Raw genomic sequence first — 57,671 nt, 5'->3', positions numbered from 1 at the left:
AACAGTAAATATCGCCATAGTGAATAAAAAAGTACTTAAATACTTTTTGATAATGTAACGATCGATTAACGACAGCATTTTTTTAACTTGCGCTATTTAGTTCTACAAACGTTGATCCAATATTTTCACCATTTTGTTTTTCCAATCGTAGAAAGTTCCATCAATGATTCGCTCCCTAGCCTGATTAACCAACCAAAGGTAAAAATGTAAATTATGTAAAGAAGCAATTTGTGCTCCAAGAATTTCTTGTGATTTAATCAAATGCCTTAGATAGGCTTTCGAATAAAATTGATCAGCATGCAGATCACTCTCCGCTTCTATTGGTGAAAAATCATCTTTCCACTTTTCATTTTTGATATTGATAATACCATTTTGTGTGAAAAGCATACCATTTCTAGCATTACGGGTTGGCATAACGCAATCGAACATATCCACCCCTAAGGCAATATTTTCAAGAATATTTACCGGTGTTCCTACGCCCATAAGATAACGTGGTTTGTCATGCGGTAAGATATCACAGACAACTTCGGTCATAGCATACATTTCTTCCGCAGGTTCGCCAACCGATAATCCACCGATCGCATTTCCTTCACGGTTAAACGAAGCAATAGTCTCTGCGGATTTAATTCTTAAATCTTTGTAAACAGATCCTTGAACAATTGGAAACAAAGTCTGATCATACCCATAAAGCGGATCAGTGCTATCAAAACGATCCACACAGCGTTTCAGCCAACGATGGGTCATATCCAAAGAACGACGTGCATACCCATAATCACATGGATAAGGCGTACACTCATCAAATGCCATAATGATGTCTGCACCGATAATACGCTGCGTATCCATTACATTTTCTGGTGTAAATAGATGTTTTGATCCATCGATATGGGAACGAAAGGTAACCCCTTCTTCTTTGATCTTACGTACTTCGGTCAACGAATACACTTGATAACCACCAGAATCTGTTAAAATAGGTCGATCCCAACCATTGAATTTATGCAATCCGCCGGCTTTATTCAACACATTCAGCCCCGGACGTAAATAGAGGTGGTACGTATTACCCAGAATAATCTGCGCTTCAATATCGTTCTTCAATTCATGTTGATGAATTGCTTTCACTGTACCTGCCGTACCAACAGGCATAAAAATAGGCGTTTGAATGGGACCGTGTGCAGTTTCGACAACACCTGCACGTGCTTTTGACAACTTATCTTGTGCTTGTAGCGTAAATTTCATTAATATTTTTCCTCTGAGACTATTTCTATTTTAAAGAATGATTTGCCATGGAAATGGCGATATCGGCATTTGGAGTAAAAAATTAAAAACTCATTTTCAACTAGTTGCAACTTAAAAAGTCATTATAGCTTTCCTAATTTCCACCCAAGCTCGGATTCATCCCTAGAATACGTTGCAAAAATACTATAAAAAGATTTGCAAACAGGATGTTTCAAAAATAAATTATCATTTTTCCCCTATAAAAAAGTTGCGGAAAGCACTTATCTTTGTGAGCTATGCTTGACCTTCACGTATTTTTGGCCAATCTTCCATATATTGCTTTTGGAGTATTGGGTCTTTTCTTATTGATACAATTGTACTACATCTTATTTGTATATAGCAAATTGAGTCGTTATCAAATTGAACCTGTACAAGAAGGAACCGAATTCCCACCGCTATCCGTTATTATTTGTGCACACAATGAACAGGATAATATTCCTGAATTCCTTCCGAGTATACTGAATCAAGACTATCCCAATTTTGAAGTAATTGTTGTCAATGATTTCTCAACAGACAATACGCCTTGGATATTGCATGATTTCGAAGCAAAATATCCCAATTTAAAGATTGTGGATATCAAAGAGCATATTCGCTTGAAACATGGTAAAAAGTTTGCCGTCAGTATGGGTATCAAAGCATCAAAGCACCAGACACTGGTGTTTACCGATGCGGATTGTGCGCCACAATCCGATCAATGGCTCAAAGAAATTGCCGCAGCTTTCAGACCGGAAACAGAAATTGTACTAGGCTATTCTCCTTATTTTAAGAAAAAAAGCTTGCTAAATCTATTGATTCGATTTGAAACTAGCCATACTGCCATGAGTTATTTCTCCTATGCACTAAAGGGTGATGCCTATATGGGAGTAGGGCGTAACATGGCTTACAAAAAAGACCTTTTCTTTCGTAACAAAGGATTTGCAGCACATATGCATATTAAATCCGGCGATGATGATCTTTTTGTTAACCAAAATGCAAATCCGACCAATGTTAACATTGCACTGGCAGCCGAATCCATTGTCTATTCGGAACCCAAAGCGACTTGGAGGAGCTATTACAAGCAAAAAGCAAGACACTCAGGCGCCTCTACCATTTACAAAAAGCGACATCAGCGCATGCTGGGCACTCAGCTGGTATCGGCAGTCTTTTTTTACGTAGCACTTATCGCAACAGCGATTGCCTTTCCAATGTACTGGTATGTTCCCGTTACAGCCTACCTTCTAAGGCTGATTGCCCAATGGATAATATTTGCCAACATCTATAAAAAACTAGAAGTAAAGGAACTGATTTGGTGGCTGCCTTTGGTAGACTTCATCTACTATTTCTATATTTGCATCAATGGCATCTTCAGCAGAAAAAAGAAAAAAATAAGCTGGAAATAATTCACTTTTAAAATACGAAGCTTTGAATCCAACAGTTGATATCATCTATAACTATTTTCCAAAATTAACGGATATTCAAAAAGAACAGTTTGCAAAACTTGCCGACCTCTATACATTTTGGAATAGCCAAATCAATGTTATTTCACGTAAAGACATTGATAGCCTCTACCTGCACCATGTATTACATTCGCTAGGTATCGCTAAATTTGTCCAAGAGCTCACGCCAGGAACACAAATTTTGGATGTGGGAACCGGAGGAGGCTTTCCAGGTATCCCAATGGCCATTATGTTTCCTGAAGTCAAATTCCATTTGGTCGATTCTATCGGCAAAAAAATTAAGGTCGTACGTGAAGTTGCAGCTGGACTCGGTCTCCAGAATGTTGAAGCAGATCATATCCGCGCAGAACAACTCGACGACAAATATGATTTTGTCATATCACGTGCGGTGACAAGACTTGGAGAATTTACGCCTTGGATACAGAATAAATTCGCAAGAAAAGATAAAAACGGGATCCCTAATGGAATTCTTTACTTAAAAGGCGGAGATCTCACCGAAGAGATCAAAGAATCTAAGCTCAAAGCAGAATTACACCCACTTTCAGATTACTTTAAAGAAGATTTCTTTGATACAAAATATCTGGTATACGTACCTATGTAATTAAAGTTTGGCATTACCCATAGGAAACTGAAGTCGCCTATGGATAATGTCTACAGAATCGAGGTAGTTCGTTAAACACTTATGGATATAAGCGATCTTCTCATAGCGATCATTCTCACGAAGCCATTTTAAGGAAGGCTCATAGTATATCCTAAATTTGCGCAACGAATCTCCCGACAACTTGCTGTATTCCTGTGTCAGCGGATACCATTCCTCGCGAATCAGATCCTGTTGGTATTCTTTTTCAAACTGACGTTGAAGTTTTCTCGAATTTCGTCCCTTTCGACTGAATTTATTGTAAAGCTTGTTCAGATTGACAGCAATTCCGCCCTGATGAGGCAAGGTCACCATATTTTTCGTATCACCCCAGAAAAAGATCGACTTATACTCCTCCTTTTTTTCTTCCCATTTATCCCCCGCTGATTTGCGTTTGATCGAAACAGTATCCAAACGTAACGTATCTTTTGGACTTCCTTTTTTCCCAATGGTATCCAGAAGATGAGGTCTCCCGGAATAGGCAAAAACTCCCTGCCGATAAAACGAAAAGTAGACACAGAAAAACAATAAAGATAGAAATCCGATACGTACCATATTTATAATTGATAAACCAAAATAACCAACTATAAATAAAATTAAAAAGTATTTAACTATCTTTAACTTAAGAGACTAAAGACCCAATTCTTTTTTAATTTCTAAGCCAATTAGATTGATTTCTTCATCCATACCGAACATAGGAAGCTCCGTTTCTGGATTAAGTTTCAACCAGTTTGTATCATTGTCTTTAATAATCTTTACGTATTCCACACCATCCTTAAAAATAACATACGTATCTTCTTCCTCAGGGAAAACAGAATAAACTATATCCCCCAATTCGATATCAAAAGGTTCTTTCATTTCCATAGTTAAAATATCATTAATCGCTCAAAGTTACCAATTCCTCTTCTTTCTTTCCAAAATTGACCAATATTTCATCCCACTCGATCTCAAATAAGCTCAGGAAAATTGCATTCATTCTAGAGCAATCCGCAAATTTTCCAGCAGGCACGTGATCTCCTCCGATTAAGAACTTCGTCATTCTACTAAAAATACAACAAGCCTGAGCAATTCTAACAAAAAGTACAACAGCTCGTTATATTTTTCATATATTTAGATAAACCCAATTATGAAATTAATTTATCCCATAGCTTTGACGAAAATCAAGGGGATTGGCCCTAGAACAGCGCGTCACATCATTGACCAAGGTCACGATTTAGCGGACATATTTGCATACTCAAAAAAAGATTTGATGCAAATTCTTGGGATACGTGAGTCAATCGCCGAAGCAATATACAATAAAAGCTATATGCCCGCCTGTGAAAAAGAACTCGCTTTTATCGAAAAACATCAGATACAAGCGTTATGGCTGGAAGACCAAAATTACCCCGATAGGCTACGACAATGTGAAGACGCTCCGCTTGTTGTCTATTATAAAGGGAACCAACCACTCAACAGTGCAAAAGTTATTAGTATCGTCGGCACTAGACATGCGACCTATTATGGCCAGAAAATATGCGAAGATTTGCTAGAAGCCATGAATTGTACCAAAGACACCTTAATCGTTAGTGGTCTTGCTTATGGTATTGACGCATTAGCACATCGCAACGCACTAAAAAATAATATTCCAACCGTTGCTGTATTAGGGCATGGTCTCGATCGAATTTACCCCGCATCCCATCGCGAACTTGCCACAAAAATGCTAGACCAAGGCGGTTTATTGACAGAATTTACATCCAACACATTACCTGAGCGCAGTAATTTTCCTATGCGCAATCGCATCATAGCCGGTATGGCAGATGTCACCATTGTCGTAGAAGCTGCAATTAAAGGAGGCGCATTGATTACTGCCGAAATTGCCAACAGCTACAACCGCGATGTATGCGCCTTTCCAGGAGCCGTTTATGAAAAAAGCTCTGAAGGCACCAACTACCTCATCAAAACCAACCGTGCTCATATGATTAGAGGACTTCAGGATCTCGAATATCTCATGAATTGGGAAGTCAGCATAAAAGCTGTTGACCAGCAGCTTAGCCTTCCTTTGACACTGACAAAAGACCAACAACTCCTTTTTACACTCATTCAGCAAAAAGGACAATTAGAGATAGACCAGATGATTGACCTCACAAAATGGCCACAAAGTAAATTGGCCTTAATCCTATTGGAACTTGAAATGCAGTCACTCATTCACGCCTTACCCGGAAAACGGTATAAAACTGCCGGACACACGGAAATTCAAAAAAATTAGCTCATTTCCTATCATGCAGCAGTACTAAAATGCCGCTTGGATCGCAATAAAAATTCAGAATCATACTCAACAAAAAATCAAGAATTAATGAACGAAAACAATACAAAAAGTATTTGGAAAGTCATCGGAGCTTCCTCCATGGGAACACTTATCGAATGGTATGACTTTTTCATTTTTGGCAGCCTATCCATTGTAATTTCCACCAAATTCTTTCCGGCAGAAAATCCAACAGCGGCTTTTCTTTCAACCCTAGCCACATTTGCCGCAGGTTTTGTTGTCCGACCATTTGGCGCCCTATTTTTTGGCCGACTAGGCGATATTATCGGTCGAAAATATACGTTTATGGTTACTTTAATGCTCATGGGTGGAGCAACATTTCTCATAGGTTGTATCCCCAGCTATGAGAGTATTGGGTTTTGGGCACCGCTGCTGGTGTTGATCCTTCGTCTCTTGCAAGGTCTTGCTCTAGGAGGAGAATATGGAGGTGCAGCAACTTACGTCGCCGAACATGCCCCATTGGGCCAGCGGGGTTATTGGACATCATGGATACAAACAACAGCTACCTTTGGCCTTTTCATATCACTCGTTGTCATCCTCCTGACCAAAGGCTTTCTCAGCGAATCACAATTTGATTCTTGGGGATGGCGGGTTCCTTTCCTCCTATCTTTAGTCATGGTATATGTTTCCTATCTTATTCGTAAGAAGATGAAGGAATCACCCGAATTTAGCAAGGCCAAAGCGGAAGGAAAAACAAGTACAAATCCGCTAAAAGAAAGCTTTGGCAACCGATACAACCTCAAATTTGTACTGCTCGCACTTTTTGGTGCAGCCATGGGACAGGGCGTTGTTTGGTACACGGGACAGTTTTACTCGATGAGTTTCATGAAAACGGTCATGCACCTTCAATCTGACCAGGCCGATACAATCCTCGGCATCGCACTACTGTTGGGAACTCCATTTTTTGTCGTATTTGGGTGGCTTAGTGACAAAATTGGACGAAAATGGATCATGCTCGGTGGGATGTTACTTGCCGTATTGACTTACCGCCCGATTTACGAATCCATGTACCAACTTTCTAATGCAGAACAGAAAGTCAAGGTGAACGAAACAACGGAGGTCCCCCTTGGACCGCAATCAACAGAAGTCATTTCGATCATCAAGACTCAATATGAGGACCAGACCGAAGTTACTAGAGCCAGCATGATACATCAGTCAGGAAAACTCAAAGGACAGCCAATGACCAAAACCACAGTCCATCTTGCAGGCAAGAACTATATGCTGCTCGTCCTGCTGATCTTTATACAAGTGATTTATATTACAATGGTGTACGGGCCCATCGCGGCATTTCTTGTTGAACTATTCCCTGTAAAGATCCGGTACACATCCATGTCCTTACCCTATCATGTTGGAAATGGAATATTCGGCGGCCTCCTTCCTGCGGTATCGACATACTTAACAACAAATGCTGAAGCATCCAATACCCCGCAATTCTATCTTGCAGGTTTGTGGTACCCTATTATCATTGCCATTGTATGTTTTATCATTGGTAGTATTTATATCAACAACAAATCAACTCCCGCAACACATGAATAATCTCAAAAAATTCCTCGGCATACTTTGGATCGTTTTAGCATTGTTTACCGCTTATTTCTCCATTTTTGAACTGGCCCTGCCAAAGATTTCAACGGGACATCAGGAAGATCTCGTTTTCGGAATCATTATCCTGTGCATCTTAACTCCCATAATCTCCATTGGACTCGGCATATTTGGCTATTATTCCCTATTGGGCGAATACAATCAAGAAAAAATGTAGTCCAAAAAATGAGATCGACTTTGAATAAGGGAAATTAGACTATATAAGCCTATTCAAAGTCGATCTCATATACGCCAGATTATACTACTTCCGACGTTTCCAAAAGAACAATTACAGCCAGTGGACTTCGCCAAGCACTTATTTTACGCCATTGTTAGCGGATTTACACAGATACCAGCTATTTTCCACCATAAAATAAAGCTAAGAGCAGCTACTAAATACAATTTATTGCAATGATAATCAGCAGCATAAGATAAAATAGCATTTTTTCTTTCCTAAAACTGTTTTTTTTTCTACTTTTGTGGCGGGTAAGTCTTCTACGACCAGCTCCCATTGACTCCCCCAGGTTGGGAACAAAGCAAGGGTATTTGGTTGAGCGGTGCGATAGGAGTAGCTTACCCTTTTTTTATGCCCATTTTTTTTGACTAATCCTCCGGTCCAAAATTCAATTCTAACCTAATAATCAGCTAAATACCTTATATATCCCAATTGTTACCCGCATTTCCCCTATTTATAGAAGCCCTGTTACACAAGGAGTTTTAATCGCTTGGCATGTACATTCAACACAATTATAATTGTATATAAAAGCAAATTTATATAAGTTTGTAATCGAATAAGAACTATCGTATGAGTTGGTTTAAAAGAGAAAAAGCTGGTATTAGCACAGCTACCGCTAATAAAAAAGAAGCACCTGATGGTATGTGGAACAAATGTCCCACATGTAAAAAACCATTGTTGCATCTTGAACAAGTAGAAAACGACTATGTTTGTCAATATTGTGGGCACCACTTAAGAATTGGCTCCAAAGAATATTTTTCAATTTTATTTGACAATAACGAATTTACAGAACTATTTCCTAATCTAAATTCTGGTGATCCATTAGAATTTTTCGATTCAAAGCCATACCCTGAACGTTTAAAGGAAAGTCAAGCCAAAACAGGCCTGAAAGATGCTTTACGTTCTGGCCATGGAAAAATGAATGGTCAAGACATCGTTATTGCTTGTATGGACTTTAGTTTCATCGGCGGATCAATGGGATCTGTCGTTGGTGAAAAAATCGCGCGTTCGATAGATTACTGTATTGAGCATAAAATTCCATTTATGCTAATCTCCAAATCAGGAGGTGCACGTATGATGGAAGCCGCATTTTCATTGATGCAAATGGCTAAAACTTCGGCTAAATTAGCGTTATTGGCAAAGGCAGGACTTCCTTACGTTTGTTTATTGACTGACCCTACGACAGGAGGAGTTACAGCATCTTACGCGATGTTAGGTGATGTAAATATCGCAGAACCGGGAGCATTAATCGGATTTGCAGGACCACGTGTCATTAAAGAAACAATCAAAAAGGATCTTCCAAAAGGATTCCAGACTTCAGAATTTGTTCTTGAGCATGGATTTTTGGATTTCATTGTCGACCGTAGACAGTTAAAAAACAAAGTAGCTACTTATCTTAAATTAGTGGGATAATCATCCTCAAAATAAAAAAGAAAGCGGTGCCAAGAATATTCTTGGCACCGCTTTCTTTTTTGAAAGTGTCTATTTTATCGGCTAGAAAGCATCTTCAATTCAGCTCATAATTGTTGTGCCTATGACCTTATGAGGCTTTTATGGCAGGGTTGAATAGGCCATCTTTTTAAAGATATCGCCAAAAAGCCCATATTTTTCTTTTGGACAAATAATCTGTTTCGCCCTCCCTGTCATACGCTTCCCGCTCAAAAGAAATACGCCGGTAGGCTTTATCAAAATCTCTAAATTGAATAAAATGAACGACAAATTCTATGAGATACCATACATAGAAAAAGAGAATACCTAATTCAAGCGCCTGTCGCAAATGTATACGCTCATGACGAATCAAGTCGTCCTGCTGTTTAAAAAAGGTATTTTTCAGAAAGATAAAAGGATAAATAGTAATTGCATTGGCTTTTCCAAAAGAGAAGAAATTCGTCCAAAATTTGCTAACTATAATCATATATGATGTTTAGACCGTTTTCAAACTAGTCAAACTTAGAAAAATTTCCCTTTATACACAATTATTATTGGCTTCTCATGAATTGTACGATATCCCTCTCGGTCAGTCCCTAATCAGATAAGAGATCGCAAAAATTTCTTTTTGAATTGGAATTTTTATTAAGTTTGCTATAGATTAATCGTGAAGATATGCCGTACAAAGAGCGTGAAATAAATAAATTGTATTATACAATGGGAGAAGTTACAGAAATGTTTGATGTAAATGCGTCCCAAATACGTTTTTATGAGCGTGAATTTGACATTCTACAACCTAAGAAAAATAAAAAAGGCAATCGCTTATTTACGCAAGAAGATATTGCCAATTTAAAGATCATCTTCAATTTGGTTAAAGATAAAGGTTATACCCTACAGGGTGCACGTGATTACCTGCGTGACAACAAATCTGAGGCAAAAGAAAATCAACGTGTTGTAGATTCATTGGAGCGCTTGAAGAACTTTCTTCTTGAAGTTCGTGATTCACTATAGTACCTGAGAAACGTCTTTTAAAACTCCCGCAATAGGAAACTTTCCATCGTTTTCACCAACTTCTTCCCGTCTATCCGAGAGGGAAATTCTTTCGATTTATAGAAGAAATAAGATAACGAGCTGACACATTTTACAGCTGAAAATCATATATTTATTTTACATCAGTAATAGTGTTATTTTATAATATATAGCCATGAAAATTGTGCTAAAAAGAATATATGATGCAGCTTCCCCTAGTGATGGGTATCGTGTACTCATCGATAGACTTTGGCCTCGCGGAATAACAAAGGAAAAGGCTCATTTGTCTGAATGGAATAAGAATCTTGCCCCTTCAAAAGAACTTCGGATCTGGTATCACCACAATCCAGCTTTGTGGGATGACTTCTCGGAAAAATATCGAACAGAACTAAAGCATAACAACTATTGCAAGGAATTTCTTGACCACAACAAGCAACAAGAAATCATTACGTTATTATATGCCGCCCATGACACCTTGCATACCCACGCCCTGATCTTACAGACCTATTTACAGGACCTTTATCAACAATATATCAGCAACAACAGATAATAGTACAACGACCATGCAGACAGCATCTATTTTTCAAAACGTCACATTTCAGGACAAAAAACCCAAAATGGACCTCCTGCTAGAAACAAATGGCAGCAAAGAATATCGCTTGGCTTTTGCAGAAGGGCAATATCTAAAGGAGCATACAACAGCTGCATCAATTATTGTGGAAATTGTCGAAGGCAATATTGATTTTGGCGTTAACGGAAGCAAAATCAGTCTAACGAAAGGCATGTTAGTGACATTAGAGCCGAATGTACCGCACGATCTCTTTGCCATTACCCAAAGTATCGTCCGGCTGTCTATTCATAAAAAAGACTAAAGAAGAATCTAGGTGACTTAACGGTCTTTGAGTTCAATAACCTCCAGGTTCTCAATTTTATCTTTATTGATCTCAAACCGCATTAATGTCCTTACTTTGTGCCAGCCCTGCTTACCTGCCGCCCCAGGGTTAAGATGGAGACAATGGATCTTGGGGTCGAAGATAACCTTTAAGATATGTGAATGTCCAGTAATAAATAATTTAGGTGGATTTTTCATCAATTCCCCTTTTATGCGTGCAGCATATTTCCCCGGATAACCACCAATATGTGTCATAAATACGTCCACTTCCTCACACCTAAACCTCAAATCTTCTGGAAATTGTAAACGAATTTCCTGACCATCAATGTTTCCGTATACTCCGCGCAGTGGCTTAAAAGCGGCTAACCGATCCGCAACATCAGGATCACCAAAATCGCCCACATGCCATATCTCGTCGCAGGCTGCAAAATGAGTAAATACAGCTTCATCTAAAAAAGAATGTGTATCCGAGAGTAATCCGATCTTTGTCATCACTTAAAAAGCTAAAAAATAAGGTGCCAAGGCATTTCGATAAGCTTCTGAATAAATACCCTTGGCGGCATAAATAACAAACGTACGTTGAGCGAGCAGTTCGACGCGTAAGCGTTCAAATGTAACGATTTTCCGAATGGCCGATTCCCCTTCAAAGGAGCTTATTTGTACTTCACTGGAACAGTATAATCCCCTTTCCGCCGAAATTTTAGTCAACGTTTCCGCTAATGCCGTTGGAACGATCAACACTAATTTTCCCCGATCCGATAAACGTAAAGCGGCGAAATCCAGCAGTTCAGCAAAAAAATCCAGATCGGTATGTCGCGCCAGCTTCTTGCGTTCATCCGGGTTATGTAAGGAATCTGTATAAAAGGGTGGATTTGATACGATCAGATCGTAATGCCCTTGTACATCCATTTGTTGAAAGGAGGAAGCATGCAGCACTAAACGTTCCTGGAAAATGGAATTACGGAAGTTTCTGTCAGCCATCGCAGCAGCCAAAGGGTCAATTTCGACAGCCTCTACCCTACTGTCTACGAGCCGTTGAGCCAACATCAATGCAATGACTCCCGTACCTGTACCTACGTCCAGTATCCGGTCCACAGGTTCTACTTCCAGCAAGGAAGCCAGCAGTACACCATCTGTGTTAATTTTCATTGCACAGTCAGACTGATCAACCTCAAACTGTTTAAACCGAAATATCGACGCCATACATCAAAGATAAAACTTTTAGAACCTTTGGTACAAACAAACCAGTGTATCCTGCAATTTATTTGCTAATTTAGTCAGCAACAAATCTATATAAGCCATGAATATCCGTCAGCTTGCTTTTATGATATTGATCATCATCGGTGTGCTTCCTACAAAACTATTGCATGCACAAGAGAATTGTGACCGGCATACAACTGAAATACTTCCCTTATTGACAAAAACATTGAACAACAATGACTTTGACAAAATTGATCCTTTACTCAATAGTATACAAGCTAGCTGTGGTACCAACGAGTTTGTACAGCGTTTACGTATTCTTATATACATCATTGAAAAAAAGAATACCACAACAGAGATCAAAAATTATATAGACAATCAATTCGATAAAAATTTTCTACAAAGACTGGATGCGGCAGACCAGGACGATTTTACAACACAATACGAACAGCATAAGGAAAAATACAATTTCGTGCCATTAAGACATCCCCTGGAGGGCATGATAAAAGTAAGAGCCAAAGCCCTGCTTGCTTCCGATAGTTATACGTTAACCGATCAGGAAAAAACTATTTTAGAGCTTTTTTCAGATACTGAAGTTGCCAATGCCGTACAAGACCAACAAGCTAACGAACAAGATAATCAACAGCGGTTTCCAGTCCCCAAAGTGTACAGAGATAGACAGAAAGCCAAACTGGGCTATGTTCCTTCAATCGGCGTAGTCACCCCACTTGGCGGAGCCAACAAAATTTTCGGAACCAACATAAACTTTGGATTTATGCTGATGAGCTCGCTGGAAAGAAAATTTATTTTCGAAGGTGGCTTCAAGGTGCGCATCAACTCAAACGACCGCAATATTGATTACAATTACGAGGGCTCCAATGTTTCGGTCAATTCTTCAGCGACCGCATTTATGGGCGGTGCTGTAGGTTACAAAGTTTTTGACAACGACAAATTTATACTGATTCCAAAAGGTATCCTTGGCATAGATATTACAGATACCGGCATCACAGAAAGTGCTTATTCCTCCGGTTATTATGATCCGGATGGTTATTATTATGATGGCGGATACACCGATCGTATGGTAACCATCAATAATGTGCACTTAGGACTTGGTCTCGCATCCCTATTTCGCATGAAAAACCAAAAGTACATTGGTTTCGAACTCGGCTATCATTACACGCCTTATGATGCAAGCAGCAAGGTATTGATCCCGATACAGGCAAATTATGGAAGCTTGGAGCTATTCTTCAGGTTTTAGGCAAATAGCCCTCAAAAACCTGATGACTTCGCAGACACCAACAGCAATGAAAGCGAGCTGAAGGTTCTTTCTGGCCAATAAGACCAGACACTTTCAGAAAAAAATACGCCAGATGATGTCTATCTTAAAAAACATCATCTGGCGTATATAAATCGAAAAAAATTCCGCTTGAGATCAATTTCCCAAGCCAAAAGGAAGATTTAATTCTTTAAAAGGCGTTGTATCTCATCCAATTTCATTAATGCTTCAACCGGAGTAAGCGAATTAACATCCAGATTATTCAGCATATCCCTGATCTTATTCAAGACAGGATCATCAATAGAAAACATCTGCAATTGGTAGGCCTGTTTCTGGATTTTGCGCATGCTATCTTTAATCTGCTCACCACCTGTGCGCTCCTGCTCCAGCCTTTTCAAAATTTGATTGGCCCGACTAAGCAACTTTTGCGGCATTCCAGCGAGCTTTGCCACATGGATTCCGAAACTATGCTCTGAGCCTCCTGGAACAAGTTTACGCAAGAAAATAACTTTGTTATTAACCTCCTTCACCGTTACATTATAGTTTTTTATACGATCCAGCGAAGTAGTCAGCTCGTTTAATTCATGGTAATGCGTGGCAAACAAGGTTTTGGCCTTAGCAGCAGGATGATTATGTAAAAACTCGGCAATAGCCCAGGCAATAGAAATACCGTCATAAGTACTTGTACCACGACCGATTTCATCCAAAAGAATAAGACTGCGGTCCGATAGATTATTCATGATGCTCGCAGTTTCATTCATCTCCACCATAAACGTAGATTCACCCGAAGAAAGATTGTCCGAAGCACCTACACGGGTGAAAATTTTGTCAACCAGGCCAATCTTAGCCTCTTTTGCTGGCACAAAACAACCAATTTGCGCCATTAACACGATCAATCCAGTCTGACGGAGCAATGCAGATTTACCCGCCATGTTAGGGCCCGTAATAATAATAATCTGCTGTGTTTTCGGATCTAAAAAAGTATCATTGGTAATATAATCCTCACCTATCGGCAGGTTTCTTTCAATGACAGGGTGTCTTCCACCTTTAATATCCAAAATCTTGCTCTCGCTGACTTCGGGTTTTACATAATAGTTTTTCTCCGCTACAACAGCAAAGTTAAGCAGTACATCCAACTTGGCTATGAGCTGGGCGTTGAGTTGAATAGGTTTGATGTATTCAGCAATGGCAACCAATAGCTCAGCATATAATCTATTCTCAAGCGCTTGTATCTTCTCCTCAGCACCGAGAATCTGTTCTTCATATTCTTTAAGTTCCTCCGTAATGTAACGTTCAGCATTCACCAGTGTCTGTTTACGGATCCACGTCGTCGGAACCTTATCTTTGTGCGTATTTGTGACCTCCAGATAATAACCGAAAACATTATTGAACGCTATTTTTAAAGAAGGAATCCCTGTGAGTTCCGCTTCCCTTTTTTGGATCTCAAGCAGATAATCCTTGCCACCAAAAGCGATCTTGCGCAATCGATCCAATTCAGGGTCCACCCCTTCCGCGATTACACTCCCCTTATTGATTGCGGCAGGAGGCTCCGCCTGAACCTGTTGCTCGATTTTTTCACGTATAACAGCACAAGCATCTAACTGATCTGAGATTGTCCGAAGAGCATCAGCATCTTTACGATCCGTAAGTTCCTTCAATTTCTCAATAGCATATAATGCGCGCTTCAATTGCACAATTTCCCGCGGATTCGCTTTTTGCAGTCCGATCTTGGAAATTAAACGTTCCAGATCTCCCACCTGCTTGATCTGACCAATCAGCTCATCCCGCAAATCACGGTTAGTGAAAAAGAAATCGACCACATTCAATCGCTCCTGAATACTCTTTTTGTCTTTGAGCGGCATCACGATCCAGCGCTTGAGCAGACGCGCTCCCATTGGACTGGATGTATGATCCAATACATCGGATAGCGTTACCGCATTTTCATTCAACGATCCGATTAATTCCAAATTGCGAATCGTAAAACGATCCAGCCACATAAAACGGTCCTCTTCAATACGGGAAAGCGTAGAAATGTGTTGCAGATTACGATGCTCGGTTTCATTGAGGTAATGCAATGCTACACCAGCAGCAACAACTCCTGCAGTCATGCGGTCCACACCAAATCCTTTCATCGAGGAGACTTCAAAATGCTTCAATAGCGTTTCAGTGGCATAATCACCCGTATAAGGCCACTCGTCAAGAAAATAGGTGTAATATTGTGATCCAAACTGCTCTGTAAACTCCTTGCTCTGTTTTTTTGAAAGAATAATTTCTCTCGGTTTAAAACCTTGAAGCAATTTATCTATATAGGCCACACTACCTTGAGCAACCAGAAATTCACCTGTTGAAATATCTAAGAAAGAAATACCGATCCGCTCCTTTTCGATAAAAATTGATGCTAAATAATTATTCGATTTCTGTTGAACAATATTGTCACTGTAGGAGACTCCAGGTGTCACTAGCTCGGTCACACCGCGCTTAACAATTGTTTTTGTCGTCTTCGGATCCTCCAGCTGATCACAGATCGCCACCCGTTGGCCAGCACGCACCAGTTTCGGAAGATAGGTTTCCAATGAATGATGGGGAAAACCAGCCAATGCAGTTTCCGATTCCGAGCCATTGCCACGCTTTGTCAAAACGATGCCCAAAATCTGGGCAGCTTTGATCGCATCCTCACCAAATGTCTCGTAAAAATCGCCAACACGGAACAACAACAACGCTCCAGGATACTTAATCTTGATCGCATTGTACTGTTGCATCAATGGGGTCACTTTCTTTTCTTTTGCCAACTTTTAAAATCAATTTTTATGAAGCGTAAAAATAGGATAATATCGTCGCTTTGGCAAACGATACACTCAACTTCTCGACAAAATCATTTCCATTAAACAAGAATATAAGCTAAGTTTGTATCCGAAAAAAATTAGTCATGGCCATCAAAAGATCTGGTAAACAAAATACGTCCAGCAAACAACAAAATACCTTCAAAAAAAAATCCTTCAACCCATTGAAGTCCATAAAATCTCCTATCCTGCGCATTGTGACACGGGTAGTACTCTATTTTATTGGCATTTCACTCTTTTGGGTCATTAGCCTGCGGTTTATTAATCCTCCCATCACTTGGTTGATGATTCAACGTGGGTTTGAGCTAAAAGAACAGGGCAAGGGATTTAAACTGGAAAAAAACTGGCTGGATTACGATGAACTTTCGGACAACCTAAAGTTAGCGGCCATTGCCGGAGAAGACGCTCACTTTATGACACACTGGGGATTCGACATGCAAGGAATTCAGAATGCCATTAAAAAAAATGCACAGGGAAAGAAATTACGCGGCGGAAGTACAATCAGTCAGCAGGTAGCCAAAAATGTCTTTTTATGGCCAGGGCGCTCCTGGTTAAGAAAAGGCTTCGAGACCTACTTTACCATTCTTATCGAAACATTCTGGAGCAAGAAACGCATCCTCGAAGTTTATCTTAATGTGATTGAAATGGGACAGGGAGTTTATGGTGCGGATGCGGCAGCTTCGTATTACTTTAGCAAAACAGGCAGCAATCTTTCCAAAAAACAAGCCGCATTGATTATAGCCATATTGCCAAACCCAAGAGAATGGGATGCGCGTAACCCTTCTGCTTATGTCAATAGACGTGCAAATGCGATAGCAAAATATATGCATCATTATACTATTCCTGAATAAGCGAAACCATCGCTATTCGGCGGATCGATCAGAAGAGAAGCAATACAGATCTATAGATCAAAAAGAAAGGCCATATGTAACTATGGCCTTTCTTATATAAAATGGTTTTACAACCTATCTAAAAAGTCGTTTATGCCAGCTTTGATGGAAGGGTATTACCCAAGCGTCTTCCATTTGATGCTCATGGGTAATGGTATTATCAAATACTAAGGTATTATCGTTGATGGTACCGTCTGCCAATAACTTCTCAAATCCGTCACGGTTAACCACGCCTATTCCCTGATCCCCTTTATATGCAAATTGCATGCGATCAAATAGTTGAATACCATACTTCGATTCAACTCCTTTTAAAAACCGAACCGAACTATCAATAGAACAACCTGATGCAGCCGCTACTTCCTCGTCCACCTTAAGGATGATAAAAAGATTATCCCGCAATTCTGCGGAAGCAGAAAGTGGTTTCCCATGCACTTTCCATTGTTCAGCAAAAGCTTCCAGGTCAGTAACAATCTCCTGTCCCTCTGTCGCCGTTAACAGGCGATCGGCCTGATAAATCCAGATACGCTTCATATGCAATGATTTTTTTACAGATCCATTTAGCCGATATGAATTGGCTGATTAATCCTATACTGTTTACACTCCCGGACACATGAAATAACTGTTCCATTATATCCGTTTCTATTTCAATTTTAAACCAGATTAAACAACTCGAATCCGGCGTGCCATTGTATTTCATCACAATACCTTGACCCTCAACTCTTACCACTAACCAATATAATACGGAGAGATCATTAAGTAAACGATCACGCCGGTAACAGCTACATAAAGCCACATGGGATAAGTAATACGGGCAAGCTTTTTATGACGCTCATAAGAACCCGATATGCCTCTAACAAATGTAAAGAGTACAAAAGGGATGATGATAATGGAAAGCAAGATATGCGTGATCAGGATAAAGAAATAGATCGGTCTCAAAATTCCCTCGCCACCATATTTTGTTTCGATTGAAGTCATGTGATAAGCGACATACATCGCTAGAAAAGCTAAGGAACAAGCAATACACCATTTGATCAAACGCTCGTGTAAAGCCTTATTACCCTTTTTTATCGCAGCCACAGCCCAAAATAGTAATACAGCCGTAATCCCATTGATAGCCGCGTAGATAGGAGGCAAAAATGTTAGCGGTTTTACATCATAACCCAGCTTTTGTAAATTCACCGTAAAAAGGATAGCAACCACTATCGGTATCACAATCGATAGCAACCAAATCCATTTACTATACTTTTTTTCCTTGTTAAGACTCTCTTCCATGATATAATTACCTCTTTTGTTCTATTGTAGCTGGATGGTTTCGGACTTCCTCGACCAATAATAATTTGATTTCATCCTCAAGGCGGTCAACATCCGTTTTGACATTAATGTCATAAATACCTCTTATCCGTCCTTTTGTATCAAGTAAAAGATAATTAGACCCAATAATAAATGGTTTGCTGCCCTCCTTATTGACAAGTGCATCCTGCAATAAACTTTCCTGGGCAAATTTAAAGATATCAACAGAAGGATCTGTCACAAAAAACCAAGATTTGGTCCAAGGTTTGTAAACTTTTGCGTATTTGGCTAACACTTCTGGTGTATCGTATGCCGTATCAACCGTAATTGAATACAAGCGGACCTTCTTATTCTGAATAAATCGATTAGCGATTTGATCCAAACGCTTAATCATCGTCCGCGATAATGAAGCATCTCTAGAGTACATCAGATGGACGACAGAAAGTGTTGTATCATTATCCAATAGATGCACTTTCTTGCCATCGAAATTCACAAAATCAACCGGGGGTACAGTATGATAGATAGTATCGGGAATATCACGTCCCCATTTACGATGGGTAGTTCCCGGAACCACTTTCTTTCCAAAAATTGGCAAAGAGGCGTAGCTATTAGAACCGCTTTTATTTAGTACAAAATATAAAAATCCTGGCAATAAAAGAATTACTGCCAGGATCAATATAGTTTTAATACCTTTCTTTTGTCCAGTATTATTATCCATTCACTTTATCTATTTATTTGGAAACAATTGATGTTCTTGAAAAGCAGATGCTAAATACCCTCCTTCAACAAGCATCAAAACAATAAAATAAATAATAAAAATAAACACAATTGCAACGGTAACAATGAAACTCGACTTCTCGAATTTCAAGTGCATAAAGAATGCAACGATATAATAAGCTTTAACTAAAGTAAGCACGATATAAATAGTATTTACTAACGCACCTTTAGCTAAAATTTGCCAATGGTGCACGAAGCCCAATGCAATTAAAAACTCTAGACAAGTAAGGGCTAAAAGTACACCAAATACTCTCCAGATGGCCTTCTTATCCATCCCACCTTCGTGAGCGTGCTCGCCATGAGCGATATTATCTTGATATTGTGACATAGCTATCTAAATTTATTATTTCGGAATTAGATTAAGTAGAAGAACGTAAATACGAATACCCACACTAAATCCACAAAGTGCCAATATAAACCTACTTTCTCGATCATAAGATAAGAACCACGGTTTTCGAATGTATTATTTAATGTCATACATAGAATGATGATATTCAAAATAATACCCACAGTAACGTGGAAACCGTGAAAACCAGTAATTGTAAAGAACAAGTTAGCAAATTGCAAGGCCGAAGTGTAAGAAATGTCATGTGTGAAATATGGCATTAATGCTGTTTTGATGGCATCACCTTCCAAACCTGTTGCTGGATTTTTACCAAACCAGAAACCCATGTGGTGTAAGTGAGTCCACTCGATAGCCTGACAACCTACGAAACAGATACCTCCCAAAATAGTCCAAAGCATCCATTTAACAACTTCATTCTTTTGGTTACGGTGACCAGCTTCCACGGCCAAAACCATAGTTACAGATGACATAATCAAAATAAAGGTCATTAAACCGACAAATACCAACGGTTGACCATGTTCTGCAATTCCTGGGATAGATTGGAAGATCTTATCAGGATCAGGCCATGTTGGATGAGAAAAGCGTTGTGCGCCGTAATAAACCAAAAATGCAGAAAATGTGAAGGCATCCCCTACCAAGAAAAACCACATCATGATTTTTCCATACTCTAAGTTCCAAGGTGATTTCCCACCATTCCATGGACCAGTTTTTACCTTATCCAATTGCGATACTGTTGTACTCATTGTTTACTATTATTGATTCAAAAGTAAGAAAACATATATATAAATCCATAAAAGATCGAGAAAATGCCAAAAAATACTGGCAAGATCCATGCGGAAAAGATTGCCGTCTTTAGGAAGTTTGTTAATTCCTATAATCGCGCCAATCAAAACGATCAACCCCGCAATAATATGCGCCAAGTGCATCCAGATAAAAACGTAAATAAAAGATTGCGATGCATTGTTATTCACAAAATAAACACCCCTATCGATCAATACATTCCAAGCATGAACTTGCAAGGCAAAAAATACAACTCCCAAAATAAAAGTTGCTATCAAAAACAACCGCTGTTTGGAAGACTCGCCATTTTTAGCCGCTTTATGTGCTAAAAACATCGTTAGACTACTAACCACAATCACCAAGGTACTATATAAAAGTGCATTTGGCAATAGGGTCTTAATCCCTTTGTCCACGCCGCTCGCTGTATATACAATGAAACCACTGGATAACGCCGCAAACATCATGAACATACCCAACATACCCAACCATAGGTTGAACTTTTGGGCTTTTCTCTGTACTAACTTCTCGTCAGTTTGTGCTTGTATATCTAACATTATTTCAACGGAATAAAGTTAAGCAATAATACGAGTTGTGTCACAGGTAAATAAATAAATGAGGTAAACATCACTTTCTTCGCTGAAGGAATATCACAATTCTTAAACAGCAAATAACCGTAATAACCAAACATTATTCCACCGACCACGGATACAATCGTAAACCAAATTCCACCAAAGCCAAAATGATAAGGTATAAAACCTGCAGGTATCATAAACAAACCTGAAATGAATACCATAAACGCAGATATCTTATCACGTTTTGTCGTCGGCAATAAGCGAAAGCCCGCTAATTTATAGTCATCATCCACAACCCAGGCAATTGCCCAGAAATGCGGAAACTGCCATAAAAACTGAATAGCAAACAACACAAAGGGAATAATAATAATTGCCGCTTCGTTATGTCCACTATAGTAGGCTAAATCGTCTTGCGAAAAGGCTGCATAATATCCAATTAATGGCGGAAATGCACCCGGAAACGCGCCGACAAACACTGCTATTGGTGATTTTCTTTTTAATGGTGTATAGATAAAGGCGTAAAGAAGGATACAGAAAACCGACAGCAGACCAGCGACAAAATTTAAACGAACAAGCACCAAGGTTCCTAAGATGCCCATAAAGACACTCAATACCAAAGCCTGTCCTGTTGTCATGCGGCCTGATGGCAACGGTCTGTCCTCCGTACGTTTCATCAGTTTATCCAAATCCTTTTCAATGATCTCATTAAAACCGTTGGCAGAACCTGTCACCAGAAAACCACCTATAGTCAACAATAACCAATTGAACCAGAATATATCACCCTGTTGTTTTGATCCTATCAGAAAAGCAATTGACGCGGAAAATACGACCGTCAATGTAAGTCTCAACTTAACAAGCTTTTTGAAATCTGAAATAAATTCTTTCATAACTAAAAGAGACCTCCTACTATCAGTGTAATTAAACACGTACTTTTAAACATAAACATCCCGAATTCCAAGATTAGTGCCTTTGCTTGTTTAACAATAACAACAGGTAGAACTGTGCCCCAAATAAGAGCGTAGCTACCACCAAATGCGTTGTCTGTGCAAATGCAGGTATTGCAAATCGAGCTAAGATAATTCCTGATAGCATTTGGATACCCACTAGAATCAATGCGATTAAAGCAAATTTATATTGCTTAGAACCCGTATTAAAACTCGTGCGGACCAAAAAGAATAATACAATAACTAAAATCAAAGAACAATATGCCAACCAGCGATGTAACTCAAACTGTTGGCCAATAGTTGTTATAAAATCAGTCCGGGCTATCGTTGAACCGGTTAATAAATCAACCTCCTCTCGAACTCCCGTTCCGACAATTACCTGTGTTAGCATCAATAAAATTGAAGCAATAGCAAGCCCTTTTAATATACCCAAAGAACGATTGACCAGTAAGGTCTTGTTTCGCAAAGTAACTGCTTTGAAATATGTATAAATACTAATACAAACAATTACAATGGCTAAGAGCATATGTACCGTAATAATCCAGGGCATCAGATTTGTCGATACAACGATCGATCCCAGCCAAGCCTGAAGTACGACAACAAAAAGATTAATCACTGACCAAACAACGATCGAGCTTTTTGATTTTAAATAGGTGAAAGAATAAATAGCTGTAAATAACAAACAGAATCCGGAAACAACGCCTACCAACCGATTGATATATTCCGTCCAAGTTTTCGCAACATTAAACTCTTCATGCTGCAAAATACTCTTATCGGTACGGAGCTTGTAAGCCATTTCCTTATCGCCGAAAAATTCTACAATTTTCGCGAAACGTTCGTTCTTCTTTGCTCTTCCTTCAATATAATGCTGTTCATATCCTTGAGGTAATTGGGAGATATCTGTTGGAGGAATAATACGGTTAAAACATCTTGGCCAATCTGGGCATCCCATTCCTGACCCTGTACTCCGAACAACTCCTCCAGCAATAATGACCAAAAACAACACAATGATCGTTATAAAATTGGTCTTTATAAATCGCTTCTCAGCTGCTGGAAACATAATACTACCCCTACCTCTTAAAATACAAACTTCCATAAAATAGAGTAGGAATTCCTACTCTATTTTATAAGATTTTATTAGTCTTTTCTACCATTTTGAGCATTCCATTCTGCCTGGATACGCTCAGCTTCCTCGTCTCCTTCGAAATCATGAGGCAAATTAGAGCTCATTGTTTCAGAGAAAGGAACACTTTGAGGAATAAAATCCTCACCATGACCTGGCTTACTGTAATCGTAAGGCCAACGGTGTACAGTTGGAATTTCTCCTGGCCAGTTACCATGGATATGCTCTACTGGAGTAGTCCATTCCAATGTGTTTGACTGCCAAGGGTTTTGTGGGGCTTTTTTACCGAAGAAAATCGATGTAAAGAAGTTCCACAAGAAAGCTACCTGACCTAAAGCAGCGATGATTGCAGCCCATGTTACCAATTTGTTGACAGAAACCCATTTCGCCATGAAAGCAAACTCTGTAAATGCATAGTAACGGCGAGGCACACCATCGATACCCATAAAGTGCATTGGGAAGAATACCATGTAAGCACCAATGAAAGTCAACCAGAAGTGTAAATAACCCAATTTTGTGTTCATCATACGACCGAACATCTTAGGATACCAGTGGTAAACACCACAAAGCATACCGAAGATTGACGCCGATCCCATTACCAAGTGGAAGTGGGCAACAACAAAATACGTATCGTGTAAGTTGATATCTAACGCTGCATTACCTAGGAACAATCCTGTCAAACCACCAGAGATAAAGAACGATACCAAACCGATAGCAAACATCATCGCTGGAGTGAAACGGATATTACCTTTCCACAACGTTGCAAGATAGTTAAACGCTTTTACAGCAGAAGGAACCGCGATAATCAATGTTGTAATCATAAATACACCACCCAAGAACGGGTTCATACCTGTTACAAACATGTGGTGACCCCATACGATAAACGATAATACGGTGATACCGATCAATGAATAAACCATTGCATGGTAACCAAAGATTGGTTTACGTGAGTTGGTCGCAATAACCTCAGAAGTTAAACCTAAAGCAGGCATAACAACGATATATACCTCAGGGTGACCTAAGAACCAGAACAAGTGTTGGAACAAAATTGGTGAACCACCTTCGTTCGGTAAAATTTGTCCTTGAACAACAAGATCCGACAAATAGAATGACGTACCAGCAGCACGGTCAAAAATCAGAAGAACAACCGCCGAAACCAATACTGGGAATGACAACATACCCACGATAGCAGTTAAGAAGAACGCCCAGATTGTCAAAGGCATTTTCCATAAGTCCATTCCTTTTGTACGCATGTTCAAAATTGTACTTACATAGTTAATACCACCGATCAACTGTGAAGCTACAAATAGAACCATACTCACCAACCACAAAGTCATACCAGTTGCAGATCCTGCGATTGCAGTAGGAACAGCCGATAGTGGGGGATAGATTGTCCAACCAGCAGAAGCAGGTCCACTTTCTACGAAGAACGATGCAACCATAATCACTGATGCTACAAAGAACAACCAGTAAGATAACATGTTCATAAAAGGAGATGCCATATCGCGTGCTCCGATTTGATATGGAATCAATAAGTTACTAAAAGTACCTGATAGACCAGCCGTTAACACGAAGAATACCATAACGGTACCGTGAATGGTTACCAAGGAAAGGAAAAACTCCGGTTTTATACGACCGCCTTCAGCCCATTTACCCAAGAATACTTCTAATATAGGGAACTCTTTATCCGGCCATGCTAATTGGATACGGAATAATACTGATAAAAGCATCGCAAAAACTGCCATGATGATACCAGTGATCAAGAATTGCTTAGCAATCATCTTGTGGTCACCCGAGAAGATATACTTTCTGATGAACGACTCCTCGTGATGATGGCCGTGCGAATCGTGATGTTCAGCGCTATGCGATATTACTGTACTTGACATATTCGATTTTATATTCAAAAATTCTTAATTAGTTCAAAGATGCTGTAACTTGTACGCTATCCTTTTTCACGTTAGCTGTTTTACCGCTGAACTCTTTTTGCAAATCCTCAGTAAAATATTTGTTTTGTTTAGCTAACCACTCTTTATATTTCTCTTCAGTTACGACAACCACTTTCTTTTGCATGTTGTAGTGACCAGATCCACAGATCTTGTTACACAACATCACGAAGTCATAGTTATAATCACCCAAACGATCACGCATCTCTTCTGTTGTAACAGTAGGTGTGAACTGGAAGTAATTGGTCATTCCCGGTACCGCATTGATCTGAACACGGAAATCAGGAATATAGAAAGAGTGAATAATATCTTTTGAAACGATATGGAAACGAACTGGTTTATTTACAGGCAACCAAATTTCAGATCCTTGAATATCATCCCAAGAATTTTTATCATTAAAGTCAATACCGTACGGGTTGGTTGGTGTCGTCATTTTATAATTACGTTTACCAATAATCCCATCTGAACCAGCATAACGGACATTCCATTGGAATTGCTCGCCTAATACCTCAACTTGTAATGCTGACTTTTGTAGATCCTCAGGAATATTTGTGATTGATCTCCATGTAAAGAAACCGAACAATACCAAAACTGTCAAAACAACAGCGGGAACAATTGTCCACAATTTCTCAATTGCATTGTTATGAGGATAATAATAAGCCTGACGTTTTGCACGCATGCGATACAAAAATGTAAAAGTCATCAACAAGATGTGTGTGATAACCAATACAAATGTTGTAATTGCAGTCGTAATGATAAACATTGTATCAATACGCTCACCGTGCTCAGTTACTGCAGATCTCCAATAAGCGGCTCCCCAGTGTACATATGACCAATATACACCGTAAAGGAATACAACCAAGAAAATGAATAACAATGCCGATTGAAACGTGTTATTCGCAAACGGATTGTATTTACCGTTCATCTTTCTTGTCAATTCATAGATCGAAAGTACTTTACCGATAACGGCAACAACTGTACATATAACCAAGAATAACAAGACATAATATGTGAAGTTTTTATAAACCTGAGGGTCTATTTGCTTCACTTCTTCAACAGCAGGAGCAGCAGCACTAGCTTCTGTAGAAGAACTAGCAGATGCAACAGCAGCAGTACCTGCTGCCGCTGTTGTATCTTTTGCAACCGAATCCGTTGCTGCAGGGGCAGCCACTGCTGTAGTCGCCGCTTTAGCAGAATCAGATGCTACTGTATCTTGTTGACTTGCTAGGATAGGAGTCGCAAAAAGCAATCCTAGTGCAAGCACAAAACCCGAGATGGATTTGAATCTATTATTTAATTTAAAGCTCATTTCTTTTATAACGTTTTTACGTAACCTTCCTTTAAAAGTGAAACTATATCTGATGATGCAAACTCTCATCCAAGAAAGGATGATTTTTAGGCACCAATGCTTGTTTACTCAATTTACTCATCACTAAGAAGATGAACAAACCTAAGAAACCAAGTGCAGTTCCGATTTCAATGATACCAAATCCTCTATGTTCAGCAACAGTACCAGGCATGATCATGATATAATAATCTAGCCAGTGACCAGCCAATAATAGAATCGCTACGAACAACATCACGTTTTGTTTCCGTTTCGCATCGCGATCCACTAATAGTAACAATGGTGCCACAAAGTTAATGATAATACTCAACCAAAACCAAGGTTTGTATTCAGGTTCCCAACGTTTGTAGAAATAAACTGTTTCCTCTGGGATGTTTGAATACCAAATCAACATGAATTGTGCAAACCAAACATAAGTCCAGAAGATAGAGAAACCGAACATCAATTTACCCAAATCGTGTAAATGATTTTCGTTTACCCAGTTCATATAACCAGCTTTCTTCAATACAACAACGATGATCGTGATACATGAAATACCACTTACCCACATTGCTGCAAAGTTATACCAACCGAACATTGTCGAAAACCAGTGTGCCTCTAAAGACATTACTGTATCGAAAGACCAGATAGGTGTAGTAAAACCGAAGATAACTAAGAAGATTGCCGACAATTTGAATGACTTTTTATAAGAAGTCAATCCACCTTCTAAATCTTCTTTATAAGAAAGTTTCGCAAAAATAACGGCAAAAATGCTATATGTACCCATAAACACGACCTGACGGATCAAGAAGAATGGAACATTTAAATAAGCAGATTTACCTGCGATAATAGGGTCAAAATTTGTACTATGCGGATCAGTGATACCATCTGCATTCCAGTGGTGATATAAGTTATGTGTGGTTAAACCTAAACCTACAATAACTAATAAAACTAATGATGCAATTGGTAAAACACTCGCCATAGCCTGAGGTATACGTACCAAACCTGCAGACCATGCAGATTGTGTTACATATTGCAAGGCAACAAAGAATGTTCCAGCTGCGCATACACATGTAAAGTAATAACCCATCAATAACAAGTTGGCATAAGTACGCTCTACAGTAACGTGATCGCCCGAAAGCAACCCGAAAGCTACAGCAGCTACGCCTAGTACAACAGCGATAATACTGTACAATTTAGCCTTGCCAGCAAACTCGTATCGCTCGTTGAAATTATAATCGTGATGATGACTGTGAGTTCCCATTTATATATCTGATGTTAGATTATTTCTTTTGTAATTCGTGAACATACATAACAACTTTCCATCTCTCCTCTGGAGACAATTGAGATGCATGTGATCCCATGGAGTTGTGTCCGTAATAAATTGTATGGTAAATTTTACCATCAGTCAAGTCAGCCATCAAACCACCCCGTGAAGAGCTCGCTGCATCTGTTCTTTGATAAGATGGTGGCGGAGGAAAGTTCTCTAATTGACGAGTACCTCTTGAATCAGTCACGCTACGGTCTTTCGTGATAGGACCATCACCTTTACCTTCTACTCCATGACATATCGAGCAGTAAGTGGTGAACAAAGCTTTACCTTTTTCAAGATTTTCGGCATTTACGACCAAAGGACTTTTTACTTCTCTTCCTGCACGTTCATAATCCTCTAATGTATTGGCGTATTCAAAACGAGTGAAACCAATTGGATCTGTACCTTTAGGAGGTGTTTGTGCTGTTTTTCCATCAGCAAAATTCGCATTAGGTTGATCCGGATTGAAAGCAAGCGGATCGTACATGTTACGAGAAAACTCTAAACCTGTACTACGAGTTGTTTTGTCACCACAAGAAGAAACAAGTGCTGTCAATGCCACAGCTGCGCATAGCGTTCCAAGTAAATTCTTCTTATTCATAGCTAACATATTTTCTATCATTGTACTTAACTTCAACAGCTCCAGCTTCTTTCAATAAGCTATCGATCAAAGCGTGATCTGTATTTTCTTTGGCATCTACTGCAAGGATGAAACGATCATCTGTTGCTCTCAAGTCCATTACACGAGGTGCACGTCCCGGAAATAAGTGGTTACGGAAGAAAAACGTGGCAACCATACCCAATGCACACAATAAGATCGTAACCTCAAATGTAACTGGAACAAAGTTTGGCATACCAAAAGATGGTTTACCACCGATATTCATCGGCCAATCATAAGCCATTGTATAATACAACAAACTAAAACCTAATGTCGTTCCTAATGCTCCAAAGCAAAATGCTGCGATAGGCAAGCGAGAAGGTTTCACACCCAGCTTTGCTTCGATGCCGTGAATAGGCATCGGAGTAAAGCAGTCGTAAATACTTATATTGTTTGCTTGCAATTTGTCGATCCCATGCATCATTTCATCGGGATCCGCAAAACTACCTAATATATATTTTGTATTGCTCATTGCTGATTATTTTCTAACTGATAATTCTTTAATCTCTTCTTCTGTCACTGAATCATATTTCTCTAATGACTCTTGGAAGTACTTCACTTGTTCCTCAGGGAATGCGCCTTCTTGAGCCAATTTAGTTTTATGTTGTAATGAAGATGATTTCAACAACAATTTCACTTCGGCGATAGCGATACCTGGTAAGAAACGTAAGAACAACAAGAATAATGTAAAGAATAATCCGATTGAACCTACAAAGATACCTACGTCTGTCCAAGTTGGGTAGAACATTGCCCAAGATGAAGGCAAGTAATCACGGTGCAATGAAGTCACGATAATTACAAAACGCTCAAACCACATACCGATGTTTACCACAATCGATAAGATCCATGAGATAGGAATACTTGTACGGATTTTTTTGAACCAGAATAACTGTGGAGAAATTACGTTACAAGTCATCATTGACCAGTAAGCCCACGCGTATGGACCCAACATACGGTTCTCGAAAGCATACATTTCGTATTCTGAACGAGAGTACATTGCGATAAACAACTCAGTTAAATAAGCCACCCCCACAATAGAACCAGTTGTCATGATGATGATATTCATCGATTCAATGTGGAACATCGTGATATAGTTCTCAAAGTTCATTACTTTACGTAAGATCAACAATAAAGTCTGTACCATCGCGAAACCAGAGAAGATCGCACCCGCCACGAAATATGGAGGGAAGATCGTTGTATGCCATCCAGGGATAACCGAAGTTGCAAAGTCCATGGATACGATCGTGTGTACAGAAAGTACCAGCGGAGTAGAAATACCTGCCAAGATCAATGACACGATTTCAAAACGTTGCCAAGTCTTCACTGAACCATTCCATCCGAATGATAATACAGAATAGATTTTTTGTTTTAATCCAGTAGCACGGTCACGAATTGTCGCGATATCCGGCAACAAACCACAGTACCAGAATACCAAGGATACTGTAAAGTAAGTCGAGATCGCAAACGCATCCCATACCAAAGGAGAGTTGAAGTTTACCCAAAGTGATCCAAATTGATTTGGAAGTGGGAAAATCCAATAAGCCAACCAAGGACGACCCATGTGAGCTACAACGTATGTAGCCGCACAGATTACCGCAAAGATCGTCATCGCCTCTGCAGAACGGTTGATTGAATTACGCCAGTTCTGGCGGAAGATTAATAATACAGCTGAAATCAACGTACCCGCGTGACCGATACCTACCCACCATACGAAGTCGGTGATATCCCAAGCCCAGCCTACAGTTTTATTCAGACCCCAAGCGCCGATACCTGTCCAAAAGGTATAACTAACGCTAACTACCCATAATAAAGCACCTAATACAGCAACGGTAAAACCAATCCACCATGCTTTATTCGGTTTATTTTCAACCGGTAGTAAGATATCATCCGTAATTTTTGCATACGTAATGTCCTTACCGGTCATTAATGGTTCTCTTAATATTGATTCGTTATGCGATGACATAGTATTTTTATTTCAAATATTGTACAAGATTACGCCTCAAAAGTGTTTCTAACTTTTGTCATATAACCGATACCCGGTTGAACATTGATTTCCTCAAGTACGTAATAAACACGCTCGTTGCGTAATGCTTTAGACACTTCTGATTCTGGATCATTTGCATCACCAAAGATAATTGCATTTGCAGAACATGCTTGTTGACAAGCCATTTGGATATCGCCATCTTTAACTTTGCGATTTTCAATCTTAGCTTGCAATTTACCTGATTGGATACGTTGGATACACATTGAACATTTCTCCATTACCCCACGTGAACGAGTAACAACATCTGGATTCAATACCAATTGTGTGAACTCATTGTTCAGGTAGTTGTCAAAACGTGAATCATTCCAGTATGCAAACCAGTTGAAACGACGAACTTTGAAAGGACAGTTGTTCGCACAGTAACGTGTACCAAAACAACGGTTATATGCCATATGGTTCAAACCTTCTGAAGAGTGTACTGTTGCCAATACTGGACAAACCGTTTCACAAGGTGCGTGACCACAGTGTTGACACAACATCGGTTGGTGAACAACAGTGATATCTTCGAAATCTAAATCAGCCGAAGCTCTTGCAATTTCTTTCTCTTTTGTAAGATCTTGATCTTTTCCTTCGATTGTATAGTAACGGTCAATGCGTAACCAGTGCATTTCACGACGACGGCGAACCTCATCACGACCTACAACAGGAATATTATTTTCAACGTTACAAGCAACGATACAAGCACCACAACCAGTACATGCGTTCAAGTCGATCGCCATCACCCATTTGTGACCAGGTTGCTCATATTTGTTCCACAAATCGTATGTTTTGTGATTATCTGTAAAGCGTCCTGCCTCAGAGTTAGGATCTTTCAGATATTTCGCAAATGTCGTTTCACGAATAACGTTACGACCTTCGATCGTGTGGTGTGTTTGTGTTTGTGCCAATTGGTAAGTACCAGACGCTTTCGCTACAGTTGCTTTAGCAACACCTTGTACTGTACCATTGATGATAGAAGCAAAAGGGAATGCGTTTTTACCAACTTCATTACCTGCTTTACCAACTTTTGTACGGCCATAACCTACAGCAACTGAAACTGTTCCTTGTGCTTGACCTGGTTGTTGTACAACTGGCAATTCCAATTCAACACCATTTGCTTTTACAGTTACTTTACCATCTTCACCCAAACCTAATTTCTCAGCATCTTTCGGGTTGAGAGCAGCGTAGTTGTCCCACGTTACTTTAGAAACCGGGTCAGGCAACTCTTGTAAATAAGCGTTGTTCGCGTAGCGACCGTCACGAAGTGCCGAAGGCTCATAAAGTTTCAACTCAAACTCACCGGTAATTGCTTTGCTTGATGCTTCAATTGCAGAAGCCGCTGCTGCTGCATTTCCTGTAAATGCAGGAGCTGTTGCCGCTTTAGCACCTTTATATTCAAAACCAGTTTGCAATACAGCATCCCAGTTTTTCGTAGAACCCGCTAAGATTTGTGTAGACCACAAGTTCTTAACGAAGTTGTACATATCGGTATCATTTCCTGCCCAAGTCAACAAGCTTTGTTCAACTTGACGTGTTTTGAAAACCGGATTGATTGTTGGTTGAATGATAGAGAACAAACCTTCTTTTGGATTCGCATCACCCCAAGATTCCAAGAACGTACTTGCTGGAGCAATCGCGGTCAATTCAGAAGCTGTTTCATCCGCACGTTGCGAAAATGATAAGGTGAAAGGAATTTGTTTCAACGCTGCTTTTACATCATCTGCTTTGAAGTAGTCATACACCGGGTTGCTATTCAAGAAGAACGCAACACCAACTTGACCTGATTTCGCTGCTGCTAAGAAAGCTTGGAACGAAGAATCCGAACCTTGGTATTGTTTAGAATAGTTATCCAAATCGATGATTGTACCGTAAGCACCTAATGCAACGTTGATTGCATTAACCAATACCTGTACATTGACATCGTTAGATCCAGCAACAACAACTGCTGCGCCTTTGCTGTTCACCAATTCTTTCGCTGCTAGAGCGACACCTTTTTGAGCTTTTTTGTTTGCAGTAGCACCAGCCAAAGACTGACCAGTGATTGCATTATATAAAGCAACCAATGTAGCACCTTCTTCTGAAGGTTTGATTGCGATACGTGCATCCGCATTTGTACCCGTCATGGAAAGACCAGACTCAAATTGCACGTGACGTGACATTTTGCCGTTTTTCAACGATTTATAATCACGGTTTTTAGCATATTGTTGTGTCTGCTCCTCACCTGCTAACCAAGTTCCTAAGAAATCAGCTGCAACGGAAACAATCACATTTGCCTTTTCAAAATTGTATGAAGGGACAACAGCTTTACCAAATGAAGCTTTATTCGCCTCGATAATACCGCTGTAAGAAACAGCATCGTATTGTACATGGTTAACTGTTGGGAATTTCGTTGCGAAAGCAGCGATGGCCGCCAACGTTGAAGGGCTGTTTACGGTGTTAGAAACGATCGTAATTTGTTTACCAGAAGATGCTGCTGCATTTAAAGCTTTAACAACTTCCCCATCCAATTTAGACCACTCAACATCTTGACCTTTCAATTGCGCCTGTTTCAATTTGGACTCATCATATAAATCCAATACAGAAGCAGCAGTCGTTGAATCCAAACCTTGGTTCAAACCAATTGCATTCGGGTTAGGCTCAACATTGATCGGACGACCTTCACGAGTTTTAACCAAGATGCTTTGACCGTTGAACGTCGAAGCATAATAGTTAGGGATACCTGGAGTTACCTCTTCAGGTTTAATCAAATAAGGAACTGCCTTATGCACAGGAGTACGGTTACAAGCCGCTAAAGAAACAGCACCCAAACCAAATCCTAATGCTTTCAAGAAGTCACGGCGAGGAGTTTTAGTACTCAAGCCTGCTTCGTTTAATACATCTTCTACAGGAATAGATTCGGCAAACTCACCCTTGCTTCCTTCAACGAAAGCAGGAGTTTGATTTAACTCTTCCAAACCTTTCCAATATTTTTTATTGCTATCCATTTAAGCTGTATATAAGATTGCGTATTTCAAATAATTATTAATAGTGACACTTACCACACTCAAGACCACCGATCATGGCTGCAGTCATTTTCTCACCTTTCTTAATTCTTTCGTGTGCTTTAATCAAATCTTCATAGTATTTGTTATCCGATTTGATATCTGTCTTTTTGTGACAATCAACACACCATTTCATCGTCAATGGAGAGTATTGGTATACTTCTTCCATATTTTGGATTGGACCGTGACAAGTTTGACACTCAACACCAGCTACCACAACGTGTTGTGAGTGGTTGAAGTAAGCAAAGTCAGGTAAGTTGTGAATACGAACCCATTGAATTGGTTTCGGATTGTTACCGTAAGTACGCGTATCAGGATTCCAATCCAATGCACGATAGATTTTAGCAATTTCCGGAGAAATCTCACCATCATAATGCTCTGAAGCAGTGATTGTATTGTGACAGTTCATACATACGTTGGCCGATGGAATAGACGCATTTTTAGATTTAAATGCTCCACCGTGACAGTATTGACACTCAATTTTGTTAACACCAGCGTGGATTTGGTGCGAGAACTTAATTGGCTGAACCGGCTGATAGCCTTGGTGAACACCAACGTTCCACATTGTTTTCCAACCGCCTACAGCTAATAATGCAACTAACATCAAGACTGTAAAGCCAACCAACTTCTTGTTTTTAACGAATGCTTTCGCAAACTTCACAAAACGTTGGCTATCTTCTGGCTCTTGTTGCGCAGCAATAGCTTCTTGGTTTTTAGCAATTACATTTTCTAAGGTACGGATCACACGATTCAACACCACGATAACCACTACAGCCAAAACAACAACTGCGATCAAGCCCAAAATCATGAACATAGATGCGTTATCATCTTTAGCTCCGGCACCACCAGGAGTTTCAGTTTTCGGTTTCTCCTTAGAAGCATCTGTGATATACGCTAATACCGACTTGATCTGATCGTCAGATAAATCAGTAAAAGAAGTCATCACAAGCTTGTTGTTCTCTTCGAAGATTTTAACTGCATCAGCATCGCCAGACGCAATTAAAGCCTGAGAGTTCTTGATCCACTTGATTAACCAAGCTTCGTCTTTCGTCTCTGGAATCCCCTTTAAAGCAGGACCAACCACTTTTCTGTCAATGGCGTGACAGGATGTACACTTAGATTTGAAGATTTTTTCACCTTCCTTGACATCTTGCGCATGCAACGTCGTAACGGCAAATAATAGCATCAAACTCGTTGACACCACCCTCGCAAGGCTTCCCAAAACGGATGAGATAGTTCTCATATTTAGCACTTTATACTATTTATTTGTGAATGTAAAAAATTAACTCCCATGGTTAAAGGAGCCACTACCCCCCTAACAATGCCACAAAAGTATGATTTATTAACAAATCGCTGACAATTTTGTGACCTTTAATATCAATTTATAATCATTCTAAACAAATGCGTTTAAACAAGGATAAAAACAACATTACGCTATTAAAGTGGTTCCATCACTACAACTTTTCATTTGAATAGCTACCCAAATATAAGACAATTCCATGACAATTTAAAATATTCAAAATAACAGATCGCAGAAGACACAAAAGGTTTTTTTTCGACTTAATTTCCGTAACTTTATCAAGATGAATGGAGAACTTTTTCAAAATGAATGGAGATGTTCAGGGTCAAGTCGCAAACTAACAATAAAAGAATCTGAATAATATCTTTATATAGAAGGAATAACTCATTCTTATTGCGTAGTTCCTAGTAAAGCCAGCTTCAAGACTAAACACACAACAACAATGGACACAAACAAAGAATTCAACCCCTTAAGTAAAGAAGAGGAATACATTATTATACATAAGGGAACTGAACGCCCTTTTACCGGTGAACTTTTAGACAATAAGCTCAAAGGAACTTATATCTGCCGCCGTTGTGACAGCCCACTATACCGTTCGGAGTCAAAATTTGAATCTGGATGTGGCTGGCCAAGTTTTGATGATGAAATTCCCGGGGCAATTACAAGGATCACCGATGCCGATGGTCGCCGCACTGAAATCCTGTGTAGTAGATGTGGCGCGCATTTAGGCCATGTGTTCCTCGGAGAAGGCTTTACGACAAAAAACACGCGTCACTGCGTTAATTCTATTTCAATGAAATTTGTGGCCGATACTACGAAGTAACTTTCACTTTAGTCGACTCACGAACTTTCAGTTCACAAGGCAACACCATTCTACGTGTTGCTTTTATTTTACCCTGAAGACGAAGCAACAAAATATTGATCAGATTTTCCGCAATATCCTTGATCGGCTGCGAAACAACCGTAATAGCAGGTTCGACCAGCTTAAAAACCGTATGGTCATCGAAAGCGATCACCGCCGGCATCGTAAAATTAAATTTTTTGGAAGCCTTCAAACCCGAAATCGCCAGATAGTTCGTAGAGAACAAAACGGCATCCAGTCTGTTTTCACAGATAAACTCCCGCAATAGTTCCATTGCTTCTTCATCCGAAGCATCCATCTGAATCTTTTGAATAAAACTTTGTTGCTTATTATTATCCATAGCCTTCATATAGCCATCTGAACGCTCCTTCATTTGGGTCTGATCCGAATAGAGCGATACAAATCCGATACGTCTATAGCCTTGTTGACACAAATGGTTACTGGCATCAAAGGCCCCCTGAAAATTGTCCGCACCAACATAGTCTGTTTCAAGCCCCGGAAAATAACGGTCGAATAGCACAACCGGAATATTATTCTGCTGCAACTGCTTTACGGTATCTTCCAAACCATCGGAAGGTGTAATAATAAAACCATCTACCTGCCGATCGTAAAACATCTGGATTAACTCCTTCGCCTTTTCTACATCATTGTTGGTGCTACAATAAATAATACGGTAGCCCTGCTCATAGACCTTACTTTCGATCAGACGTGCTATATTCCCAAAAAAAGGATTGGAAATATCTTCGATAATCAAACCTAGAATCTTCGTCTTCCCTGTGCGGAGACTTTTTGCCAATTCGTTGGGCTTATAGCCAACCTTTTTGACATAGTCCAGAACCCGCTTAGTCAAAGCCTCACTAATACGCTTTTCTTTTGCCTTATCATTCAAAATAAAGGACACAGTAGTTACAGAAATCCCCAACGCCTTTGCGATATCACTGATCAGAATACGTTTCTTCATGTAGTAGTAGTAGGTTTGTTAAGTTTTTTATTACGAAGATTACTAAAGTAAAAAATTTAACGACAATTTACTAAAATAATAATAAAATTGCGCTAAAAGGTTTTATTTACTAATTTTAAGCAGTTTTCAAATACCCGAACAAAACCTATGACAGGAAATAAACTACTCAAAACAGTGTTGGGCACACTAATTTTGCCATTTTTTGCGCAAGCCCAGCAAAATCTTACACAATATGTCAACCCCTTTATTGGGTCAGCGGATCATGGTCACGTCTTTGTTGGTGCAAATGTACCTTTAGGTGCTGTCCAATTAGGGCCTACCCAAATTCCACAGATTTGGGACAAGTTCAACGGATGGGACTGGTGCAGTGGATACAATTACAAAAGCCAGGAAATTTTGGGTTTTACCCATACGCACCTGAGCGGAACAGGTATCGGTGACCTCAACGACCTCATGATCGTTCCAGCCAACGGAAAATTACAATTAACGCCAGCGGAATTCAATAAAATGAATACAGGTTATGGCTCTTCCTTCAAAAAGGAAAATGAGGTTGCCAAACCCGGATTCTATAGCGCTTATTTAGATGACTATCAGGTACAGGCCAACTTGACGGCAACCGAACGTGTTGGCTATCATCAATATCGTTATGAAAAAACAGACAATGCACATATTTTGGTCGACTTAGGTTACCATATCAATTGGGATAAACCGACAGACACCTACATCAAACAGGTTAACGACTCCACCTTTGTTGGTTATCGCTTTTCAACAGGATGGGCAACTGACCAAAAATTGTATTTTGCGATCAGAACTTCCCAGCCGATACAAAAAGTAAGATTTTTCGACGGTAAAGAAGAAAAATTAGGCCAAACAACATTTAAAGGACAGGCAATCAAAGCGGCTTTATTCTTTGATGCTGTTAAAAACAAAACCATCGAACTTAAAGTCGGTATTTCTCCCGTAAGCTCGACCAATGCCCTGAACAATATCAATGCAGAAATTCCAAACTGGAATTTTGAAAAAGTTAAGCAAGAAGCGGATCAACGTTGGAACAAAACCTTAAATAAGATTCAATTTGAAGCCGACAAAGATACGAAGACAATCTTTTATACCGCATTATACCATACCTACTTCGCTCCTACCATCTTCAACGATGCCAATGGCGATTATTTAGGAACTGACAAACAAGTATACGAGAAACAGGATTTTGTCAACCATACGGTATTTTCGCTTTGGGATACTTACCGTGGCCTTCATCCTTTGATGACGATCTTGGAGGACCGTAAAATCAACCAGGATTTTATCAAGACAATGTTGGCGATCTACCAACAACAAGGTAAATTGCCCATGTGGCACTTACAAGGTAATGAAACCAATACAATGGTTGGATTACCTGCGATTCCAGTCATTGCCGATGCCTTCTTAAAAGGGATCATTGACGAGAAAGATTATCCATTGGTCTGGGAGGCTGTTAAGACAACAGCCATGGGCAACGATCATGGCCTGAAATATGCACGTGAACTGACTTACATTCCGATCGACAGCATGCCGAATGAGTCTGTAGCATGGGCATTAGAGTATGCGATTGCCGACTTTGGTGCGTATAAAATTGCTGAAAAGCTAGGTAAAACAGAAGACGCTGCCTATTTCAAAAAACGCTACAAACTGTACGAGCAGTATTTTGACAAAGAAGTAGGTCATTTCGTCGGTAAAAAAGCCAATGGCGAGTTCCGCAGACCTTTCGACCCATTGATGGCCAAACACCGTGAGAATGATTATTGCGAAGGAAATGCATGGCAATATACCTGGTTAGTACCTCAAGATGTCAAAGGTCTGATCAATCTTTTCGGTGGCGAGGAGAAATTTTTGAAAAAACTGGATTATTTTACGACCATGTCATCGGATCTTGGTGGTGAAGCCTCTCCAGATATTTCAGGACTAATAGGCCAATATGCGCAAGGGAACGAGCCAAACCATCATATCCCTTACTTATATGCTTATGCTGGACAACCTTGGAAAGGTGCAGCTCTAGCCCGTAAGGCGATGACGGAGTTTTACACAAACAGTCCAGCTGGTCTATGTGGCAATGATGACGTCGGACAAATGAGTGCCTGGTATGTGTTCTCAGCAATGGGCTTTTATCCACTGAATGCAATGAGTGGTGTTTATGTCTTCGGATCACCGATGATGCAACATGCGAACATCAATTTACCAAATGGCAAAACGTTAGCAATCGATGTTAAAAATCAAGGTAAAGCAAATCAATACATTAAATCGATCAAATTGAATGGTAAACCTTATGCTAAGTCGTTCATTACACATGCACAGCTTTTAGAAGGTGGACAGATGGAAATCGAGATGAGTGCTACGCCAAACAAAAACTTTGGTAAAAACAAAGCCGATTGGCCTTCAAGCATTGACAATAATTAACTGAAATATTGTCAGTAAAACATTACTGGATTAATATTTGTTAATACCTTAATAACATATTTAAGGAGAAACAAAACATGGCAGATTACAAAAACATCAATATACAAGATATCCCCGATGGAGGTGATAATCCAAAAGACTTCTATGAAACTTTTAAAGAGCGCTTAGAAGACTTAGAAACATTTCCAAAGGACTACACGTATAAATTTATCTTACCAAAAGATCAGGACCACTTCAATCAGATCCAGCGCGTATTTGATGACACAGGTGCTCAGTTTGATTTCAAGGATTCCAAAACAGGTAAGTATACTTCAATTACGGTAAACTTGAACGTAAAAGACGCCGATCAGGTGATCTACTTCTACAAAGAAGTAGCGAAGATAAAAGGTGTTATCATGTTATAAAAGAACAAATCAGGCTGTCGAATTGACAGCCTGATTTGTTTTCTGATTTACATATTAGCTTAACTCCTCCCTATTTCAGCATAACGACATCAAGCCAATAATCGCCGCTAAATCTTTTACTAGCATAGTGCAGCTTGAATAGATTAACAGCAGCCTCCTCATTTAAAAAATCCAAAATGCGTTTGACGTCCCGTCGGGCAGCAAACTGTTTCCAGCTATTTTTTCGATCATAAAAAAAAGACATTTGTCCATCCATGCTATTCCAAGTCCCTCCCAGCGCATATAACTTCGTTTCACTAAACAGTATATTAAAATAGTCTTTATATACCGCGCAATCGAGCGTAATCTCTTTATTTTTATTAGCCATCCAGTCAAATCGATACGAACAATACATTGGATTCCCATAGTAAATACCAGGTTTATGGGGAATCTTGGCCTCCTCAAAAAATTCCTTAAGCAATTTCACTACTTCTGGCTCGCCATCGTATGCTAAGGGCACAGCACTAAGCTCACGATCCATATATAAGGTAAAAGAAGACAAATTGAGGCCCCAGCGTCCTTGATAATCCAATAAAAACTTGGACAAACGCTCCACAAGCGGTGCCATCCCACCTCTGAATGAGCCTTGCACGGAAAGTGCTTCAAATGGTCTCGCCTCGTTATATTTATAAGGGCTTTCATACACATCCATCACAAAGCGATTATATTCCCGATCAAAATTAATGTAAAGCTCGTCTGTCATTGAATCTCTGATAGCTTTATCCTTTAAGATTAACCTATTAAGAGGCCAAAATAAATCCTGTTTATAGGACCATAAAATGGCACGATCCAGTTTATAAAACTCATAACGCCCCTTGGCCAAGATCATATTATTTTTAGTTGCATAATGCTGTATAGTGGCAGATAGCTCCTGGAATTTATCCCCATAAGACCGCTGACCATACACGGTCACATGCATGAGGACAAACACCAAAATCTGACCAGGTTTAAACAGAAACAAACGAAGTATACTTTTCATAGGATAAAGATGCAGGTAAGCCTTATTTTCCATAAAAAAAGCCCGCTTAAAGCGAGCTTTTCATATCATTTGAAAGGAATAAACCTATTCTTGTCCAGCACCAGCTACAGGAGCTTCACCGGCAGGTTTATCCTGCTTTGGTTTGTCTTCTTTCGGAGGACGAGGCAATAACGCTTTACGCGAAAGCTTCATTTTACCTTGTTTGTCGATATCCAACAATTTAACCGTTACTTTATCACCTTCTTTGAAGATACCGTCCATTGTTTCAAGACGTTTCCAGTCGATTTCAGAGATGTGCAATAAACCATCTTTACCAGGCATGATTTCAACGAAAGCACCGAATGGCATAATTGATTTCACTTTACCTTCGTAAGTTTCACCAATCTCTGGTTTAGAAGCGATTGCTTTAATACGACCTACTGCATCATCAATAGCCGCTTTATTATCTGCGAATACTTGAACAACACCCTTGTTATCAACTTCTTCGATCGAAATTGTAGCACCGGTCTCACGTTGCATCTCTTGGATAATTTTACCACCTGGTCCGATTACAGCGCCAATAAATTCTTTATCGATCAACAATTGAACGATACGAGGTGCATGTGGTTTGTAATCTTCACGTGGAGCAGAAATTGTTTTCTTCATTTCACCTAAGATGTGTAAACGCGCTTCTTTTGCTTGATCCAAAGCTTGCGTCAACACTTCCCATTTCAAACCATTGATTTTTAAGTCCATTTGACAAGCAACGATACCTTTTTCTGTACCAGTTACTTTAAAGTCCATATCACCTAAATGATCTTCATCACCTAAGATATCCGATAAGATCGCATATTTACCTGTTTTCTCGTCAGAAATCAATCCCATGGCAATACCTGAAACTGGCGCTTTCAATTTCACACCGGCATCCAAAAGTGCTAATGTACCAGCACATACCGTAGCCATTGAAGAAGATCCATTTGATTCCAGGATATCAGAAACAACACGGATCGTATATGGATTTTCACTGTCTGCAGGAAGTACCTGTTTCAATGAACGCATAGCCAAGTTACCGTGACCAACTTCACGACGGCCAGGACCTCTATTAGGTCTTACCTCACCTGTAGAGAATGCAGGGAAGTTGTAGTGAAGAATAAATTTGTTATAACCGTTGATAAAAGCACCATCGATCATTTGCTCATCGTCTTTAGCACCTAAAGTAACCGATGTCAATGATTGTGTTTCACCACGTGTAAATACAGCCGAACCGTGTGCAGCAGGCAAGTAATCCACTTCAGACCAGATCGGACGTACAGTACGTACATCACGGCCATCTAAACGCATACCTTCATCCAAAACCAGGTTACGGACAGCATCATACTGAACATCGTGGAAATATTTTTTAAATAAGAATGCGGTATCATCATCCAATTCCTCTGGCATTGTTGCTCTGTACTCTTCCGCGATTTTTGCGAAGTTCTCAGAACGGTCATGTTTCGCAGAAGCAGATTTTGCAATAGCATAAACCTTATCGTAAGTAGCTGCAAAAATAGCATCTCTCAATTCAAGGTTTTCAGGCTCATGGTTATACTCACGCTTCACAGTTTTACCAACTAAGTTAGCCAGCTCTACTTGAGCAGCAACTTGTTTTTTGATAGCTTCATGAGCAAAAGCAATTGCTTCTACCATTTCAGCTTCAGAGATTTCTTTCGCTTCACCTTCAACCATACCGATATCTTGTGCAGAACCAGCAACAATAAACTCTAAAGTTGCATTTTCAAGCTCAGACAATTTTGGGTTGATCACTAACTGACCGTCAATTTTCGCAACACGAACTTCAGAAATTGGTCCATTGAAAGGAATATCAGAAACAGCAATAGCTGCAGAAGCAGCCAAGCCCGCTAAAGCATCAGGCATAATATCTTTATCTGCCGAAATCAAGCTGATTGCAACTTGTGTATCTGCGTGATAATTTTCAGGGAACAAAGGACGTAATGCACGATCTACCAAACGTGAGATCAATACCTCATAATCTGACAATCTAGCCTCACGACGTAAGAAACCTCCTGGAATACGGCCAGTTGCCGCATATTTTTCTTGATAATCTACAGAAAGGGGTAAAAAATCAACGCCAGATTTTGCTTCTTTAGCTGAAACAACTGTTGCAAGCAACATCGTATCACCTTGTTTTAATACTACAGCCCCATCAGCCTGTTTTGCCAATTTCCCTGTAGACAATTCGATCTGGGTGCCATTACCCATATCGATGGTCGTTTTAATTTCGTTGTAATTCATTTAATCTTGTTTGCGACATGCTTTTCATCTTGTTGGCAGCATGCCAATATTTTAAATACATTAGATTTCAGCACAAAGGTAAATTAAAATATTAAGATTAATGCAATTAACAGCAGGCTAAATCATCAAACCATCGGAATACGGCAGCAACCGCCTTAATCTGTCAAGCAATGAATCGCTTGAAGCCTTCACAAGTTCTCTTATTTCTCGAAAAAGGCTTCCAAAGGCTTATCAATTATAACGAGGAATCTAGCCTATCGCGTAGTATAAAACAATATAAGACAAGTATAAAACATGGCTATCATTTTCGGAGATTCCTCGGTGCTTCTTCGGTACTTGTTCGGAGCTTGTTCGGTACTTCTTCGGTTGGAAGCGAAGAAACAGCGAGCAAGCTCCGAGGAAAAAGCGATTAAATAAGGATTAAATGATGAAACTGAAGTAAGGGACAAGTAGGCCAATCTCGTCCGCTAACCTCAGGAAGTCTTGAACAACTGCAAAAGCCATGACGAACAGAAAACCACCATGCTGAGGCGAAAAGTCCAATAACAATTCGGGCACGATAAACACAACAAAAAAAGCCATCCAAAAATTGGATGGCTTTCTTAACACCTTTGTATTAAAGCTTATTTGATAATATCACGTAAACCTAGACCTTTAATGATCGCACGGTAACGGTTGATATCTTTTTTGTAAAGATAAGCTAATAATGAACGACGTTTACCTACTAACATTTGTAGGGCACGTTGTGTACCGAAATCTTTTCTGTTTTTTTTCAAGTGCTCAGTTAAGTGAGCAATTCTCTTAGTGAATAAAGCAACTTGACCTTCAGTAGATCCTGTGTTTGTAGCTGATCCAGCAAATTCTGCGAAGATATCAGCTTTGTACTCTTTACTTAAATACATTTCCTGAATAATATTAAAGCGTTAAAAATTTTATTAATTGGCTGCAAAGATAGCAAAAATCTTCGGTTGCCAAAATAATTTAATAAGCAAAGGTTCAGCTACTACTAAACCTTTACGTAGATTTTCTTCTTGTCCAACCAATAGCAGATTACCCACATCAACGTTAAGAAACATAGCGAATAAACAAAAGAACCAACTTCTGGTATCCCAGGCACTTTCGCGCAAACATATTTATAAAACCAGGCAAAAGCGTCGAGGTATTTTTGTGTACCATCCTCTTTTACGCCATCAGGAATGCGGAACAACCCCAAAAAGCGTGGTAGAACACCGCTCAAGACAAAGATGAATAACGGATTTTTACCAAAAACATCAAAAAACTGTGTCAATTTATTTTTCACCCCCTGCACTTCAATAAACCAGATCATACCACCTAGTGTCATGGTTGCCAAACCTGTTGTATAGAGCACATAGGAACTCGTCCATATTTTTTTATTGATCGGAAAACCCAAGGCCCATATCCAAGCCAATACGACCAAAATAAATCCGGTCACAAACATTCCCGCCAGCAATTTAAAATGAGGCTCACTTGAGGCCGGCACTTTCGTCCACAGCCAATCCACCTGACCTTGCTTTTTAATAAATACACCAACTAAATAGCCAAAGACGACCTGAACAATTGTCGGCAAGGTACTCATCAACCCTTCAGGATCAAATGGCACCCCCTCCCCTTTGTAAACATGCGGCAACCCTAGGATTGCTATATCATACTTTGTACCGAACCAGCCCTCCAAGCTATAGGGATCTGCTCCTCCGGCTATTGCACAGATTGCCCAATATAACAACAGTATGATTGCCGAGATCCAGATAATCGTTTTTTCTTTAAAATAATAAGCTAAAATCGAAGCAAAACAATAAGCAACTGCGATGCGTTGGAGTACACCAAAAATCCGAATTCCCCGGCTCGGATCCGTTCCGTCCACCCATTGTTTAAAAACCAGCTCCGCACCATCCCATTTCACAAAAGGCCACCAATTGATGAAAAGTCCAATCGCAAAAATCAAGATCGTCCGTTTAATTACTTTTTGCCAAAATACTGCAGGTCCTGCCTCCTGTAAACGAGGTATAACAAAAGACATGGCATTACCTACTGCGAAAAGAAAAAAAGGAAAAACCAGGTCTGTAGGTGAACATCCATGCCATTCTGCATGTTTTAGCGGCGCAAACATATGAGCCCATGTACCCGGATTATTCACCATAATCATCAGTGCCACAGTAGCTCCACGAAATACATCCAAGGAGTAATAGCGTTGTTTCATAATCAGATTGTATAATTAAAAGGTAAATATAACGTATTTGCCCTTCATTTTTATGCGCAGTCCACAATTTAATGGCATAAACAGGAAGGTCAGACGACAAGATTGTTACAATAACAAACGTTTGCATGGGCTTATTAGTCAGAAAAGGGATACTTTTTAAACAATTTTAAAAAGTATTTTGAACTTACTTTTTTTTTAATATATCTTTAACAAAAGTTTAACCAACTTTATGAATTGTACCAAATACCAATGGAAAAAGATATACTGAAGAACCTATATTTTGATTCAACCCTGTCCATAGCAGAGTTGGTAAAAAAGCTTTCGAAAAGTACGCCATCCATTACCAAGGTGATCAATCGTCTTTTGGAAGAAAAGATCATTGTTGAATGTGGATTTGCCGAATCTACTGGCGGAAGACGACCTATTCAATTTGCGCTCAACCCGTCCTTGGATTTTTATATATTAACGATCTCTTGTGACCAGCATTTTTCGACATGCACAATTACCGATTTAACTCAAAAGACAATATTAGAGCATAGGGATATACCGTTAGACTTAAATTCCGAAGAGTCTTCAGAGCTCCTTTTATCCGAAATTGACCGAATTTTAGCATCTTCAACGATTTCATTAGATCGGATTATAGGTATTGGAATTAGTATGCCTGGTTTTGTTAATTCAGAATTGGGCGTCAATGAATCCTATATCAATACGCATCCTTTGTATGAAATAAAAAGCAGGATTGAAAAAAAATATAAACTGACAACAATCATAGAGAATGATTCTCGCTGCATAGCCATTGCAGAGAAAGAATTTGGGGCTGCGAAATACATTGAGCACTCACTTATTATTAATCTAAACTGGGGAGTTGGATTAGGAATTATCATTAATGGAACTGTTTTTAAGGGCGAATCAGGTTTTGCTGGAGAATTTAGCCACATCCCTCTTTCCGACAACAACACCTTATGCTCCTGTGGTAAACGGGGATGCCTTGAAGTTGAAGCATCATTGGATGCTGCCATTCGAAGTACGGAGAACGATATTCAAAACAATGAGTATTCGATTTATAGTACGTTTGTAAAGAGTAATCTAAACAAAATCGATGCACTGATCGAAGCGACTCATGTTGGAGACCAAATTGCGATTAACAATATCGGAAAAATAGGTTACATGCTCGGCAAAGGCATATCAACGCTCATCCATATTCTTAATCCAAAACAAATCATTGTCAGCGGAAGAGGTGCAGAACTGGGGAGAATTCTGAATCCTCAAATACAAATTGCCATTAATGAATTTTGCATCCCTGAAATTGCAAAAACAACACAGATTCAAATGTCAGAATTGAACAAACATGCTCAAATAAAGGGTACTGCAGCTATCGTCGTGGAAAACCATATCAACAGAATCCTAACTAAATAATTATTTATAAATTAAACACTTAAAGATGAGTCTATTCTACAAAAAAACAGCTGGATTAGCTTTGTGCACACTTTTCAGTGCAACATCGCTATTTGCACAGCAAGGCATTTCTGGAACAGTTTCAGATGCCAAGGGGCCAATTGCAGGTGCTACTATTTCCGTAAAGGGAACAAATAGAGCTACCCAGTCGACTGCAAGTGGGGCATTTAATATACAAGCTGCACAAGGCGAAACATTACGTATTTCACTAATAGGCTATAAACCTCAGGAAATCGTGGTTGGAACAACTAAAACGATTAACGTATCCTTAACAAGCGATGAATCAACTTTGGGAGAAGTGGTCGTCACAGCAATGGGAGTTAAACGTGAAAAAAGAAGTCTTGGTTATTCATTTCAAGATATACAAGGTACTGCATTGACGGATGCCAGAGAAAACAACATAGCCAATGCACTAGCGGGCAAGGTTTCCAGTCTTCAGGTTGTTAAAGGTTCAAACGGACCTTCATCATCTTCGAAAATTATTCTTCGCGGATTCAATTCCATTACCGGAGACAACCAACCGTTAATTGTTGTCGATGGGGTGCCGATGGATAATTTTGCCGGCGCTAAAAACAATGATTTTTGGAATCCGTCAGCAGATATGGGAAGTGGGTTAGGAGACTTAAATCCGGAAGATATCGAGAGCATGTCTGTCTTGAAAGGCGGTGCTGCTTCTGCGCTTTATGGATCACGTGCCTCTAATGGGGTTATTTTAATTACAACCAAAAGCGGTAAAGCAAAAGATGGCGTAGGAATTTCCTATTCAACCATTACGGGAATCGAAAATATCTTTATGACGCCAAAATTACAGAGTGACTTCTCTCAGGGGGATGGCGGTGTCTACGGTAAATTAGCCACAGGATCTTGGGGAGAAAAAATAACTGGGCAGGAAGTTGAGTTATGGAATGGTACGAAAACAAATTTAAAGGCCTACGATAATATCGGTAATTTCTTTAAAACAGGATTCAATACCACCCAAAACATCAATTTTCAACAGGCTGTTTCCGATAAAGTCAATGTATATTCATCAGCGACTTATTTGCATGATAACAGCAAATCTCCCGGCCAAAAACTAAACCGCCTAAATTTAATTAATAGAGTAAATGCCAAATTTGGTCAGCGCAATCAGTGGACTACCGACGTAAAGGTACAATACATGCGCAATATGGCCTATAATCGTGCAGTTGGTGGTGTGAATGGTGGTAATTATTATTCACAGTTGTTAACTTTCCCAAGAAGTTTGGACATTACGCAATTTAAACCTGGAATGGATGAATTGGGTGTGAAACAAAGTTGGTATTTGGAAGATTCAGGAATTAACCCATATTGGGCGGCCAACAATAAATTAAGCCGTGATACCCGTGATCGTTATTTGATGAACGCTACTGTAAAGTATGATTTTAATGACTGGTTAAGTGCTGATGTACGTGTGGGTTCTGATAACTATTCGACAAAATACGAAGATAAAACATATACCGGATCTCATATAAACAATTCGTATGGTACAGGTACAGACAAGTTTTATGAGAACAATTATATCGCAAGTTTACAGGCAAGAAAAGACAATCTATTCGGTAAATGGGGTGGTAGTGCCGCAATTTATGGACAGATCATGGACCGTAGCCGTACTTCCTTAAGCGCTAGTGCGGGCAATTTAAGGGTACCTAATCTATTTACCATTGGTAACAATATTGGCAATCCTGGTATTACTGAAAGTATCAATAGAAAACAGATTAATTCGATTTATGGTAACATTGACATCAATTATGATAATATTTGGTATGTTAGTTTCACAGGAAGAAATGACTGGACATCGACTTTACACCCAAATCATAACAGTTATTTTTACCCTTCTGTAAGCACCTCATTTGTACTCTCCGACCTGATCAATAAATCTGGAAGTATGCCTTCTTGGTTCAACTTTGCAAAGGTGAGAGCATCTTATGCAAGAACAGGTCGCGACATGGACGCATACCAATTATATAATATATCATTGGTAATGACCCTAATAATAATACAACTGCATCCAAACGAGATGTTCTTTATGATGAGAACGTAGTTAATGAACTTCAAAAATCAATTGAAGTAGGTTTAGAGACTAAATTTTTCAACAATCGAGTTGGTTTGGATTTAACATATTATAAAAACAACTCAACAAATCAATTGATTGATATCCCAATGAACAATCTATCTGGATACAGAGCTTTCAAAGCCAATGCAGGTAATATTCTTAACGAGGGATTTGAAATCACATTAAACGCCGATGTAATAAGAAAAGAGAATTTTAGATGGAATCTAAATGCCAATGTTTCTCGCAATTTCAATAAAATTCTTGAATTACACCCTGAATCCAAACGAATGACATTGGGCGGCTATGACAATTTCGCAATATATGCAGCTGAAAATCAAAGATATGGCGCTATATTCGGAACAAAATTCCTACGTGTTGAAGATGCAAACAGCCCTTATAATGGACAACTTATTCTAAGCGGTACAGGTTTACCACAAGCGAAATCTAATGAAGCAGAGCTTCTGGGTGATCAGACTGCACGTGCCCTTGCTGGTATCACCAACTCTTTCACTTTTAAAAACTTCGGATTAAGCTTTCAAATCGATGGCAGATTTGGCGGAAAATTCTTCTCAGGAACACAGCGCGCACTACAAGCTAGCGGTTCTTCTGCCGAAACAGTTGTTAACGGAAGTCGGGATAATTTTGTTGTTGATGGAGTTATCCTAAAAAATGGTGCATACGAAAAAAGTACAGTCGCAGTTACGCCACAAGATTACTGGACAACCGTATCTGGAGCTAGTGGCAACTTAGGTATTACTGAACAAAATTTATACAATGCAACCAATGTTAGGATTAGAAATTTGCAATTAAATTACTCTATCCCTAAAAGCGTTTTGAAATCATCCATTGTTAAAAATGCAAAAGTAGGGGTATCGGTCAATAATTTAGCCATGCTAAAGAGTTATGCAAATGGTGTAGATCCTGAATCTACCTATGCAATGAGCTCAAATGCTGTAGGATTTGAAAATCTATCTTTTCCGACATCTCGTTCTTATTTCTTAAACCTATCTATTGGCTTCTAATCTGAATTATCATGAAAAATACACTATCAAAAATAGCGCTGGCAATATTATTAGTAAGCACAGCCACCTCCTGTACAAAACTAGAGGATATCAATATAGATCAAACTGCTGCAAATGACCAGCAAGTTAAACCAGAATATTTTTTAAACAACTCTATTATTGGAGCTCAGCAAGATCCCGGATTGGCCGAACGTTTATTTATTTATTCGTGGAAAACCGCTGCCCACCAGCAATATTTTAACTTTATCAATATCGGGCAGCAAAGTGATGACTATAATTCCTTGTACTGGTCAAGTATCTCAGGCTGGTTGAATAACGCTAACGCAACCATCGAAATTGCAGAGAAGAAAACTCAAAATGGCACGGCTGCTGTTTACAACCAAAATATGATACAGGTTGCCAGAATATGGCGAGCATACTTGTTAAGTGAGTTAAGTGACAATTTTGGCCCAATACCTACCAAAGGATTTCAAGGAGTCAATCCTGAATTTGATGCTGTCAAAGACGTTTATTATTATCTGTTGACTGAATTAAAAGATGCTCAATCGAAAATCGATCCAGCTGTCAGCAATTCGGGTATTGAAAACTATGATGCCGCTTACGGTTTCAAATGGGACAATTGGATCCGCTATGCGAACTCAATGCGTATGCGTTTGGCAATGCGCTTATCAGAGGTTGATGCAACGAAAGCAAAAACCGAATTTGAGGATGCTGTTAAAACGAATAAATACATTGAAACAGCTGCACAAAACTTCGGCGTACAGGAAAAAGACGGTTGGGATCCACTAACGGGTGTAATGAGCCGTTCATGGAATACACAACTACTATCTGCTACATTAAACAATATATTTATTGGATTGGGTGGCATCAAAACTGCTGATCAGTTTACAGAAACCGAAGTTTTAAGCAAAATCAAGAACGAAGACGATTTTGGTATCCGTTATCTGGATAACTTCTCGACTATGTCAAATGACCCAAGCCAAGGTTATTACTTAGATGGGATTCCAAATAAAATGGATCCAAGAGCATACAAAGCTTTCTTTATTCCAGGTCATACATCCGACCCACAATATTGGACCGATGCTAGCAATCAGGATGCCCAAATCAAAAAACCAGACGGCACTACATTGAATTTTAAAACTTCATACACATGGAATGCGTTTACGTCAGGTACATGGGGAGCTAAATCGTCAAATATGGTGCTTAGAGCACAAAATGGTCGTATTCCAGGCATGATCAAAAAGTTCAGAACAAGCACACAAAAACGTTTATTCTTCGCTTCATGGGAAAGTTATTTTTTGATTGCCGAAGCGGCTTTGAGAGGTTGGAGCACTCCTATATCTGACAAAGTTGCCTATGAAAAAGGTATTTCAGAAAACTTTAACTACTGGGAAGTATCATCTTACCTCGGTCAATACTTAGCATCAGAAAACTACAACCGTGTGGGAACTTCAGTAAAATATGATCATACAACGGAGCCTGCTGCGACCTTCACTGTCAAGTACAAAGACGGTTATACTAATGCTACAGGAACTGCCGCAATCAAGTATCCTGAAAATACGATCTATAAAAATGGAGCAATCAAGAACGATAAGTTGACAAAAATTATCACGCAAAAATATATTGCCTCATTTCCATACTTATGCCTTGAGGCATGGAATGACCAACGTCGTTTAGGCCTTCCTTTCTTTGAAAATCCTGCTGTCGAAACGGCCATCGCAACAATGCCACAATTGACAAGTGCAAATTACACAAAAAACCAAGTAGATTTCTTTCCACAAAGAACGAGCTATCCTTCATCATTTAGAAATGCTGATCAGGCAAATTATGATAAAGCGGTATCCTTATTAGGTGGATCAGATGGCGTATTTACACCCCTATGGTGGGCTAAACAAAAATAATTTTTTTATAACACTAGAAAAGCCGGCCTTGAGCCGGCTTTTCTAGTTTATAACAATATTGATCAGTATATTTGTTACAATTACACTTATTATTAATTCAAAAGAAGCATCCAATTCCCTTAAAAATAAAGAATCTATCAAATTCTTTTTAAATTTTTTAAAAAGAATTTGGAACTTAAAATAAAGTATCTATATCTTTATATATAAACTAAAAACAAACACAGAAAAACTCAATTGCCGCACACCTAAATTAAGTAGAGCAATTGAGCTAAAAACCAACTACCAATGATATTAAAAAAGTATAATATCATTATTGAAAACATTAAAAACCAAATGATTACTCATTAATGAAGCTTAAGTAGAAATGGTCCTAGAGATTTTAAGGAATTTGTATTATCGGCCTATGCAACCGATTGCAGACATCGCGAACTCACTTTCACGAAGTATACCTTCTGTCACCAAACAAATCAACGAACTTCTTTCAAAGAATATCGTAGTTGAGAAAGGTTATGCTGCATCGACAGGCGGAAGAAAGGCTATGCAGTATATGATTAATGAAGATTTAAGCTATACAATCGCCAGCCTATCTATCGATCAATTCTATACAGCAATTACCTTATCAAACCTTAAAGGGGATATTATCTCATCGCTAGAAAATCTTCCGGTTGATCTTCGAGATTCTGATGCAGCAAACGTACTATTAAAAACCGTAGATCGCTTTTTTTCTACAAATAATATTGATTTAAAACAGGTTATCGGCATAGGGATTAGCATGCCGGGCTTTGTCAATTCAGAAACAGGGTTAAATGAATCCTACAACAGTGATTCCCCCTTATATAATATAAAGGAACTCATCGAACAAAAGTTTAACGTGCCTGCAGTAATTGACAACGATTCACGCTGTGTCGCCTGGGCTGAGAAAAAATTTGGAAATGCACAAGATTCCTCGCACTCCCTTGTCATTAATCTTAATTGGGGAGTAGGTTTGGGTATTCTTATTAATGACGACATCTTTAAAGGAACTTCTGGTTTTGCCGGTGAGTTCAGCCACATCCCTCTTTCAGACGAATTAACACTATGCTCTTGCGGTAAGAGAGGGTGCTTAGAAGTGGAAGCTTCTGTGAGCGCTGCCATCCGAAATATTGAAAAGGATATAAAGAACGGCGAATACTCTATATATGAAAAACTTGTAGAAGAATATGACAACAAAGCTGAAGCTCTTATTGAATCCGTTCACATTGGTGATCAGATAGCCATCAATAATATCGGAAAAATTGGGTACTTATTAGGTAAAGGAATATCAACGTTGATACATATTCTCAATCCGAACAAAATTATCATCAGTGGTCGTGGAGCGGAAATCGGTTATATCCTTGCGCCTCATATCCAAGTTGCAGTAAATGAATACAGCATTCCTAAAATATCGAAGAAAACAAGCATTGAGATCTCCGACCTGCACAAAAGAGCGCAGCAACTCGGCACAACAGCATTAGTCATAGAAAAATACATCACAAACATTATTAACTAACGTTTTACACAAATACCTAAAACATGAGTCTATTTTACAAAAAAACTGCAGGATTAGCGTTATGTACACTATTTAGTGCTACATCACTCTACGCGCAGCAAAGCATTACTGGAACAGTTTCAGATGCTAATGGACCTATTTCTGGCGCTACGGTTACCGTAAAAGGGACAACTAGAGGCACACAAACAGCAGCAAACGGGTCATTTACACTACAAGCTTCTAAAGGAGAGACATTACGAATATCCATTATTGGATACAAATCACAAGATATCGCAGTTGGCTCGACTAAAACGATTAATGTAACCTTAACTTCTGATGCCTCTGCACTGGATGAAGTTGTCGTCACAGCGATGGGTATCAAACGGGATTCCAAAGCACTAGGATATGCAGTAAGCACGATCAAAGCGGAAGAACTTACCAAAGCAGGAAATACCAACTTTGGTTCTGCGCTATATGGTAAAGTTGCCGGTCTAAAAATTACAACTGCACCAGGTGGAGCTTCCAGTGCCGTAAACGTTCAAATCCGGGGTATTAACTCCCTAAATTATCAACGTCAACCGCTCTATGTTGTAGATGGTGTCATCATCCGTAATGATGAACAATACGGAACTAAAGGAGCCAATAACAACAACTATTGGGATGATCAACGTATCCGTGGTAATGGTATGTTAGATATTAATCCCGCGGATATTGAAAGTATGTCTGTATTAAAAGGATCTGCAGCAAGTGCGTTGTACGGATCAGATGCGGCAAGTGGTGTTATCGTAATTACAACAAAAAAAGGGATTAAAGGCCGAGGATTAGGCATTGATTTTAATTACAATGGTTCTATCGAACGTGCCGCATTTTTACCAAAATTCCAAAATATCTATGGACCTGGTTATGATGCAGCGACCAATCTCGCGAATGGTGCTACCGAAGAGGGATGGATCGCTGATGCGAATTCACCATCAGGAAGACGTCCATACTTTCGTTCATATGGTAACTTTGGTCCAAAATTTACTGGCGAAGAGGTAAGCTGGTGGGATGGTACGACCAAGAAATACGAAGCGCGCGAAAACAACTTTAAAGATATCTTCGATACTGGTTATAATTCGAACATTAACTTTGCGATTTCCAATCAAACAGACAAAGTCAACTATCGTCTGAGCGGTACGCGCATGGATTACAAAAGTACCAGTCCAGGTTCAAAACAAAGCAGAAATACCTTCAACCTAAATAGTACGGTGAAGATGCATGAGAAATTATCATTGGATCTCGTAGCGAACTATACAAACACAAAAACACATAATCGTTCGGCATTACTCGGACAAGTCCTAGGATCCTATGGAGGTTTCTTTAGCCGTACGGAAGATATGTCTGTATTAAAAGAAAAATATCAAACTTCCGATGGGTACAAGTATTCGGCCTTCGGTACGGGACGCGACGAAGATTTCAAATATACCATTCGACCATACAATTTGTTGGATTATTTCTGGTCCCAATATAAAAACAGTTATGACGAAACAGAAAACCGTTTATTAACGAGTGCTACCTTAAATTGGGAAGTCGTAAATCACCTTAAATTGAGAGGCCGTATCGGTAATGATTTCACTTCAGCTGCTATTACAAACAAACAATATAACGAGTATGCAACCCGTTATAATTCCACAACCAACAGCTCAGGAGGATTCAGTACATCAAAGGGACTGTACTCTATATTGTATGGTGATGTATTAGCAACTTATGCCAACAAAATAAATAGCGATTGGGATTACAGTGTAAGTGCTGGTTTCCAATCTAGGGAAGAGAATTATGACGATCAATCGTCTACTACACAAAGCGGACTCGTAAAAGAGAACTGGTTTAGTATCAGCAATAGCTATGCACCAGCAACCACAACAAATGAGCGTAAGAAAAAAATAAAATATGCCTATTTCGGGATGGCCAATATTGGTTATAAGGGATTTGCTTATTTAGATGGTACATATCGCTCGGAATATTCCTCAACCATGCCTCCTGGCAACAACAACTACAAATACGGTTCAGTTAGCGGAAGTTTTATTTTTAGTGATGCTTTGGGGCTAAAGTCTGAAAAATTCAACTTTGGCAAATTGCGTGTTTCTTACGGTATTGTCGGAAATGATGCTGGAATTTATGTCGCAAATGTGGCGAACAGTCAAAATGCAATTGGTACAATCAATGGGTCAGTACCTTCTTTGACTTACAGCGGTAGCTATGGAAATTTAGAGCTAATGCCAGAAATGAAATATGAATGGGAATATGGTTTAGAATTGAAATTCCTAAAAAACAGATTAGGGTTAGATATCAGCTACTATGACAACTACATTGACGATCAAATTTTAAATCTAACAACTGAAGCATCTGCGGGTGCAACTTCCCAATGGACAAATGTGGGTCGTATCTCCAATAATGGTCTCGAAGTGTCATTAACAGCAACACCTATCCAACATGAGAATTTTAGCTGGAATACCCGTCTAAACTATTCATTCAATAGAACAATGGTGGATAAATTAAATACTGGCGGAGACGAGTTAGTTTTTTATAGTGCGGATGAGAATTCCTTAAAAGTCGTGGCCGAAGTCGGCAAGAAATTAGGGAATATTTACGCCTATGATATAGCTAAAGATGAACAGGGGAATAATTTAATTTCCGATGAAGGTTATTATGTCATTGATAAAACAAAGTACAAATATGTAGGAAATATATTACCAAAAGCAATTGGTGGTATGACCAATACATTCAACTATAAGAACTTTTCATTGGATTTCACGGTAGATTATCGTCTCGGTGGTAAAATGGTGTCTGAAAATCAAAAATACGCCATGGGAACTGGTGCGTATGAAAATACTTTGGAATACAGAGAAACGGGTGTTACCTTGGATGGTGTAAATGAGAAAACCGGAGCTAAAAATAATGTACACCTAAGCGCAGCAGAATATTACATGAATACCTTTGCTTGGGGAGCGGATTCATGGACCGAGAAAGGCGCGGTATATGATAACTCTTTTGTCAAAATGCGGGAACTATCCGTTAGTTACCGAATTCCATCTTCTGTAACACAAAAGCTCAAATTAAATAATGTAAGAGTATCCTTATTGGGCCGAAATCTATTTTACTTCTACAGAACTCTTAAAAATATTGACCCAGAATCACCAGTTGGAAACCAATGGTGGTCACAAGGGGTAGATGTTGGTTCTAATACTGCAACAAGAAGTTTTGGATTTTCATTGAATGCTAATTTTTAACCGTAATTAATCATGAATAAATCATTTTATATATTATTATTTTTAACGCTATCGACCCTTGGATTTACAGGATGTAAATCTGAATTGGAAGATGCGTTTAACAATCCGGATCAAACCACTGAGGCAAGTATTCCCGGCTTTTTCACCGATTTGTTAAATAACGATCGGGTTCGCCCATCGTATTGGCATTACAGAACATTTATTCTATCAAATCAAGCGATATATACGCAAACTGCTTCTTTTATTCCAAACAATACAATGTACCAGCCGAATGATAGTTATTCCTATGGCTATTGGACAGATTTCTATGCTCCCGGTGTACTTGGCGTTTACCGAAAAATGGAAGCTGCTTACGCGGAATTAACACCAGAAAATCAAGCGAAAGAAGAAATTTTCCTTCAGGCTGGTAAAGTGGTCATGTACGATGAAGCATCAAAACTCATCGACAATTATGGTGATATTCCTTTTTCAGAAGCAGGGAGTTTACCGTTAACGAGCATTGCGAAAAAAGCGAAATTCGATGACCAAAAAGAGTTATACTATTCTTTTATAGATGATCTAAAAGCAATCAATACGTATTTTAGTGAAACTGCTACAACAGGTGATTTTTCAAAATTTGACATTCTAAATAGCGGTGGTATTGACAAATGGAGACGTTATGCCAACTCTTTGCGTTTACGTTTATTAATGCGCATCTCCAATGTCGATGAAAGTAAAGCTAAAACAGAAGTTTTAGAAATGTTGAATAATCCCAGCACATACCCATTAGTAGATGGTTCTGCAAATGCAAACTACCTTCCGGGAACTACGGATATTTTGCTTCAACCATTAACAACGTACACAGGTACGTTGCGTCAAGCGTTAACAGAAGGAAATAATCAATACGCAACGGATTACATGTTAAATAAAACAATGAAACCCGCAAATGACCCACGTATTCCTGTATTTTACGATAAATTTGGTGTTACAAAAGATGGTGTATTTACCCCAAATAAGGAGTATAATGCGATGCCAATTACCTTCACTGAAAATGACATTTTAACAAATTATCAAAAATATGCGGTGTTGGATTCTGCAACATTCTTTGATAATGCAAAACTACCGGGCATTGTTGCAACAGCATCTGAGACTAACTTTGCTAAAGCAGAAGCTTACTTAAGATGGGGAAGTGATACAGACGCAAAAGCAGCTTATGATCTAGCGCTTAAACAGTCCGTTACGTTCTATTATTACCTGAATAATTTAAATACATCAGGTCTGAAAACAGAAACAAAACCTACTGATGCTGTAATCGCTGATTTTGTTGACAATTCAACAGCGAAATATACCGGAACTTCAACAGCAAAATTAGAACTGATCTTGACCCAAAAATGGCTTCATTACGGATTCTTACAGGCGCAACATGCTTGGTCTGAATATAGGAGAACTGGTTATCCAAAAATTACGGTCTTAACAGCTGGAGCTGCAAATTATTCTACGCTTCCATTAAGATTTTTATATCCTACTGGAGAGATTTCCGTTAACTCCGAAAATTACGAAGCTGTTCGTTCAAAAGATACTAGAACAACCAAACTTTTCTGGGACGTTAATTAAGGCATACACTACATCTATCTATAAGAAGGCCACCTTAGGTGGCCTTCTTTTTATCATTTTCATTATCTTTATCCATGCAAAAATTAAAAACCATTATATCCACTGCGCTGATCGCTTCAAGCGCAACACTAGCGTTTGGCCAGGCACATAACGTATCTAATGGCTATCAAAAACCGACAGATCCCTTAGTAATTGAAAATCTCGAACAATGGCAAGATATGAAGTTTGGTCTTTTCATGCA

At 39.2% G+C, this 57,671-nt stretch carries 53 protein-coding genes and 1 other RNA gene (2 of these 54 cut by a window edge); 24 read left to right on the top strand and 30 right to left on the bottom strand.

The genetic code is table 11. From position 1 onward, the window contains the following. Nucleotides 1-75, bottom strand: partial view of an LptF/LptG family permease gene (locus L1283_RS05930; protein ID WP_145327864.1) — the 5' end (the start) only. The gene continues 1,002 nt to the left of window position 1, outside the view; only the first 75 of its 1,077 coding nucleotides appear in the window; it begins with the start codon at nucleotides 73-75; the stop codon falls past the left edge of the window. A 27-nt stretch (nucleotides 76-102) separates the two neighbouring features. After that, a complete protein-coding gene (gene tgt / locus L1283_RS05925) occupies nucleotides 103-1,233 on the bottom strand; it encodes a tRNA guanosine(34) transglycosylase Tgt (protein ID WP_075991063.1) in 1,131 nt (376 codons plus the stop codon). A 275-nt stretch (nucleotides 1,234-1,508) separates the two neighbouring features. Here tgt and L1283_RS05920 point away from each other — a divergent pair, with 275 nt between their 5' ends. Further along, nucleotides 1,509-2,651, top strand: coding sequence for a glycosyltransferase (locus L1283_RS05920; RefSeq protein ID WP_145327833.1), 1,143 nt, complete (start codon nucleotides 1,509-1,511; stop codon nucleotides 2,649-2,651). 22 nt (nucleotides 2,652-2,673) lie between these two features. After that, nucleotides 2,674-3,309, top strand: a complete 636-nt coding sequence (rsmG, locus tag L1283_RS05915) for a 16S rRNA (guanine(527)-N(7))-methyltransferase RsmG (RefSeq protein WP_088160248.1) — start codon at nucleotides 2,674-2,676, stop codon at nucleotides 3,307-3,309. On the opposite strand, the gene L1283_RS05910 is transcribed toward rsmG, so the two are convergent. The 3 genes from L1283_RS05910 to L1283_RS05900 all read right to left on the bottom strand — a co-directional run bounded on the left by L1283_RS05910 (nucleotide 3,310) and on the right by L1283_RS05900 (nucleotide 4,384). Next, the gene (locus L1283_RS05910) at nucleotides 3,310-3,900 is read right to left on the bottom strand and encodes a hypothetical protein (protein WP_145327834.1); all 591 of its coding nucleotides are present in this window, start codon (nucleotides 3,898-3,900) and stop codon (nucleotides 3,310-3,312) included. 75 nt (nucleotides 3,901-3,975) lie between these two features. Beyond that, a complete protein-coding gene (locus L1283_RS05905; RefSeq protein ID WP_070560687.1) occupies nucleotides 3,976-4,209 on the bottom strand; it encodes a hypothetical protein in 234 nt (77 codons plus the stop codon). A 13-nt stretch (nucleotides 4,210-4,222) separates the two neighbouring features. Further along, nucleotides 4,223-4,384, bottom strand: coding sequence for a hypothetical protein (locus L1283_RS05900; protein WP_157698362.1), 162 nt, complete (start codon nucleotides 4,382-4,384; stop codon nucleotides 4,223-4,225). Nucleotides 4,385-4,471: 87 nt separating this feature from the next. Between L1283_RS05900 and dprA the strand changes: the two genes are divergently transcribed. The 5 genes from dprA (at nucleotide 4,472) to accD (ending at nucleotide 8,873) form a co-directional block, all read left to right on the top strand. Next, nucleotides 4,472-5,590: a DNA-processing protein DprA gene (dprA, locus tag L1283_RS05895; RefSeq protein WP_088160246.1), complete on the top strand. Its 1,119-nt coding sequence runs from the start codon at nucleotides 4,472-4,474 to the stop codon at nucleotides 5,588-5,590. A gap of 87 nt (nucleotides 5,591-5,677) precedes the next feature. After that, nucleotides 5,678-7,183 (top strand): MFS transporter, encoded by a 1,506-nt coding sequence (locus L1283_RS05890; RefSeq protein ID WP_088163444.1) that lies wholly within the window; start codon nucleotides 5,678-5,680, stop codon nucleotides 7,181-7,183. Then, nucleotides 7,176-7,403 carry a DUF6814 family protein gene (locus tag L1283_RS05885; RefSeq protein ID WP_429625951.1) on the top strand — a complete coding sequence of 76 codons (228 nt, stop codon included), beginning with the start codon at nucleotides 7,176-7,178 and terminating at the stop codon, nucleotides 7,401-7,403. Before L1283_RS05890 ends, L1283_RS05885 begins: the two co-directional genes overlap by 8 nt. A gap of 306 nt (nucleotides 7,404-7,709) precedes the next feature. Beyond that, nucleotides 7,710-7,807, top strand: an RNA gene (gene ffs, locus L1283_RS05880) — signal recognition particle sRNA small type. A gap of 223 nt (nucleotides 7,808-8,030) precedes the next feature. Then, complete coding sequence (accD, locus tag L1283_RS05875) at nucleotides 8,031-8,873, top strand: acetyl-CoA carboxylase, carboxyltransferase subunit beta (protein WP_088160245.1); 843 nt, start codon at nucleotides 8,031-8,033, stop codon at nucleotides 8,871-8,873. A gap of 166 nt (nucleotides 8,874-9,039) precedes the next feature. Here the strand turns inward: accD and L1283_RS05870 are convergent, their stop codons facing one another. Next, on the bottom strand, nucleotides 9,040-9,375 hold the full coding sequence (locus tag L1283_RS05870) for a hypothetical protein (RefSeq protein WP_088160244.1): 336 nt from the start codon (nucleotides 9,373-9,375) through the stop codon (nucleotides 9,040-9,042). Nucleotides 9,376-9,563: 188 nt separating this feature from the next. Here L1283_RS05870 and L1283_RS05865 point away from each other — a divergent pair, with 188 nt between their 5' ends. The 3 genes from L1283_RS05865 to L1283_RS05855 all read left to right on the top strand — a co-directional run bounded on the left by L1283_RS05865 (nucleotide 9,564) and on the right by L1283_RS05855 (nucleotide 10,789). After that, nucleotides 9,564-9,899 carry a MerR family transcriptional regulator gene (locus tag L1283_RS05865; protein ID WP_046674120.1) on the top strand — a complete coding sequence of 112 codons (336 nt, stop codon included), beginning with the start codon at nucleotides 9,564-9,566 and terminating at the stop codon, nucleotides 9,897-9,899. 193 nt (nucleotides 9,900-10,092) lie between these two features. After that, nucleotides 10,093-10,467: a DUF488 domain-containing protein gene (locus L1283_RS05860; RefSeq protein WP_088160243.1), complete on the top strand. Its 375-nt coding sequence runs from the start codon at nucleotides 10,093-10,095 to the stop codon at nucleotides 10,465-10,467. Nucleotides 10,468-10,480: 13 nt separating this feature from the next. Then, nucleotides 10,481-10,789, top strand: coding sequence for an AraC family ligand binding domain-containing protein (locus L1283_RS05855; protein WP_088160242.1), 309 nt, complete (start codon nucleotides 10,481-10,483; stop codon nucleotides 10,787-10,789). A 17-nt stretch (nucleotides 10,790-10,806) separates the two neighbouring features. Here the strand turns inward: L1283_RS05855 and L1283_RS05850 are convergent, their stop codons facing one another. Continuing rightward, entirely contained in the window at nucleotides 10,807-11,301 is a 495-nt protein-coding gene (locus L1283_RS05850) for a metallophosphoesterase family protein (protein ID WP_088160241.1), read from the bottom strand. Nucleotides 11,302-11,304: 3 nt separating this feature from the next. Next, entirely contained in the window at nucleotides 11,305-12,012 is a 708-nt protein-coding gene (locus L1283_RS05845; RefSeq protein ID WP_088160240.1) for a tRNA1(Val) (adenine(37)-N6)-methyltransferase, read from the bottom strand. A gap of 97 nt (nucleotides 12,013-12,109) precedes the next feature. Between L1283_RS05845 and L1283_RS05840 the strand changes: the two genes are divergently transcribed. Continuing rightward, nucleotides 12,110-13,267: a hypothetical protein gene (locus tag L1283_RS05840; protein ID WP_145327835.1), complete on the top strand. Its 1,158-nt coding sequence runs from the start codon at nucleotides 12,110-12,112 to the stop codon at nucleotides 13,265-13,267. 200 nt (nucleotides 13,268-13,467) lie between these two features. Here the strand turns inward: L1283_RS05840 and mutS are convergent, their stop codons facing one another. Next, nucleotides 13,468-16,074 (bottom strand): DNA mismatch repair protein MutS, encoded by a 2,607-nt coding sequence (gene mutS / locus L1283_RS05835; protein WP_088160238.1) that lies wholly within the window; start codon nucleotides 16,072-16,074, stop codon nucleotides 13,468-13,470. 137 nt (nucleotides 16,075-16,211) lie between these two features. On the opposite strand from mutS, the gene mtgA reads away from it, so the two are divergent. Beyond that, nucleotides 16,212-16,976, top strand: a complete 765-nt coding sequence (gene mtgA / locus L1283_RS05830) for a monofunctional biosynthetic peptidoglycan transglycosylase (protein ID WP_070560704.1) — start codon at nucleotides 16,212-16,214, stop codon at nucleotides 16,974-16,976. Nucleotides 16,977-17,090: 114 nt separating this feature from the next. On the opposite strand, the gene L1283_RS05825 is transcribed toward mtgA, so the two are convergent. From L1283_RS05825 to L1283_RS05750, 16 genes are all read right to left on the bottom strand, one after another. Next, on the bottom strand, nucleotides 17,091-17,546 hold the full coding sequence (locus tag L1283_RS05825; RefSeq protein WP_120333524.1) for an ABC transporter ATPase: 456 nt from the start codon (nucleotides 17,544-17,546) through the stop codon (nucleotides 17,091-17,093). Between the two features lie 195 nt (nucleotides 17,547-17,741). Next, the gene (locus L1283_RS05820) at nucleotides 17,742-18,287 is read right to left on the bottom strand and encodes a DUF420 domain-containing protein (protein ID WP_145327838.1); all 546 of its coding nucleotides are present in this window, start codon (nucleotides 18,285-18,287) and stop codon (nucleotides 17,742-17,744) included. Between the two features lie 7 nt (nucleotides 18,288-18,294). Further along, complete coding sequence (locus tag L1283_RS05815; RefSeq protein ID WP_145327839.1) at nucleotides 18,295-19,023, bottom strand: SCO family protein; 729 nt, start codon at nucleotides 19,021-19,023, stop codon at nucleotides 18,295-18,297. A gap of 9 nt (nucleotides 19,024-19,032) precedes the next feature. After that, complete coding sequence (locus L1283_RS05810) at nucleotides 19,033-19,410, bottom strand: cytochrome C oxidase subunit IV family protein (RefSeq protein WP_088160234.1); 378 nt, start codon at nucleotides 19,408-19,410, stop codon at nucleotides 19,033-19,035. 26 nt (nucleotides 19,411-19,436) lie between these two features. Further along, nucleotides 19,437-20,171, bottom strand: coding sequence for a cytochrome c oxidase subunit 3 (locus L1283_RS05805; protein ID WP_046674128.1), 735 nt, complete (start codon nucleotides 20,169-20,171; stop codon nucleotides 19,437-19,439). Nucleotides 20,172-20,180: 9 nt separating this feature from the next. Continuing rightward, entirely contained in the window at nucleotides 20,181-20,762 is a 582-nt protein-coding gene (locus L1283_RS05800; protein WP_075991043.1) for a cytochrome c oxidase subunit 3, read from the bottom strand. Beyond that, nucleotides 20,762-21,667 carry a heme o synthase gene (gene cyoE, locus L1283_RS05795; RefSeq protein WP_070563553.1) on the bottom strand — a complete coding sequence of 302 codons (906 nt, stop codon included), beginning with the start codon at nucleotides 21,665-21,667 and terminating at the stop codon, nucleotides 20,762-20,764. Before cyoE ends, L1283_RS05800 begins: the two co-directional genes overlap by 1 nt. Before the next feature lie 73 nt (nucleotides 21,668-21,740). Next, entirely contained in the window at nucleotides 21,741-22,820 is a 1,080-nt protein-coding gene (locus L1283_RS05790; RefSeq protein ID WP_237241971.1) for a COX15/CtaA family protein, read from the bottom strand. 41 nt (nucleotides 22,821-22,861) lie between these two features. Next, complete coding sequence (locus L1283_RS05785; RefSeq protein WP_172462307.1) at nucleotides 22,862-24,733, bottom strand: cytochrome c oxidase subunit I; 1,872 nt, start codon at nucleotides 24,731-24,733, stop codon at nucleotides 22,862-22,864. A gap of 28 nt (nucleotides 24,734-24,761) precedes the next feature. Further along, nucleotides 24,762-26,099, bottom strand: a complete 1,338-nt coding sequence (locus tag L1283_RS05780; protein WP_075991042.1) for a cytochrome c oxidase subunit II — start codon at nucleotides 26,097-26,099, stop codon at nucleotides 24,762-24,764. Nucleotides 26,100-26,142: 43 nt separating this feature from the next. Next, complete coding sequence (locus L1283_RS05775) at nucleotides 26,143-27,378, bottom strand: quinol:cytochrome C oxidoreductase (RefSeq protein WP_145327840.1); 1,236 nt, start codon at nucleotides 27,376-27,378, stop codon at nucleotides 26,143-26,145. A 19-nt stretch (nucleotides 27,379-27,397) separates the two neighbouring features. Next, entirely contained in the window at nucleotides 27,398-28,036 is a 639-nt protein-coding gene (locus L1283_RS05770) for a c-type cytochrome (protein ID WP_376745387.1), read from the bottom strand. Further along, a complete protein-coding gene (locus L1283_RS05765) occupies nucleotides 28,020-28,556 on the bottom strand; it encodes a DUF3341 domain-containing protein (RefSeq protein ID WP_075991040.1) in 537 nt (178 codons plus the stop codon). The genes L1283_RS05770 and L1283_RS05765 overlap by 17 nt, the downstream gene beginning before the upstream one ends. Nucleotides 28,557-28,562: 6 nt before the next feature. Further along, a complete protein-coding gene (gene nrfD, locus L1283_RS05760; protein ID WP_046674137.1) occupies nucleotides 28,563-30,047 on the bottom strand; it encodes an NrfD/PsrC family molybdoenzyme membrane anchor subunit in 1,485 nt (494 codons plus the stop codon). A gap of 29 nt (nucleotides 30,048-30,076) precedes the next feature. Beyond that, nucleotides 30,077-33,091, bottom strand: coding sequence for a TAT-variant-translocated molybdopterin oxidoreductase (locus L1283_RS05755; RefSeq protein WP_145327842.1), 3,015 nt, complete (start codon nucleotides 33,089-33,091; stop codon nucleotides 30,077-30,079). A 37-nt stretch (nucleotides 33,092-33,128) separates the two neighbouring features. Continuing rightward, on the bottom strand, nucleotides 33,129-34,391 hold the full coding sequence (locus L1283_RS05750; RefSeq protein WP_286767326.1) for a cytochrome c3 family protein: 1,263 nt from the start codon (nucleotides 34,389-34,391) through the stop codon (nucleotides 33,129-33,131). 427 nt (nucleotides 34,392-34,818) lie between these two features. On the opposite strand from L1283_RS05750, the gene L1283_RS05745 reads away from it, so the two are divergent. Then, on the top strand, nucleotides 34,819-35,271 hold the full coding sequence (locus L1283_RS05745) for a methionine-R-sulfoxide reductase (protein WP_429625953.1): 453 nt from the start codon (nucleotides 34,819-34,821) through the stop codon (nucleotides 35,269-35,271). Here L1283_RS05745 and L1283_RS05740 read toward each other — a convergent pair. Next, the gene (locus L1283_RS05740) at nucleotides 35,261-36,271 is read right to left on the bottom strand and encodes a LacI family DNA-binding transcriptional regulator (protein WP_075991038.1); all 1,011 of its coding nucleotides are present in this window, start codon (nucleotides 36,269-36,271) and stop codon (nucleotides 35,261-35,263) included. The genes L1283_RS05745 and L1283_RS05740 overlap by 11 nt on opposite strands. Nucleotides 36,272-36,418: 147 nt before the next feature. Between L1283_RS05740 and L1283_RS05735 the strand changes: the two genes are divergently transcribed. Both L1283_RS05735 and L1283_RS05730 read left to right on the top strand, forming a co-directional pair. Further along, entirely contained in the window at nucleotides 36,419-38,701 is a 2,283-nt protein-coding gene (locus L1283_RS05735) for a GH92 family glycosyl hydrolase (RefSeq protein WP_145327845.1), read from the top strand. A gap of 77 nt (nucleotides 38,702-38,778) precedes the next feature. Beyond that, on the top strand, nucleotides 38,779-39,105 hold the full coding sequence (locus tag L1283_RS05730) for a DUF493 domain-containing protein (RefSeq protein WP_145327846.1): 327 nt from the start codon (nucleotides 38,779-38,781) through the stop codon (nucleotides 39,103-39,105). A 70-nt stretch (nucleotides 39,106-39,175) separates the two neighbouring features. Here the strand turns inward: L1283_RS05730 and L1283_RS05725 are convergent, their stop codons facing one another. Further along, complete coding sequence (locus tag L1283_RS05725; protein WP_429625950.1) at nucleotides 39,176-40,156, bottom strand: hypothetical protein; 981 nt, start codon at nucleotides 40,154-40,156, stop codon at nucleotides 39,176-39,178. 51 nt (nucleotides 40,157-40,207) lie between these two features. Next, the gene (pnp, locus tag L1283_RS05720) at nucleotides 40,208-42,394 is read right to left on the bottom strand and encodes a polyribonucleotide nucleotidyltransferase (RefSeq protein WP_075991035.1); all 2,187 of its coding nucleotides are present in this window, start codon (nucleotides 42,392-42,394) and stop codon (nucleotides 40,208-40,210) included. A 170-nt stretch (nucleotides 42,395-42,564) separates the two neighbouring features. Here pnp and L1283_RS05715 point away from each other — a divergent pair, with 170 nt between their 5' ends. Then, nucleotides 42,565-42,807, top strand: coding sequence for a hypothetical protein (locus L1283_RS05715; protein ID WP_333621261.1), 243 nt, complete (start codon nucleotides 42,565-42,567; stop codon nucleotides 42,805-42,807). A 210-nt stretch (nucleotides 42,808-43,017) separates the two neighbouring features. On the opposite strand, the gene rpsO is transcribed toward L1283_RS05715, so the two are convergent. Together rpsO and L1283_RS05705 are read right to left on the bottom strand one after the other, a co-directional pair. Further along, nucleotides 43,018-43,296 carry a 30S ribosomal protein S15 gene (rpsO, locus tag L1283_RS05710; RefSeq protein WP_046674145.1) on the bottom strand — a complete coding sequence of 93 codons (279 nt, stop codon included), beginning with the start codon at nucleotides 43,294-43,296 and terminating at the stop codon, nucleotides 43,018-43,020. Nucleotides 43,297-43,400: 104 nt separating this feature from the next. Then, nucleotides 43,401-44,612 (bottom strand): acyltransferase family protein, encoded by a 1,212-nt coding sequence (locus L1283_RS05705; RefSeq protein WP_070563519.1) that lies wholly within the window; start codon nucleotides 44,610-44,612, stop codon nucleotides 43,401-43,403. Nucleotides 44,613-44,861: 249 nt separating this feature from the next. Between L1283_RS05705 and L1283_RS05700 the strand changes: the two genes are divergently transcribed. From L1283_RS05700 to L1283_RS05665, 8 genes are all read left to right on the top strand, one after another. Continuing rightward, nucleotides 44,862-46,028, top strand: coding sequence for an ROK family protein (locus L1283_RS05700; protein ID WP_145328851.1), 1,167 nt, complete (start codon nucleotides 44,862-44,864; stop codon nucleotides 46,026-46,028). 25 nt (nucleotides 46,029-46,053) lie between these two features. Further along, the gene (locus tag L1283_RS05695; protein ID WP_429625949.1) at nucleotides 46,054-48,126 is read left to right on the top strand and encodes a SusC/RagA family TonB-linked outer membrane protein; all 2,073 of its coding nucleotides are present in this window, start codon (nucleotides 46,054-46,056) and stop codon (nucleotides 48,124-48,126) included. A 119-nt stretch (nucleotides 48,127-48,245) separates the two neighbouring features. Beyond that, the gene (locus L1283_RS05690; protein ID WP_429625948.1) at nucleotides 48,246-49,160 is read left to right on the top strand and encodes a hypothetical protein; all 915 of its coding nucleotides are present in this window, start codon (nucleotides 48,246-48,248) and stop codon (nucleotides 49,158-49,160) included. 11 nt (nucleotides 49,161-49,171) lie between these two features. After that, entirely contained in the window at nucleotides 49,172-51,061 is a 1,890-nt protein-coding gene (locus tag L1283_RS05685; RefSeq protein ID WP_182983309.1) for a SusD/RagB family nutrient-binding outer membrane lipoprotein, read from the top strand. Between the two features lie 403 nt (nucleotides 51,062-51,464). After that, on the top strand, nucleotides 51,465-52,589 hold the full coding sequence (locus L1283_RS05680) for an ROK family protein (RefSeq protein ID WP_158638902.1): 1,125 nt from the start codon (nucleotides 51,465-51,467) through the stop codon (nucleotides 52,587-52,589). Between the two features lie 23 nt (nucleotides 52,590-52,612). Then, nucleotides 52,613-55,837, top strand: a complete 3,225-nt coding sequence (locus L1283_RS05675; protein WP_145328859.1) for a SusC/RagA family TonB-linked outer membrane protein — start codon at nucleotides 52,613-52,615, stop codon at nucleotides 55,835-55,837. A 12-nt stretch (nucleotides 55,838-55,849) separates the two neighbouring features. Then, nucleotides 55,850-57,430, top strand: coding sequence for a SusD/RagB family nutrient-binding outer membrane lipoprotein (locus L1283_RS05670; protein WP_145328861.1), 1,581 nt, complete (start codon nucleotides 55,850-55,852; stop codon nucleotides 57,428-57,430). Nucleotides 57,431-57,504: 74 nt separating this feature from the next. Continuing rightward, on the top strand, nucleotides 57,505-57,671 hold the 5' end (the start) of the coding sequence (locus tag L1283_RS05665; protein ID WP_145328863.1) for an alpha-L-fucosidase. Its footprint extends 1,270 nt past the window's final position; the window shows 167 of its 1,437 coding nt (coding positions 1-167); it begins with the start codon at nucleotides 57,505-57,507; its stop codon lies off the right edge, out of view.

The organism is Sphingobacterium sp. HSC-15S19, from assembly GCF_050433745.1.
Lineage (GTDB): Bacteria > Bacteroidota > Bacteroidia > Sphingobacteriales > Sphingobacteriaceae > Sphingobacterium > Sphingobacterium siyangense.
This window is presented reverse-complemented; position numbering and strand designations above follow the sequence as displayed.

Coding starts and splice junctions, on each gene's coding strand:
- tgt (WP_075991063.1), bottom strand. CDS start 1,233: ATGAAATTTACGCTACAAGCACAAGATAAGTTGTCAAAAGCACGTGCA.
- L1283_RS05920 (WP_145327833.1), top strand. CDS start 1,509: ATGCTTGACCTTCACGTATTTTTGGCCAATCTTCCATATATTGCTTTT.
- L1283_RS05910 (WP_145327834.1), bottom strand. CDS start 3,900: ATGGTACGTATCGGATTTCTATCTTTATTGTTTTTCTGTGTCTACTTT.
- L1283_RS05905 (WP_070560687.1), bottom strand. CDS start 4,209: ATGGAAATGAAAGAACCTTTTGATATCGAATTGGGGGATATAGTTTAT.
- L1283_RS05900 (WP_157698362.1), bottom strand. CDS start 4,384: ATGACGAAGTTCTTAATCGGAGGAGATCACGTGCCTGCTGGAAAATTT.
- dprA (WP_088160246.1), top strand. CDS start 4,472: ATGAAATTAATTTATCCCATAGCTTTGACGAAAATCAAGGGGATTGGC.
- L1283_RS05890 (WP_088163444.1), top strand. CDS start 5,678: ATGAACGAAAACAATACAAAAAGTATTTGGAAAGTCATCGGAGCTTCC.
- L1283_RS05885 (WP_429625951.1), top strand. CDS start 7,176: ATGAATAATCTCAAAAAATTCCTCGGCATACTTTGGATCGTTTTAGCA.
- accD (WP_088160245.1), top strand. CDS start 8,031: ATGAGTTGGTTTAAAAGAGAAAAAGCTGGTATTAGCACAGCTACCGCT.
- L1283_RS05870 (WP_088160244.1), bottom strand. CDS start 9,375: ATGATTATAGTTAGCAAATTTTGGACGAATTTCTTCTCTTTTGGAAAA.
- L1283_RS05865 (WP_046674120.1), top strand. CDS start 9,564: ATGCCGTACAAAGAGCGTGAAATAAATAAATTGTATTATACAATGGGA.
- L1283_RS05860 (WP_088160243.1), top strand. CDS start 10,093: ATGAAAATTGTGCTAAAAAGAATATATGATGCAGCTTCCCCTAGTGAT.
- L1283_RS05855 (WP_088160242.1), top strand. CDS start 10,481: ATGCAGACAGCATCTATTTTTCAAAACGTCACATTTCAGGACAAAAAA.
- L1283_RS05850 (WP_088160241.1), bottom strand. CDS start 11,301: ATGACAAAGATCGGATTACTCTCGGATACACATTCTTTTTTAGATGAA.
- L1283_RS05845 (WP_088160240.1), bottom strand. CDS start 12,012: ATGGCGTCGATATTTCGGTTTAAACAGTTTGAGGTTGATCAGTCTGAC.
- L1283_RS05840 (WP_145327835.1), top strand. CDS start 12,110: ATGAATATCCGTCAGCTTGCTTTTATGATATTGATCATCATCGGTGTG.
- mtgA (WP_070560704.1), top strand. CDS start 16,212: ATGGCCATCAAAAGATCTGGTAAACAAAATACGTCCAGCAAACAACAA.
- L1283_RS05825 (WP_120333524.1), bottom strand. CDS start 17,546: ATGAAGCGTATCTGGATTTATCAGGCCGATCGCCTGTTAACGGCGACA.
- L1283_RS05820 (WP_145327838.1), bottom strand. CDS start 18,287: ATGGAAGAGAGTCTTAACAAGGAAAAAAAGTATAGTAAATGGATTTGG.
- L1283_RS05815 (WP_145327839.1), bottom strand. CDS start 19,023: ATGGATAATAATACTGGACAAAAGAAAGGTATTAAAACTATATTGATC.
- L1283_RS05810 (WP_088160234.1), bottom strand. CDS start 19,410: ATGTCACAATATCAAGATAATATCGCTCATGGCGAGCACGCTCACGAA.
- L1283_RS05805 (WP_046674128.1), bottom strand. CDS start 20,171: ATGAGTACAACAGTATCGCAATTGGATAAGGTAAAAACTGGTCCATGG.
- L1283_RS05800 (WP_075991043.1), bottom strand. CDS start 20,762: ATGTTAGATATACAAGCACAAACTGACGAGAAGTTAGTACAGAGAAAA.
- cyoE (WP_070563553.1), bottom strand. CDS start 21,667: ATGAAAGAATTTATTTCAGATTTCAAAAAGCTTGTTAAGTTGAGACTT.
- L1283_RS05790 (WP_237241971.1), bottom strand. CDS start 22,820: ATGGAAGTTTGTATTTTAAGAGGTAGGGGTAGTATTATGTTTCCAGCA.
- L1283_RS05785 (WP_172462307.1), bottom strand. CDS start 24,733: ATGTCAAGTACAGTAATATCGCATAGCGCTGAACATCACGATTCGCAC.
- L1283_RS05780 (WP_075991042.1), bottom strand. CDS start 26,099: ATGAGCTTTAAATTAAATAATAGATTCAAATCCATCTCGGGTTTTGTG.
- L1283_RS05775 (WP_145327840.1), bottom strand. CDS start 27,378: ATGGGAACTCACAGTCATCATCACGATTATAATTTCAACGAGCGATAC.
- L1283_RS05770 (WP_376745387.1), bottom strand. CDS start 28,036: ATGTTAGCTATGAATAAGAAGAATTTACTTGGAACGCTATGCGCAGCT.
- L1283_RS05765 (WP_075991040.1), bottom strand. CDS start 28,556: ATGAGCAATACAAAATATATATTAGGTAGTTTTGCGGATCCCGATGAA.
- nrfD (WP_046674137.1), bottom strand. CDS start 30,047: ATGTCATCGCATAACGAATCAATATTAAGAGAACCATTAATGACCGGT.
- L1283_RS05755 (WP_145327842.1), bottom strand. CDS start 33,091: ATGGATAGCAATAAAAAATATTGGAAAGGTTTGGAAGAGTTAAATCAA.
- L1283_RS05750 (WP_286767326.1), bottom strand. CDS start 34,391: ATGAGAACTATCTCATCCGTTTTGGGAAGCCTTGCGAGGGTGGTGTCA.
- L1283_RS05740 (WP_075991038.1), bottom strand. CDS start 36,271: ATGAAGAAACGTATTCTGATCAGTGATATCGCAAAGGCGTTGGGGATT.
- L1283_RS05735 (WP_145327845.1), top strand. CDS start 36,419: ATGACAGGAAATAAACTACTCAAAACAGTGTTGGGCACACTAATTTTG.
- L1283_RS05730 (WP_145327846.1), top strand. CDS start 38,779: ATGGCAGATTACAAAAACATCAATATACAAGATATCCCCGATGGAGGT.
- L1283_RS05725 (WP_429625950.1), bottom strand. CDS start 40,156: ATGGAAAATAAGGCTTACCTGCATCTTTATCCTATGAAAAGTATACTT.
- pnp (WP_075991035.1), bottom strand. CDS start 42,394: ATGAATTACAACGAAATTAAAACGACCATCGATATGGGTAATGGCACC.
- L1283_RS05715 (WP_333621261.1), top strand. CDS start 42,565: ATGAATCGCTTGAAGCCTTCACAAGTTCTCTTATTTCTCGAAAAAGGC.
- rpsO (WP_046674145.1), bottom strand. CDS start 43,296: ATGTATTTAAGTAAAGAGTACAAAGCTGATATCTTCGCAGAATTTGCT.
- L1283_RS05705 (WP_070563519.1), bottom strand. CDS start 44,612: ATGAAACAACGCTATTACTCCTTGGATGTATTTCGTGGAGCTACTGTG.
- L1283_RS05700 (WP_145328851.1), top strand. CDS start 44,862: ATGGAAAAAGATATACTGAAGAACCTATATTTTGATTCAACCCTGTCC.
- L1283_RS05695 (WP_429625949.1), top strand. CDS start 46,054: ATGAGTCTATTCTACAAAAAAACAGCTGGATTAGCTTTGTGCACACTT.
- L1283_RS05690 (WP_429625948.1), top strand. CDS start 48,246: ATGAACAATCTATCTGGATACAGAGCTTTCAAAGCCAATGCAGGTAAT.
- L1283_RS05685 (WP_182983309.1), top strand. CDS start 49,172: ATGAAAAATACACTATCAAAAATAGCGCTGGCAATATTATTAGTAAGC.
- L1283_RS05680 (WP_158638902.1), top strand. CDS start 51,465: ATGCAACCGATTGCAGACATCGCGAACTCACTTTCACGAAGTATACCT.
- L1283_RS05675 (WP_145328859.1), top strand. CDS start 52,613: ATGAGTCTATTTTACAAAAAAACTGCAGGATTAGCGTTATGTACACTA.
- L1283_RS05670 (WP_145328861.1), top strand. CDS start 55,850: ATGAATAAATCATTTTATATATTATTATTTTTAACGCTATCGACCCTT.